Origin of the sequence: Blastococcus sp. CT_GayMR19 (assembly GCF_004570385.1) — a bacterium.
Classification (GTDB): Bacteria; Actinomycetota; Actinomycetes; order Mycobacteriales; family Geodermatophilaceae; genus Blastococcus_B.
In genome coordinates this window covers 1-54,862 of record NZ_SPQL01000003.1, presented here as the reverse complement: position 1 = coordinate 54,862, position 54,862 = coordinate 1, and the positions used below count along the sequence as shown (strand labels likewise).

59 protein-coding genes (1 of these 59 cut by a window edge) are annotated in these 54,862 nt (G+C 73.0%); 18 read left to right on the top strand and 41 right to left on the bottom strand.

The window, feature by feature from the left end:
* On the top strand, positions 1-104 hold the 3' end of the coding sequence (locus tag E4P39_RS05335) for a class I SAM-dependent methyltransferase (RefSeq protein WP_135135366.1). 700 nt of this gene lie to the left of the window's left edge; 104 of the gene's 804 nt are visible here — the last part of the coding sequence; the start codon falls outside the window, past its left edge; the stop codon is at positions 102-104.
* Between the two features lie 36 nt (positions 105-140).
* Here E4P39_RS05335 and E4P39_RS05330 read toward each other — a convergent pair whose 3' ends face one another.
* From E4P39_RS05330 to E4P39_RS05310, 5 genes are read right to left on the bottom strand one after another with little or no spacing between them, the layout of a single operon-like run.
* Positions 141-335: a ferredoxin gene (locus E4P39_RS05330; RefSeq protein WP_135135365.1), complete on the bottom strand. Its 195-nt coding sequence runs from the start codon at positions 333-335 to the stop codon at positions 141-143.
* A 14-nt stretch (positions 336-349) separates the two neighbouring features.
* The gene (locus tag E4P39_RS05325; RefSeq protein WP_135135364.1) at positions 350-1,615 is read right to left on the bottom strand and encodes a cytochrome P450; all 1,266 of its coding nucleotides are present in this window, start codon (positions 1,613-1,615) and stop codon (positions 350-352) included.
* A gap of 55 nt (positions 1,616-1,670) precedes the next feature.
* Positions 1,671-3,845, bottom strand: coding sequence for a xanthine dehydrogenase family protein molybdopterin-binding subunit (locus E4P39_RS05320; protein ID WP_167761621.1), 2,175 nt, complete (start codon positions 3,843-3,845; stop codon positions 1,671-1,673).
* The gene (locus tag E4P39_RS05315; protein WP_135135362.1) at positions 3,842-4,708 is read right to left on the bottom strand and encodes a xanthine dehydrogenase family protein subunit M; all 867 of its coding nucleotides are present in this window, start codon (positions 4,706-4,708) and stop codon (positions 3,842-3,844) included. The genes E4P39_RS05320 and E4P39_RS05315 overlap by 4 nt, the downstream gene beginning before the upstream one ends.
* Positions 4,708-5,199, bottom strand: a complete 492-nt coding sequence (locus E4P39_RS05310) for a (2Fe-2S)-binding protein (protein ID WP_245159651.1) — start codon at positions 5,197-5,199, stop codon at positions 4,708-4,710. The genes E4P39_RS05315 and E4P39_RS05310 overlap by 1 nt, the downstream gene beginning before the upstream one ends.
* A gap of 140 nt (positions 5,200-5,339) precedes the next feature.
* Between E4P39_RS05310 and E4P39_RS05305 the strand changes: the two genes are divergently transcribed.
* Positions 5,340-5,726 (top strand): YchJ family protein, encoded by a 387-nt coding sequence (locus E4P39_RS05305; protein WP_135135361.1) that lies wholly within the window; start codon positions 5,340-5,342, stop codon positions 5,724-5,726.
* A gap of 44 nt (positions 5,727-5,770) precedes the next feature.
* Here the strand turns inward: E4P39_RS05305 and E4P39_RS22180 are convergent, their stop codons facing one another.
* The 6 genes from E4P39_RS22180 to E4P39_RS05280 form a co-directional block, all read right to left on the bottom strand.
* Positions 5,771-5,923 (bottom strand): hypothetical protein, encoded by a 153-nt coding sequence (locus tag E4P39_RS22180; protein ID WP_167761619.1) that lies wholly within the window; start codon positions 5,921-5,923, stop codon positions 5,771-5,773.
* A gap of 464 nt (positions 5,924-6,387) precedes the next feature.
* Positions 6,388-7,257: an alpha/beta hydrolase gene (locus E4P39_RS05300; RefSeq protein ID WP_135135360.1), complete on the bottom strand. Its 870-nt coding sequence runs from the start codon at positions 7,255-7,257 to the stop codon at positions 6,388-6,390.
* A gap of 88 nt (positions 7,258-7,345) precedes the next feature.
* The gene (locus tag E4P39_RS05295) at positions 7,346-8,134 is read right to left on the bottom strand and encodes an ABC transporter ATP-binding protein (RefSeq protein ID WP_135135359.1); all 789 of its coding nucleotides are present in this window, start codon (positions 8,132-8,134) and stop codon (positions 7,346-7,348) included.
* Positions 8,131-10,035: an ATP-binding cassette domain-containing protein gene (locus E4P39_RS05290; protein WP_135135358.1), complete on the bottom strand. Its 1,905-nt coding sequence runs from the start codon at positions 10,033-10,035 to the stop codon at positions 8,131-8,133. The genes E4P39_RS05295 and E4P39_RS05290 overlap by 4 nt, the downstream gene beginning before the upstream one ends.
* A gap of 4 nt (positions 10,036-10,039) precedes the next feature.
* Positions 10,040-10,909 carry a branched-chain amino acid ABC transporter permease gene (locus E4P39_RS05285; RefSeq protein WP_135135357.1) on the bottom strand — a complete coding sequence of 290 codons (870 nt, stop codon included), beginning with the start codon at positions 10,907-10,909 and terminating at the stop codon, positions 10,040-10,042.
* Positions 10,910-10,916: 7 nt separating this feature from the next.
* Positions 10,917-12,122 carry an ABC transporter substrate-binding protein gene (locus E4P39_RS05280; RefSeq protein ID WP_135135356.1) on the bottom strand — a complete coding sequence of 402 codons (1,206 nt, stop codon included), beginning with the start codon at positions 12,120-12,122 and terminating at the stop codon, positions 10,917-10,919.
* A 330-nt stretch (positions 12,123-12,452) separates the two neighbouring features.
* Here E4P39_RS05280 and E4P39_RS05275 point away from each other — a divergent pair, with 330 nt between their 5' ends.
* From E4P39_RS05275 to E4P39_RS05265, 3 genes are read left to right on the top strand one after another with little or no spacing between them, the layout of a single operon-like run.
* A complete protein-coding gene (locus E4P39_RS05275; RefSeq protein ID WP_167761618.1) occupies positions 12,453-13,430 on the top strand; it encodes an extracellular solute-binding protein in 978 nt (325 codons plus the stop codon).
* A 54-nt stretch (positions 13,431-13,484) separates the two neighbouring features.
* Positions 13,485-15,101 carry an ABC transporter permease subunit gene (locus E4P39_RS05270; protein ID WP_167761616.1) on the top strand — a complete coding sequence of 539 codons (1,617 nt, stop codon included), beginning with the start codon at positions 13,485-13,487 and terminating at the stop codon, positions 15,099-15,101.
* Positions 15,091-16,068, top strand: a complete 978-nt coding sequence (locus tag E4P39_RS05265) for an ABC transporter ATP-binding protein (RefSeq protein ID WP_135135353.1) — start codon at positions 15,091-15,093, stop codon at positions 16,066-16,068. Before E4P39_RS05270 ends, E4P39_RS05265 begins: the two co-directional genes overlap by 11 nt.
* Before the next feature lie 308 nt (positions 16,069-16,376).
* On the opposite strand, the gene E4P39_RS05260 is transcribed toward E4P39_RS05265, so the two are convergent.
* Positions 16,377-16,673, bottom strand: coding sequence for a hypothetical protein (locus E4P39_RS05260; RefSeq protein ID WP_135135352.1), 297 nt, complete (start codon positions 16,671-16,673; stop codon positions 16,377-16,379).
* A gap of 130 nt (positions 16,674-16,803) precedes the next feature.
* Between E4P39_RS05260 and E4P39_RS05255 the strand changes: the two genes are divergently transcribed.
* Positions 16,804-17,391, top strand: coding sequence for a TetR/AcrR family transcriptional regulator (locus E4P39_RS05255; protein WP_167761615.1), 588 nt, complete (start codon positions 16,804-16,806; stop codon positions 17,389-17,391).
* Between the two features lie 346 nt (positions 17,392-17,737).
* Here E4P39_RS05255 and E4P39_RS22175 read toward each other — a convergent pair whose 3' ends face one another.
* Both E4P39_RS22175 and E4P39_RS23310 read right to left on the bottom strand, forming a co-directional pair.
* Positions 17,738-17,911 carry a hypothetical protein gene (locus tag E4P39_RS22175; RefSeq protein ID WP_167761613.1) on the bottom strand — a complete coding sequence of 58 codons (174 nt, stop codon included), beginning with the start codon at positions 17,909-17,911 and terminating at the stop codon, positions 17,738-17,740.
* A gap of 322 nt (positions 17,912-18,233) precedes the next feature.
* A complete protein-coding gene (locus E4P39_RS23310) occupies positions 18,234-18,377 on the bottom strand; it encodes a hypothetical protein (RefSeq protein ID WP_348633809.1) in 144 nt (47 codons plus the stop codon).
* Positions 18,378-18,512: 135 nt separating this feature from the next.
* Here E4P39_RS23310 and E4P39_RS05240 point away from each other — a divergent pair, with 135 nt between their 5' ends.
* Complete coding sequence (locus E4P39_RS05240; RefSeq protein WP_135135349.1) at positions 18,513-19,127, top strand: maleylpyruvate isomerase N-terminal domain-containing protein; 615 nt, start codon at positions 18,513-18,515, stop codon at positions 19,125-19,127.
* Positions 19,128-19,144: 17 nt separating this feature from the next.
* Here E4P39_RS05240 and E4P39_RS05235 read toward each other — a convergent pair whose 3' ends face one another.
* From E4P39_RS05235 to E4P39_RS05150, 18 genes are all read right to left on the bottom strand, one after another.
* Positions 19,145-19,933, bottom strand: coding sequence for a DUF6390 family protein (locus E4P39_RS05235; protein WP_135135348.1), 789 nt, complete (start codon positions 19,931-19,933; stop codon positions 19,145-19,147).
* Complete coding sequence (locus tag E4P39_RS05230) at positions 19,926-20,189, bottom strand: HypC/HybG/HupF family hydrogenase formation chaperone (protein WP_135135347.1); 264 nt, start codon at positions 20,187-20,189, stop codon at positions 19,926-19,928. The genes E4P39_RS05235 and E4P39_RS05230 overlap by 8 nt, the downstream gene beginning before the upstream one ends.
* 1 nt (position 20,190) lies before the next feature.
* Positions 20,191-20,703 carry a hydrogenase maturation protease gene (locus E4P39_RS05225; protein ID WP_135135346.1) on the bottom strand — a complete coding sequence of 171 codons (513 nt, stop codon included), beginning with the start codon at positions 20,701-20,703 and terminating at the stop codon, positions 20,191-20,193.
* Positions 20,704-20,705: 2 nt separating this feature from the next.
* Positions 20,706-21,104 (bottom strand): hypothetical protein, encoded by a 399-nt coding sequence (locus E4P39_RS05220; RefSeq protein WP_135135345.1) that lies wholly within the window; start codon positions 21,102-21,104, stop codon positions 20,706-20,708.
* A gap of 20 nt (positions 21,105-21,124) precedes the next feature.
* Positions 21,125-21,361 (bottom strand): hypothetical protein, encoded by a 237-nt coding sequence (locus E4P39_RS05215; protein WP_135135344.1) that lies wholly within the window; start codon positions 21,359-21,361, stop codon positions 21,125-21,127.
* A gap of 127 nt (positions 21,362-21,488) precedes the next feature.
* Positions 21,489-22,874, bottom strand: coding sequence for a hypothetical protein (locus tag E4P39_RS05210; RefSeq protein ID WP_135135343.1), 1,386 nt, complete (start codon positions 22,872-22,874; stop codon positions 21,489-21,491).
* Positions 22,871-23,515, bottom strand: coding sequence for a DUF6084 family protein (locus E4P39_RS05205; RefSeq protein WP_135135342.1), 645 nt, complete (start codon positions 23,513-23,515; stop codon positions 22,871-22,873). The genes E4P39_RS05210 and E4P39_RS05205 overlap by 4 nt, the downstream gene beginning before the upstream one ends.
* Entirely contained in the window at positions 23,515-24,150 is a 636-nt protein-coding gene (locus E4P39_RS05200; protein ID WP_135135341.1) for a DUF5947 family protein, read from the bottom strand. The genes E4P39_RS05205 and E4P39_RS05200 overlap by 1 nt, the downstream gene beginning before the upstream one ends.
* Complete coding sequence (locus E4P39_RS05195) at positions 24,147-25,106, bottom strand: NifU family protein (protein WP_135135340.1); 960 nt, start codon at positions 25,104-25,106, stop codon at positions 24,147-24,149. The genes E4P39_RS05200 and E4P39_RS05195 overlap by 4 nt, the downstream gene beginning before the upstream one ends.
* 10 nt (positions 25,107-25,116) lie before the next feature.
* Positions 25,117-26,907, bottom strand: a complete 1,791-nt coding sequence (locus E4P39_RS05190) for a nickel-dependent hydrogenase large subunit (RefSeq protein WP_135135339.1) — start codon at positions 26,905-26,907, stop codon at positions 25,117-25,119.
* Between the two features lie 5 nt (positions 26,908-26,912).
* The gene (locus tag E4P39_RS05185) at positions 26,913-27,980 is read right to left on the bottom strand and encodes a hydrogenase expression protein HypE (protein WP_135135338.1); all 1,068 of its coding nucleotides are present in this window, start codon (positions 27,978-27,980) and stop codon (positions 26,913-26,915) included.
* A 143-nt stretch (positions 27,981-28,123) separates the two neighbouring features.
* Positions 28,124-28,771 (bottom strand): hydrogenase nickel incorporation protein HypB, encoded by a 648-nt coding sequence (hypB, locus tag E4P39_RS05180; RefSeq protein ID WP_245159650.1) that lies wholly within the window; start codon positions 28,769-28,771, stop codon positions 28,124-28,126.
* A 164-nt stretch (positions 28,772-28,935) separates the two neighbouring features.
* The gene (locus E4P39_RS05175) at positions 28,936-29,277 is read right to left on the bottom strand and encodes a hydrogenase maturation nickel metallochaperone HypA (protein ID WP_135135336.1); all 342 of its coding nucleotides are present in this window, start codon (positions 29,275-29,277) and stop codon (positions 28,936-28,938) included.
* Positions 29,278-29,398: 121 nt separating this feature from the next.
* Positions 29,399-29,719: a putative quinol monooxygenase gene (locus tag E4P39_RS05170; RefSeq protein WP_135135335.1), complete on the bottom strand. Its 321-nt coding sequence runs from the start codon at positions 29,717-29,719 to the stop codon at positions 29,399-29,401.
* 61 nt (positions 29,720-29,780) lie between these two features.
* Positions 29,781-30,113, bottom strand: coding sequence for a putative quinol monooxygenase (locus E4P39_RS05165; protein ID WP_135135334.1), 333 nt, complete (start codon positions 30,111-30,113; stop codon positions 29,781-29,783).
* A gap of 11 nt (positions 30,114-30,124) precedes the next feature.
* Positions 30,125-31,150 (bottom strand): NAD(P)-dependent alcohol dehydrogenase, encoded by a 1,026-nt coding sequence (locus tag E4P39_RS05160; protein ID WP_135135333.1) that lies wholly within the window; start codon positions 31,148-31,150, stop codon positions 30,125-30,127.
* On the bottom strand, positions 31,147-31,917 hold the full coding sequence (locus tag E4P39_RS05155) for an iron-sulfur cluster assembly protein (protein WP_135135332.1): 771 nt from the start codon (positions 31,915-31,917) through the stop codon (positions 31,147-31,149). The genes E4P39_RS05160 and E4P39_RS05155 overlap by 4 nt, the downstream gene beginning before the upstream one ends.
* Positions 31,918-31,928: 11 nt before the next feature.
* Positions 31,929-32,972 (bottom strand): amidohydrolase family protein, encoded by a 1,044-nt coding sequence (locus E4P39_RS05150; protein ID WP_135135331.1) that lies wholly within the window; start codon positions 32,970-32,972, stop codon positions 31,929-31,931.
* 212 nt (positions 32,973-33,184) lie between these two features.
* Here E4P39_RS05150 and E4P39_RS05145 point away from each other — a divergent pair, with 212 nt between their 5' ends.
* The 5 genes from E4P39_RS05145 to E4P39_RS05125 all read left to right on the top strand — a co-directional run bounded on the left by E4P39_RS05145 (position 33,185) and on the right by E4P39_RS05125 (position 39,207).
* Positions 33,185-34,687, top strand: coding sequence for a helix-turn-helix domain-containing protein (locus E4P39_RS05145; RefSeq protein WP_245159649.1), 1,503 nt, complete (start codon positions 33,185-33,187; stop codon positions 34,685-34,687).
* A 122-nt stretch (positions 34,688-34,809) separates the two neighbouring features.
* On the top strand, positions 34,810-35,811 hold the full coding sequence (locus tag E4P39_RS05140; protein WP_135135329.1) for a YihY/virulence factor BrkB family protein: 1,002 nt from the start codon (positions 34,810-34,812) through the stop codon (positions 35,809-35,811).
* 173 nt (positions 35,812-35,984) lie between these two features.
* Positions 35,985-37,232, top strand: coding sequence for a globin domain-containing protein (locus E4P39_RS05135; RefSeq protein ID WP_135135328.1), 1,248 nt, complete (start codon positions 35,985-35,987; stop codon positions 37,230-37,232).
* 77 nt (positions 37,233-37,309) lie between these two features.
* Positions 37,310-38,449: a globin domain-containing protein gene (locus E4P39_RS05130; RefSeq protein ID WP_135135327.1), complete on the top strand. Its 1,140-nt coding sequence runs from the start codon at positions 37,310-37,312 to the stop codon at positions 38,447-38,449.
* Positions 38,446-39,207, top strand: a complete 762-nt coding sequence (locus tag E4P39_RS05125; RefSeq protein ID WP_135135326.1) for a DivIVA domain-containing protein — start codon at positions 38,446-38,448, stop codon at positions 39,205-39,207. Before E4P39_RS05130 ends, E4P39_RS05125 begins: the two co-directional genes overlap by 4 nt.
* 76 nt (positions 39,208-39,283) lie before the next feature.
* Here E4P39_RS05125 and E4P39_RS05120 read toward each other — a convergent pair whose 3' ends face one another.
* Positions 39,284-39,544, bottom strand: a complete 261-nt coding sequence (locus E4P39_RS05120) for a VOC family protein (protein ID WP_209306357.1) — start codon at positions 39,542-39,544, stop codon at positions 39,284-39,286.
* Between the two features lie 9 nt (positions 39,545-39,553).
* On the opposite strand from E4P39_RS05120, the gene E4P39_RS05115 reads away from it, so the two are divergent.
* Complete coding sequence (locus E4P39_RS05115) at positions 39,554-39,946, top strand: nuclear transport factor 2 family protein (protein WP_167761611.1); 393 nt, start codon at positions 39,554-39,556, stop codon at positions 39,944-39,946.
* Between the two features lie 90 nt (positions 39,947-40,036).
* Here E4P39_RS05115 and E4P39_RS05110 read toward each other — a convergent pair whose 3' ends face one another.
* The 4 genes from E4P39_RS05110 to E4P39_RS05095 are packed head-to-tail and all read right to left on the bottom strand — an operon-like array spanning position 40,037 to position 44,007.
* Positions 40,037-40,900 (bottom strand): dioxygenase, encoded by an 864-nt coding sequence (locus tag E4P39_RS05110; protein WP_135135324.1) that lies wholly within the window; start codon positions 40,898-40,900, stop codon positions 40,037-40,039.
* A gap of 52 nt (positions 40,901-40,952) precedes the next feature.
* Positions 40,953-41,924: a zinc-binding dehydrogenase gene (locus tag E4P39_RS05105; protein ID WP_135135323.1), complete on the bottom strand. Its 972-nt coding sequence runs from the start codon at positions 41,922-41,924 to the stop codon at positions 40,953-40,955.
* A gap of 14 nt (positions 41,925-41,938) precedes the next feature.
* Complete coding sequence (locus E4P39_RS05100) at positions 41,939-42,766, bottom strand: citryl-CoA lyase (RefSeq protein WP_135135322.1); 828 nt, start codon at positions 42,764-42,766, stop codon at positions 41,939-41,941.
* Complete coding sequence (locus tag E4P39_RS05095; RefSeq protein ID WP_245159648.1) at positions 42,763-44,007, bottom strand: CoA transferase; 1,245 nt, start codon at positions 44,005-44,007, stop codon at positions 42,763-42,765. The genes E4P39_RS05100 and E4P39_RS05095 overlap by 4 nt, the downstream gene beginning before the upstream one ends.
* Before the next feature lie 193 nt (positions 44,008-44,200).
* Between E4P39_RS05095 and E4P39_RS05090 the strand changes: the two genes are divergently transcribed.
* The 3 genes from E4P39_RS05090 to E4P39_RS05080 all read left to right on the top strand — a co-directional run bounded on the left by E4P39_RS05090 (position 44,201) and on the right by E4P39_RS05080 (position 48,556).
* Positions 44,201-45,685, top strand: coding sequence for an amidohydrolase family protein (locus tag E4P39_RS05090; RefSeq protein ID WP_209306356.1), 1,485 nt, complete (start codon positions 44,201-44,203; stop codon positions 45,683-45,685).
* Positions 45,686-45,771: 86 nt separating this feature from the next.
* On the top strand, positions 45,772-46,602 hold the full coding sequence (locus tag E4P39_RS05085; protein ID WP_135135321.1) for an IclR family transcriptional regulator C-terminal domain-containing protein: 831 nt from the start codon (positions 45,772-45,774) through the stop codon (positions 46,600-46,602).
* A gap of 328 nt (positions 46,603-46,930) precedes the next feature.
* The gene (locus E4P39_RS05080; RefSeq protein WP_167761609.1) at positions 46,931-48,556 is read left to right on the top strand and encodes an alpha/beta hydrolase; all 1,626 of its coding nucleotides are present in this window, start codon (positions 46,931-46,933) and stop codon (positions 48,554-48,556) included.
* 45 nt (positions 48,557-48,601) lie between these two features.
* Here E4P39_RS05080 and E4P39_RS05075 read toward each other — a convergent pair whose 3' ends face one another.
* Positions 48,602-49,807 (bottom strand): low temperature requirement protein A, encoded by a 1,206-nt coding sequence (locus E4P39_RS05075; RefSeq protein ID WP_135135319.1) that lies wholly within the window; start codon positions 49,805-49,807, stop codon positions 48,602-48,604.
* Positions 49,808-49,990: 183 nt separating this feature from the next.
* Between E4P39_RS05075 and E4P39_RS05070 the strand changes: the two genes are divergently transcribed.
* Positions 49,991-51,037 (top strand): GGDEF domain-containing protein, encoded by a 1,047-nt coding sequence (locus E4P39_RS05070; RefSeq protein WP_135135318.1) that lies wholly within the window; start codon positions 49,991-49,993, stop codon positions 51,035-51,037.
* Positions 51,038-51,083: 46 nt separating this feature from the next.
* Here E4P39_RS05070 and E4P39_RS05065 read toward each other — a convergent pair whose 3' ends face one another.
* The gene (locus tag E4P39_RS05065) at positions 51,084-51,725 is read right to left on the bottom strand and encodes a cysteine hydrolase family protein (RefSeq protein ID WP_135135317.1); all 642 of its coding nucleotides are present in this window, start codon (positions 51,723-51,725) and stop codon (positions 51,084-51,086) included.
* A gap of 104 nt (positions 51,726-51,829) precedes the next feature.
* On the bottom strand, positions 51,830-52,858 hold the full coding sequence (locus tag E4P39_RS05060) for an NAD(P)-dependent alcohol dehydrogenase (protein WP_245159647.1): 1,029 nt from the start codon (positions 52,856-52,858) through the stop codon (positions 51,830-51,832).
* A gap of 165 nt (positions 52,859-53,023) precedes the next feature.
* Between E4P39_RS05060 and E4P39_RS05055 the strand changes: the two genes are divergently transcribed.
* A complete protein-coding gene (locus tag E4P39_RS05055) occupies positions 53,024-53,698 on the top strand; it encodes a TetR/AcrR family transcriptional regulator (RefSeq protein ID WP_135135316.1) in 675 nt (224 codons plus the stop codon).
* Positions 53,699-53,713: 15 nt separating this feature from the next.
* Here the strand turns inward: E4P39_RS05055 and E4P39_RS05050 are convergent, their stop codons facing one another.
* Positions 53,714-54,685: a patatin-like phospholipase family protein gene (locus tag E4P39_RS05050; RefSeq protein ID WP_135135315.1), complete on the bottom strand. Its 972-nt coding sequence runs from the start codon at positions 54,683-54,685 to the stop codon at positions 53,714-53,716.
* Positions 54,686-54,862: the final 177 nt, after the last annotated feature.

Genomic DNA, 54,862 nt, shown 5'->3' with positions numbered 1-54,862 from the left:
TGGGACAGGTGCGCGAGCTCCTCGCCACCCATGCCGACACGCGGGGGCGCGACGAGCTCGACGTGTCCTACCTGACCAGCGCCTACCGGCTCACCCCGCGCTGACCGGCCCCTGACGCCCACTCCGGACGGGGACCGGGCTCAGGACAGCTCGGCCAGGGCGATCGCTCCGGTGGGGCAGCTGTGCGCCGCCCGCTGCAGCTGCGCCGGGTCGGTCGAGGCCCCGCCCGGGAGGACGCGCGCCAGCCCGGTCTCCTCGTCGACCTCGAAGGCCGTGGGGGCCACGGTCGCGCAGTCGCCCGACCCCACGCACCGGTTCGCGTCGACCGTCGCCACGGTCCGCCCGTCCCTCAGCGGATCCCTGCCCGCGTCGGTTCGGCGCCGGCCCCGGGGAAGACGACCGGGAAGCGCAGCCACCGCGAGCCCCTCGACGTCCGGAGGTCGCGCTCCGGAGCCTGCTCCGGGTCGGGGCGCACCCCGCGCGCGACGACCTCCTGGACCATCAGCGCGATCAGCCCGTAGAGGTGTTCCTCGCCGACTCCGTCCCGCAGTGCCGCCCCGCTGAGCGGCAGCCCACCCGCGACGCTGCGCCCGATGCAGATGTGCGGGCCGGCACCGAACGAATGGCCCCAGAGGACGACGTCGTCGCTGATCCAGCGGTCGGGGTCGAAGGTGTCGGGGTCGGCCCCGAAGAGGTCGGGGTCCCGATTGGCCGCCCGGGCGTCCAGCGCGACCGTGGCGCCGCACGGGATGGGGACGCCCCCCACCTCGGCGTCCTCCTCCGCGAAACGCTTGATCTCCGGGGTGGTCGGGATCAGCCGCAGGGTCTCGTGCACGCACTTCTGGGCATCGAGCCGGCTCGCCGCCACCCGGTCGAGCCACTCCGTGCGGGGACCGGCACCGTCGAGGCCGAAGAGGAAGTAGAGGACGTTGCAGACGGTCTGCGCGCTGGTGTGGCTGCCGCCGTGCAGGAAGAGACCGACCTCCCGCACGAGCAGGGCGTGGTCGGCGAACGTGTCGTCACCTTCGCGCAGGCGCCGGAGAGCCGCCGTCAGCAGGTCGGTGGGCACGTCGTCCGTCCCCCCGGCTTCCGCGGCGTCGAGCAGGGCCTCCCGCCGGCGGCGGGACGGCGTGACGTAGTCCCGGTCGAACGCGGCGAGCGAGGCGATCGTCTCGGCCTGCACCCGGTCCCGGTCGCCGACGATGTCGTGGATCGCCGCGGCCTGCGCGATCTGCTTCACGTGCTCGAAGAGGTCGGCGAGCTGCTCGGGGCTGCCGTCGTGGTCCACGCCGGCCCGACGCGCGGCGAGCACCACGCTCGCCGAACCGGCGAGGGAGAAGAGGTCGACCCGGCCGGTCGCCTCCCGGTCCAGCACCTCGGCGAGCGCCTTCGGGAAGAGCACCTGCTCGTACTCGAGGAGCGACTGCCGCCGGAACAGCGCGTTCTCCAGCCGGCGGCGCTCCCGGTGCTCGTTCCCGTGCAGCAGGCTGAGGATCCCGGCCCGCGGGTTGCCCTCCTCGAACGACCGCTTGTCGAGCGTCCGTGACAGCGCCGGCTGGTACAGAGCCTTGCGGACCGCTTCGTACTCGTCGAACGGAATGGCGTCCTGCGACATGGTCGGTGCTCCTCGTGCTCGCTCCGAGGTAAAGGTATGACCATTGTGCCTTACGTCACGCCCGTTCGGCGAGCCCGGCCCACACCGCTTCGGCCGGCAGCGGCAGCTGCTGCAGGCGGACGCCGACCGCACGCGCCACCGCGTTGCCGATGGCCGGCGCGACGCCGAGGTTGCCGAACTCACCGACCGGCTTGGCGCCGAAGGGCCCCGGGCCCGGCGTGTCCCCCACGTTGATCACCGTCAGGGGCGGCATGTCCGGCGCCGTGGGCAGCTTGTAGTCCCCCAGGCTGCCCGCCAGCACCTGGCCGTCCTCCACCGGGAGCTCCTCCATGAGAGCCGCTCCGAGGCCGAAGGCGAACCCGCCCTCCAGCTGCCCGCGATGCGAGAGCGGGTTGATCACCGTTCCGGTGTCGGCCGCGAGAGCCGCCCGCACGACGGTGATCTGCCCGGTCAGTTCGTCGACCTCGACCTCCACGGCGACCGCACCGAAGGTGTCGCTGGCCTCACCGCGTGGCGCCTCGGCTTCACGGGTCACCTCCACCGGGAACTCCACAGCACAGGCCGGCACAGCGCCGGCCGGGACAGCGCCGGCCAGGACGTCGCCGGCCAGGACGTCGCGCATGTCGAGCGCAGCCAGCCGCGCCGCCTCACCGAGCACCCGGGTCACCCGGCTGGCGCCGGCGCCCTGGTCGAACATGGCGACGGCCGTGGGTTGCTGCACCACCTCGACGCACGACTCGTCGACGCCCAGTGCCGTCGCGGCGACCCGCGCGATCATCGTGACCGTCCCGGCCCCCTGGTCGGCCGCCCCGGTGACGATCTCGAAGCGGTCGGGGGCCAGTGCACGGAGCACGACCCCGCCGCGTCCGGCGCCGCCCTTGCGCCGGTAGACCGCGATCCCGGTTCCCCGGCCTCGGGTCGGCTGCGTCGCCCAGTCGACCCCCTCGGCCGCCCGCGACAGCACCTCCCCCGCGGCGGACTGCGCGCCGGTCCCGTCCGGCGCGGGAGAGCCCGGCCGGAGCAGGTTCCGCCTCCGCAGCTCCACCGGGTCGAGCCCCAGCTCGCCGGCGATCAGGTCGACGTGGGTCTCACCGGCGAAGACGGCCTGGACCTCGCCGGGCGCCCGCATGTGCCCGCCGGGCACGGAGTTGGTGTAGACCGTCCGCAACCGGTGGCGGGTCGCGGCGATGGAGTAGGCGGACATGGTGTCCAGACCGCCGTGCGGCACGAGGTCCGGCGCGGCCTTCCCGGCGGCGTAGGCGCCCCCGTCGAAGACGACGTCCGCGGAATGGGCGAGGAAGATGCCGTCGCTGCTCACCGCGGTGCGCAGCGTGAGCTCCGCCGCGTGGCGCGGTCCGGCACCGCTGAGCTCCTCGACGTAGGACATCACCGAACGGACCGGCCGTCCGGTGGCCCGGGCCAGGTAGAAGGCGACGAACTCGTCGAGGGAGAAGCCCTTGCCGCCGAAGTCACCCCCGATGAACCGGTTGTAGACGACGATCTGCTCGGCCGGGTGCCCGGTGGCCGTGGCCAGGTGCGCCCGCAGGGTGAACGGCGCCTTGTTCGTCGAGATGACGTGGCAGGTGTCGCCCTCGAACCACACGACGGCGCCGTGCGGCTCGATGTAGCCCTGGTGCTGCCGCGGGGTGCGGAAGGTGTGCTCGAACACCCGGTCGGCCGCGGCGAACGCGGACGCCATCTCCTCCTCGGAGCGGCCGGCGACGAGGTCGCCCTGCAGGTTCAGGTGCTCGGGCAGCTCCCGGCCATCGCCCCGCATGGTGAGGTAGCCGGCGGCCTCGGGGTGGAGGACCGGCGCATCGGCGGTCAGCGCCTCGCGCGGGTCGTACACCGCCGGGATGTCCTCGTACTCGACGTCGATCAGGCGGACGGCCTCCTCGGCGGCCTCCCGCGTCTCGGCCGCGACGGCGGCGACGCGCTGCCCGATGAACCGGACCCGGTCGGTGGCGAGCACCGGGAGGTCACGCAGGAACCGGCCGAAGCGGACGTCCCCGATGTCGGCGCCGGTGAGGACGGCGTGCACCCCGGGCAGGTCTCTCGCGCCAGAAGTGTCCACACCGCGGATCAGTGCGTGCGCGTGCGGACTGCTGAGGCAGGCGACGTGCAGCAGGCCGGGCGGGTAGTGGTCACCGGTGTACTTCGCCGAACCGGTCACCTTGAGGTGGCCCTCGTGGCGGACCTCGGGCCGGCTGAACGGCAACTGGACGGTCACGCCGCTCCCTCCGCTACCAGTCGCTGCAGGAGCCGCTGGGTGCAGACCCTGGCCATGTCGCGCTTGTATCCGCTCGACCCGCGTCCGTCTGCGACGGGATCGAGCAGCCCGGGGACGATGTCCGCCGCCGCGGTCAGCGTGGCGTCGTCCGTCCCGTTGCCGACGAGAGCGGTCTCGGCCGCGCGGCATCGCACGGCGGTCGACCCACCACCGGCGACGGCGATGCGGGCGTGGGTGATCCGACCGTCGCGCACCTGGAGGCCGGCCGCGACGGCGATCGTCGAGTAGTCGTCCTGGGTGCGGGGCAGGAACTTGAGATAGCCGCTGCGCAGGCCGGGAGCGCACGGGGGGACGGAGACGGAGTCCAGGATCTCGTCCGGCTCCAGGACGGACTCGAAGAAGCCGACGAACATGTCCGCGACCGGCACCGTCCGCACGCCGTCCGGCCCGGTGATCCGCGCAACCGCGTCGTAGACCATGAGCATGGGCGGCAGGTCCTGGTTGGGGTCGGCGTGCACCAGGTTGCCGCCCACCGTGGCCTGGTTCCGGATCCGGACCGTGGCCACGTGGTGCGCCGCCTCGGCCAGGCCGGGAGCCAGCGCGCGCACGGACTCCGACGTCTCGACGGCCCGGAGCGTGGTCATGGCGCCGAGCCTCAGACCCTGGACCGGGTCCCCGTCGAGCCCGTGGAGCTCGTCGACGTCCCGCAGTGCGATGACGTGCGCGGGCTCGGCGAGCCCGAGCTTCGCCAGGTTCATCAGCGACGTGCCCCCGGCGAGCAGGGCCGCCTCGTCGCCGAGCTCGGCCATCAGCGCGGACGTCTCCCCGACCGTCGTGGGCCGGTGGTAGTCGAACAGGCGCATCAGGCCGGTTCCTCGCGCCCGGCCGCTGCCGCTTCCAGGACGGCCGAGACGATCGAGTAGTAGCCGGTGCAGCGGCAGAGGTTGCCCATCATCCAGTCGCGCACCTGCTCGGGGCTGGGTGCCGGGCACTCGGCGAGCAGCGCCGTGGCGGCGACCACCTGGCCCGGCGTGCAGATGCCGCACTGGAAGCCGCCGCAGGTGAGGAAGGCCTGCTGGACCGCCGACAGCCGGCCGTCCTCGTCCGCCAGCCCCTCCACGGTGGTGACCGCGCGCCCCTCCAGCTCCCCGACCGGGATCAGGCAGGCGGACATGAGCTGGCCGTCGATCAGGACGCTGCAGGCGCCGCAGACACCGACGCTGCAGCCCTCCTTGGTGCCGGTCAGCCCGAGGTCTTCACGCAGGACGTCCAGGATCGGTCGGGCCGGCGCCGTGACGACGTCCCGCTCGAGCCCGTTCACGGTGAAGGTGATCCGCTTCCCGCTGTCCGGCACCAGCGCCTCACGCCCATTCCTCCGTCGCCGCGCAGGATCGGCCCCCGCCCGTCGTGTGTCCACGGAGCCTAAGCCTGATCATCACGGCGCTCCTGCGGACCGGCTCGAGGACGACGCGGGCGCCACGGAACACTCGGTGGATGCCGACCCGACGATGCCCGTGTGGCACCGGCCTGCCGTACGGCGAGTGCTGCGGCCCGCTCCACGACGGGACGCGGACCGCGGCGACCGCCGAGCAGCTCATGCGGTCCCGGTACAGCGCGTTCGCGCTGGGCGACACGGGCTACCTGCTCGACACCTGGCACCCGGACACCCGTCCGGCGGCGCTGGACCCCGGCCGCGACGTGCGCTGGACCGGACTGGACGTGCTAGCGACCACCGGTGGATCGCTGCTGGATCGCGAAGGAACAGTGGAGTTCCGCGCGCACCACGTCGTCGCGGGCCGCGTCGGCGCCCAGCACGAGACCAGCCGGTTCGTACGCGACGGCGGCCGGTGGCGCTACCTCGACGGGGTCACGCCGGCCTGACCGCGGATCCCGCCGGACGGCCTGTCAGGCGGCCCTGCCCTACGTCATCCGTTGCGGCGAGTGGCCACCACGACGGACTCGACGAGGGCGGCGCCGCGGGCACGCGCCCAGCGGTCCATGCGCGAGTCGGCCGGCACAGCGACCTGCTCGGACTTGTCATCCGCGGCCTGGCGACGGAAGCTCAGCGAGAAACTCATTTGATTTACCTTTCCTGCGCCGACTGATTCGACGCATTACGACACTTGTTATAACCCGCGACAACCCGGAACGCTGCCAGCCCGCGTAGTGACAGTGCTCACCGTGACCGCGGTCACCGACAATGGTCCGTCTTCCATTCCGACTGCGATCCGCGTGACCCCGAGGACCCTCGTCACCGTGGCGACAGCGCGCCGTCCTGCGCCGGAACCGGCCGACGCGCCCCGGCGGCTGGGTTTTCCCAGTTCTCCGACTGCACCCGCAGGCCGGTCACCCGAATGGCGGGCGCTCCCCTTGTGGCGACAGCCGAAATCCCCTGAGAGCGCTTTTTGGACGCGAGACCATAATTGCGGCGGCCGTGTGCGACAGAGTTTCGAACGGGTCGCGATCGGGAACCGGGTGAACGCGGCAGGGGTGACCGTTCGTCAGGCTCGCGTCGGGACGGACAGCGGCGGACCGCCGGCGCTCAGTGCCCGGACTTCCGTCCGGAGAGCCGCGTCATCTCCTCGATCATGACCTCGGGGTACTGCAGGGGCAGGAAGTGCGTCCCGAGGATCTCGCGGAACCGCGCCCCCGGGATGCTGAGGGCCGCCTTCCGCACATCGGCGACGTCGACCAGCGAATCGAAGCGACCCGCCAGGAAGGTGACCGGGCAGCGCACCCCCGAGACGTCGAGCGGAGCGTGCTCCGCCAGTGCGACCGACAGGTGCCGGTACCACGACCAGTCGTGCCGGGCGAACTCCCGCAGGACCGCCCCCAGCGCGCCGGGGTGCACGGCCTCCCTCGCCGGTCCCCGCGTCGCGGCGGGTGACAGGATCTCGTGCCACGGCGGCACGCTGGCCAGCAGCACCGGGAGCAACGGGCCGACGACCGGGAGCAGCCGGGTGCCCAGGCGGCCCAGGCGGGCCCGGAGCGGGCGGGGAACCCTGTAGGTCGCGAACAGGGACGAGTAGCTGCCGCCGGGCACGCCGCCCACGGCCAGGACCCCGTCGACGCGCGCTGCGTCCTCGAGGGCCAGCTCGAATGCCACGTTCACGCCCAGGGACCACCCGACGACCGTGGCCGTCTCCAGTCCGAACGCGTCGAGGACGGCGCGGGCGTCGTCTACGTGGTCCTCGACCCGCACCCGGGCCGGGTCGGCCGGGCGGTCCGAGCCGCCCAGGCCGCGGTGGGACCAGGTGACGACGCGGTAGCCGCTGTCCCGGGCGACGAGCCCCGGCCAGGCCTCGGGAGGCGCGCCCAGCCCGTTGCAGAGGAGCACCGGGATGCCGGTGCCGTCGTTGCACCACGCCCGGATCTCGGTGCCGTCGGCGCTGCGGACGCGTCTGGTGCTCACCGGGGAAGCATGGACCCCGGGCCGGTCGGCGGGCGCCCCGGCTCCCGGCGACGCTCGTCGACGTCGCCAGGGCCCCGCCCGGTCGGACTCACCGGCGGCCCCCGTCCCCCGGGGCGGAGGGCCGTGGTGCCGCCGGGCCCGGGGCGGGAACCTCAGCGGCGAAACCGCCCCCGAGGAAGCCCGCCGTCACCCGCGGGTCGGACATGAGCGTCGCCGGCTCGCCCTCCAGGACGACCCGGCCGCGATCCATGACGTAGGCGCGGTCGGCGACGGCGAACGCGGCGCGGGCGTTCTGCTCGACGACCACCAGGGTCAGTCCGCCGTCCCGCAGCCGGCCCAGGGCACTGAAGATCTCGCCGACCAGACGGGGGGCCAGACCGACGCTCGGCTCGTCGAGCACCAGCACCCGCGGCTGGGCCATGAGTCCGCGGGCGATCGCCAGCATCTGCTGCTCGCCCCCGGACAGCGTCCCCGCCGCCTGCCGCATCCGCGGCTCGAGCCGGGGGAACAGGGCGAGCGCGCGGTCCCGGGCCCGGCTGCGCTCGGCCGCAGGCCCCCGCCGCCGGGTGTAGCCGCCCAGCACGAGGTTGTCGTCGACGCTCAGCGACGGGAAGACCAGCCGGTTCTCCGGCACGTGGGCGAGCCCGGCGCGGGCCAGCCGCTCGGGTCCGAGCCCGGTCACGTCGGCGTCGCCGAGCCGCACGGTGCCGGCGGTGGCGGTCAGCAGTCCCGACAGGGCGCGGAGCAGCGTCGTCTTGCCGGCGCCGTTGGCGCCGATGACCGCGACCAGCTCGCCGTCGGCAGCGTCGAGGTCGATGCCGTGCAGCACGGGCAGCCGGCCGTAGCCGGCGTGCAGCCCGCGGACCTCGAGGCTCACGGGAGACCTGCCGGTCCGGAGTCGGCCACCGCGACGGCGTCGGCGTCCTCCGGCTCCACGCCGAGGTAGGCCGCCACCACGGCCGGATCGTGCCGGACCTCGTCCGGCGTGCCCAGCGCGATACGGACGCCGTCCTCGAGCACGGCCACACGGTCGGCGAGGGCGAGGACGGCCTCGACGTCGTGCTCGACCAGCACGATGGCCATCCCGCCCGCCCGCAGCCGCCGCAGCAGCCGGGCCAGGTCGCGCCGCTCGGCACCCGAGAGGCCGGCCATCGGCTCGTCGAGCAGCAGCAGGTCGGGTTCCAGGGCCAGCGCCCGGGCGATCTCGACCAGCCGCTGCCGGCCGAACGGCAGGTCGACGGCGAGCCGGTCGGCGTCCGCCCCGAGTCCGAGGAGCTCGAGCAGCTCGCGCGCCGAGGCCTCGACCGCCCGCTCCTCCCGCCGGGCCGGCAGCACGAGGGCGGCGCCCAGCAGCCCGGACGTGCTGCGCAGGTGCCGGCCGACCATCACGTTGCCCAGCACCGTGGCGGTGGTGAAGATCTGCAGGTTCTGGAACGTGCGGGTCGCGCCGGCGCGGGCGAAGACGTGCGGCTTGCGGCCCTCCACCCGGGTGCCGGCCATCGTCACCGTTCCCGCGGTCGGGACCACGGGGCCGCTGATCATGTTGAAGGCGGTGGTCTTGCCCGCGCCGTTGGGGCCGATCAGGGCCACGATCTCGCCTGCGTCCACGGTGAGGTCGAAGCCGTCGACGGCGGTCACCCCACCGAATCGCTTGGTGAGGCCGCGCACCTCCAGCAGCGGAGTGCCGGGGGCGGGCCTGCCCTCCCGTGCCAGCAGCGGCCCCTCGTCGGGCGGCGCCTTCGCCTCCGCGCCGGAAGGACCGTCGCCGGGCCCGGCGCGGGCGGCCAGTCGCCGGCGGACCGTCGTCCAGAGCTGGTGCAGGCCACCCGGCAGGAAGATCATGATGGCGGTGAGGAGGATCCCGAAGCCGATCAGCTGCACCTCCCCCACCGCGCCCGGCACGAGCTCCGGGATCAGCCGGCGCAGCCCGTCGTCCAGACCCTCGACGGCGAAGGCGCCGACGACCGCGCCGTAGACGGTGCCCACTCCGCCGAGGACGGCCATCAGCAGGAACTTCACCGAGAGCGGGAAGTTCGACGCGTTGGGGTTGACCACCCCGAGCCAGTGCGCGAACGCCGTGCCCGCGACGCTGGCGTAGGCCGCCGAGAGCACGAAGACCTGCACCCGGAGCCGGAAGGTGTCCACGCCGAGGGACTCCGCGGCCACCTCCGAGTCGTTGACCGCCCCCAGCGCCCGGCCGATCCGGCTCTCCACGACGTTGCGCGCCAGCAGGAGGCCGATCAGCACCACCGGGACGAGCAGCAGGAAGTACTCGGTCGAGCTGTTGTAGAGCCGGTTGTTCATCTCCGGCTTCGCGATGCCGTAGATGCCGGAGGTGGCGCCCAGGAAGTCCGACTCCGACGCCAGCACCGCCACGATGACGCCGAAGCCGAGGGTGGCCAGCGCGAGGTAGTGCCCCCGCAGCCGCAGCAGGGGCAGGCCCACCAGCAGCGCCGCCGTCATGGTCACCGCGACCGCGATCACGGACGCGGCCAGCCCGCCGAAGTCGTAGCGGGTGACCAGCACCCCCTGGGTGTAGGCGCCGATGGCGAAGAAGCCGGCCTGCCCGAGGCTGACCTGCCCGGCCAGACCCATCAGGAGCGACAGGCCGAGCGCGGCCAGGCCGTAGATCAGCGCGTAGACGCCGACGTTGATGACGCTGGGCGTGGCGACGAGGGGGAAGACGACCAGGAGGACCGCCAGCAGGGCGATGCCCACGACGTCGCCGCGCCGGCTGCGGCGGGAGGGTCCGGTCAGGAGAAGTCGTCGACGGGCCATCGGGTCAGACCCTCGCTTCCGCGTGGCGCCCGAAGATCCCCGACGGCCGGGCCACGAGGACGACGATGAGGAGGAAGAAGGCGACGGCGTCGCGCAGGCCGGTGCTGATGTACCCGGCGGTGAGGTTCTCGAGCACGCCCAGCAGAAGGCCGCCCAGGACGGCGCCGCGGACGGAGACGAGGCCGCCCAGCGTGGCCGCGACGAAGCCCTTCAGCCCCAGGGTCAGGCCGGACTCCCAGCCGGTGAAGTAGATCGGGCTCGCCAGCACACCGCCGATGGCGCCGACACAGCCGGCGATGAGGAAACTCAGCAGCGAGGCGCGGCTGAGCGAGATGCCCACCAGGCGCGCCGCGACCGGCTGCTCGGCGCAGGCGCGCAGCGACTTGCCCGCGAGCGTCTTCTCGTAGAACCAGTAGACGGCGAGGGCGACCACGCCGGCGACGGCGAGGATCAGCAGCTCCTGGTACCGGATGCTGACCCCGGCCAGGTCGAAGGCGCCGGGGAAGAGCGGCTCCAGCCCCTTCGCGTCCGGGCCGTAGATCAGCAGCATGAGCGCCTTGAGGCCGGTGGAGACGCCCAGCGTCAGGATCAGGGACACCAGCGTCGTCATGCCCCGGACCGGGAAGATCACCAGCCGCTCCATGACCACCGCGACGATCGCGACCGTCGAGACGGCCAGGACCGCCGCAGCGGGCAGCAGCATCCCGCCGCCGGCCGCGGAGATGGCCACCAGGCCGGCGAGCGCGGCGAACTCGCCCTGCGCCAGGTTGATGACGCCGCTGACCGTGAAGATCGCGACGAAGCCGATCGCGATGAGTGCGTAGACCGCACCCTGGCTGAGCCCTGCGAACAGGAGTTGGAGCAGGTCGGTCACGACGGGGTCAGCCGCCGGTGCCCTGGTCCGGCAGCAGCTTCCACGCCCCGTTCTCGACGGTCACGAGCACGAGCGCCTCCTTGGTGAGCCCGGAGTGGTCGTCCGGGCTCATGGTGAAGGTGCCGCTGATGCCGACGACGTCCTCGAGGCCCTCGAGGTGGTCGCGCACGGCCTGCTTGTCGGTGCCGACCTCGCGCAGCGCGTCGATGGCGAGCTGCCAGCCGTCGTAGGCGTGGCCGGCGAACGTGGACGGCCCCTGGTCGTACTCGGCGGTGTAGGCCTCGACGAACTCGTTGATGACGTCGGCCTGCGGGTCGTCCTCCGGCAGCTGGTCGGCGACGACCAGGCGGCCCAGCGGCGCCACGAGCCCCTCGGCGGAGTCCCCCGCGGTGTCGAGGAAGACCTGGTTGCCGATGCCGTGGCTCTGCATGACCGGCGCCGCGATGCCCAGCTGGACGTAGGCCTGCTGCGCGAGCCCGGCCGCGGGCGGGATGCCCCAGATGACGTTGATGTCGGCGGCGGCGTTGCGCAGGTTCACCATCTGGGCGGTGAAGTCCGTGGCGTCGGGAGCGAACTTCTCGGCCGCCACGACCGAGATGCCCTCGGCGGCGCCGATCTCGTCGAACATCTCCTGGACGCCCTCGCCGAAGCCGGAGGCGTCCCGCGCCAGGCCGATCGTGGTGTGCCCCTGGTCGGCCATGTAGTCGATCATCCGCTCGATGACGACGCGGTCGTTCTGGGCGGTCTTGAAGACCCACTCCGAGCCGTCGACGATCGCCTGATTGGCGGCCAGCGAGATCATCGGGATCTGGTTGGACTCGGCGACCGGCCGCATCGCCAGGCTGGGCCCGGTGCGGCTCGCGCCCAGGACGAGATCGACCTCGTCCTCGTTGACCAACTTGTTGATCGCCTTGGCGGCGCCGTCCTCGGTGGACTGGTTGTCCTCGATGATCAGCTCGACCTCGCGGCCGTCGATGCCGCCCTCCTCCTGCAGCTGCGAGGCGAGCAGTTCCAGGGCCTGGCGCTCGGGCACGCCGAGCGAGGCGCCGGCGCCGGTGATGTCCAGGACGGCGCCGATCTTGATGGGGCCTGACTCGTCCGCCGCGCCTCCACCACCACCGCCGCCTCCCGACTCGGACTCGGCGCAGGCCGCCAGGCCGAGCGTGAGCGCCGCGAGCAGCGCTGCCGCGCGGGCCGGTGCGGTCCTTCTCATCAGGTCCCCTAGGAATGGCTCGCTCGATATGCGAGCAAATGGTTGCGAATTTGCTGAAGGCTAACGGCGCTGTGATGCCGACCACAAGAAGTCCCGGACACGATCGGGCCACGGACGGCCAGGCGCACGGCGGCTCCCCGTGGGAGCTGCACACGCAGGTGGCGGGCTCGTCCGCCCGGGCTGATCACCGGCGCCACGCCCGGGCCCGAACGTACTGACAGGTGGGCCGGCCGGTCGTAGCGTCGCCCCGGGGTGATCTCCATGGCGACGGAGTCGGAGGGCCGACCCGCGGGAGAACCGGGGAGTCCCGGACGACCGGGACCGCTCGCGATGTGCGTCGTACTCCTCGTCCTGGCCGCCTGTGGCGGGACGGACGCCGACGCCGGTGCGGACGGCGAGCAGCCGGAACCGATCACCCTCTACACCTGCCTCAGCGACGAGAGCATCCAGCCGGTTCTCGCGGCGTTCGAGGAGAGCGAGGGCGGGGCTCCGGTCGACCTCTTCCGTGCCCCCACCGGCGAGCTCAACGCCCGCGTGGCCGCCGACGTCCGGTCGGGTGGGCTGCAGGCCGACGTCTTCTGGGGCTGCGACCCGCTCACCGTGCAGGCCCTCGTGGCTTCCGACCTCGTCGGTGGCTGGACGCCGCCCGAGGCCGACGCGATCCCCGAGGAGTTCCGCACCCTCGACTCCGTCGGCGGCCATGTCCTCTACCTGGTGGCTGTCCACAGCACCGACGTCCCGGCGCCGCAGGAGTGGTCCGACCTCGCCGCGTCCGGTGCCGTGGCCGTGCCCGACCCGTCCGTGGCCGTGCCCGACCCGTCCGTGGCCGCGTCCGCCCTGGGCGCGCTCGGCTGGTTCGCCTCCTCCCCCGACTACGGCGTGGACTTCTACCGCGACCTGGAGAGCGCGGGCGCCGTCCAGGTGAGCACGCCCGACGACGTCACCACCGGCGTGGCCCAGGGCGTCTACGACGCGGGCATGACGACAGCTCAGTCCGCCTACGCGGCCAAGGAAGCGGGCTCCCCCGTGGACGTCGCGTGGCCGGAGCCGGGCGCGGTGGCGGTCCACGGGCCGGTCGCGCTCGCCGCGGACAGCGCCGACTCGGCGACGGCGAAGGCCTTTTTCTCCTTCGTCCTCAGCGAGGAGGGGCAGACCGTGCTCGGCGAGTCCGGTTCGTACCCCACGCGGCCGGGCGTCCCCGGCCCGACCGTTCCGGACGGCGCTCCCACCGTCTCCCCCGACTGGGCCGCGATCGGCCAGGACCGGGACGCGATCCTGAGTGAGTACCAGCAGGTCTTCGGCGGCTGACCGATGCCTCCTGGCACCGCACCGATCGGGGGCAGAGCGGGCGCCACCGTCGCGATGGGCGTCCTTCTCGCGGCGCTGGTCGTCTTTCCGGTGCTGCGCCTCGGCGCCGTCGTGTGGACGGAGGGCGCCGACGTCGCCGGGATCCTCGGCTCCCCCGGTGTCCTGACGGCCGTCCGGAACACCGTCGTCCTCGCGGCGGCCGTCACCGTCGCGGCCCTGCCGATCGGCGTCGGCACGGCGCTGGTGCTGCGGCGGCCCGACCTCCCCGGGCGGGCCTTCTGGCAGATCGCGGTTCTCCTGCCGGTGCTGGTCCCCGACTTCGTCCTGGGCTACAGCTGGACGCAGGCGTATGCCCGGGCCGGCTTCACCGACGCAGTGCTCGGGCTGCACTGGGCCGGCCTGCTCGGCCCGGCCGGGGTGTGGCTCGTACTGGTCGTCAACGCCGCGCCGCTCGTCTACCTGGTCGTCGCCGTGGGCCTCGCCGCCCGTGCCGAGCCGGACCTCGAGCGCGCCGCCCGGGCGTCCGGTGCCGGCAGCGCGACGGCGCTGCTCACCGTCACGCTCCGCCTGGCGCTGCCGGCGGTGGCGGCCGCCGGCGTGCTCGTCTTCGTGCTGACGCTGGGCACCTTCGCCATCCCGCAGGTCCTCGGTGCACCGGCCGGCTTCGACACGGTGACCACGCGGATCTACGCCGACCTGTCCCTCGGGGGCGACCCGGCCCTGTTCCTGGAGGCCGTGACGCTCGCGCTGCTGCTCGTCCTCGTCGCGGCGGCCTGCGTGGCACCCGCCGACGCACTGCTCGGTCCGCGGCTCCGGTCGACGCGGCCGGCGGACGCGCAGGGGACAGCCGCGGCTCCGGGACGGCGGGACGTGCGCCGGGCGCAGGCTCTCGGGCTGGCCGGCTACCTCGCCCTCACCCTGGCCCTGCCGCTGGCGGCCCTCCTCCTGTCGTCGGTCACCCGCGCGCTGGGCGTGCCCCCGACGCCGGGCAACTGGGGCCTGGACCACTTCCGCTCGGTGCTCACGCCGCGCACCGGCGAGGCGCTGGGCCGGAGCGTCGGCCTGGCCGTGGTCACCGCGACGCTGCTCGTCGTGCTCGGCGGACTGGTCGCGGTTCTCGAACGCCGGCGGGGTGGGCGGACGACGGCCACCCTGGTCACGCTCACGCTGGTGCTGCCCGGCACGACGCTCGCGGTCGCGCTGCTGATCGCCTACGGCCGGTGGCTGTCCGGGACGCTGATCCTGATCCTCCTGGCGTACCTGGCCAAGCTCTGGGCCTTCGCCCACCGGTCGATCGCCGGCGCGCTCGACCGGCTGCCCCCCGACGAGCTCCGCGCCGCCCGGGCCGGTGGGGCCGGCCCGATCACCGCCGTCCGGACGGTGGCGCTGCGGCCGCTCGCGCCGGCGCTGCTGGGGGCCTGGCTGGTCTGTTTCCTCACCGCCCTGCACGAGGTCACGATGTCGAGCCTGCTGTACGGGGCGGGGAGCGAGACGCTGGCGGTGGTCGTGCTGAACAGCCAGGAGCTCGGCCGGATCGGCCCCACGGCCGCTCTCTCCGTCGTCCTGTTCCTGCTCGTCGCGGTGCCCGCTCTCATCCTTTGGTGGGTCATCGGCCGGCTCGCGCCGCGACGGGCCGCCGGGCTGCCGGGCGGGGCCACTCGTGCCGCCTGACCCCGCACTGGAGGTCGTCGATCTCGAGGTGGCCTACGACGGGACGCCGGCGCTGCGCGGCGTCAGCCTGACCGTCGCTCCGGGCGAGGTGCTGGCGCTGCTCGGCCCCTCCGGTTCGGGCAAGTCGACGCTGCTGCACGCGGTGGCCGGTTTCCTGGTGCCGAGCGCGGGTTCGGTCCGGCTCGGCGGGACCGAGGTGACCGGAGGCCGGCGGATCGTTCCGCCGGAGCGCCGGGACGTCGGCGTGGTCTTCCAGAACTACGCCCTGTGGCCGCACCTGTCGGCGCTGGACACCGTGGCGTACCCGGCCCGACGCCGGGGCGCCGGGCGGACGCAGGCGCGCAGCGAGGCGCGCGCGATCCTGGAGCGGCTGCGGATCGCCTCCCTCGCCGACCGGCGGCCCGCCGAGCTGTCGGGCGGGGAGCAGCAGCGCGTCGGCCTGGCCCGGGCGCTGGCGCGGCGGCCGTCGCTCTACCTGTTCGACGAGCCGACCGCGCACCTCGACACCCACGTGCGCGGTGTCTTCCTGGACGAGCTCTGGGCCCGCCGGCGCGACAGCGGGGCGGCCGCCGTCTACGCCACGCACGACGCGGAGGAGGCGCTGGGCCTGGCCGACCGGGTCGCACTGCTCTCCGAGGGACGGCTGCTGCAGGTCGGCACCCCGCAGCAGGTCTACGCCGAGCCGGTGGACCTGTTCGCCGCGCGGCTCACCGGTCCGGCGTCGGTGATCGACGCGCCGGACGGCGGAGGGCCGGTGCTGGTGCGGCCCGGCTGGGCCTGCCTCGGCGGGCCGCTGGAGGCCGAGGTACGCGCGGTCTGGTTCCGCGGCCCGCACTCGGACTACCTGGCCGAGACACCCCTCGGCCAGCTGCTCGTCCGCGAGCCCGGTCCCCCACGTCACCCCGTGGGCGCCCGGGTCGGCTGGACCCTCCTGCAGAGCTGGCCCCTGGGCGCTTCTTCCACATGAGCGTCAACGCTGCACGGCACCGCATGCCCCTTAACGCGGCCCAAGGGACACCTGGGGCCCCAGGAACGTTGTGCGCAGAGGAGCAGTTTGAGGCAGGAAACTGCTGATCTGCGCACATTGTCGGGCTGCGGCAAACGGCGAGCTGTCCCACGTGAGCCGGTTGCCGGAGCACGTCCGGGGGCGAACGTCCCCGCGGAAGCGTCGTCAAGCCGCACACCTTGACGCTTCCGCGGAAGCGTCTCAGCGGTCGGACCTTGTCCCTGAGTGGGCCGCTTTAGGACAGAAGGCGGCTGTGAAGACACCGGCGGTCAGCGATAGTCCTCCGCTTCGACCATCTCGATGATCCGTGCCGCGGGTGCGCCGATCTTCGCCGGGGCCTTGTCCGGCGACGGCCACACCTCGTCCCGCAGCACGGTCAAGAACCGCTCGGCCTCCGCCATGGTGGAGAAATCGATGTCCAAGCTCACCCTGCACTCGTCACCCGCGGCCTGGAAGATGCGGTGGCGGCGCGCCCCGTGGCGCCCGCGGCCGCCGGCGTCCTTGCCGAAGGCTGTCCGCCACAGGTGGTAGTCCTGCACCTCGAGATCGATCCGCAAGGTCGCCATTGGTTCCACTCCTTTGAGTGCTCGACAGGTGTAGTGAATACGTTGCTACTGTAGCGACGTGGGATCGCCCGTCAAGAGCCGTCGGTACGTCTCACCCCGCCGCCAAGCGCAGGCGGCGGAGACGCGGCGAGTGATCGTCGACGCCGCTCGTCGGCTCTTCGAGGACGGCGGCTATGCCGCCACCGCAGTGCCGTCCATCGCCGCGGCCGCCGGAGTCGCGGTCAAGACGGTGTATCTGGCGTTCGAGACCAAAGCCGGGCTGCTACGGGCCGTGTGGGAGGCCCGCCTCGGCGGAGAGGAAGAAGCGACTCCCGTCCTGCAACGCCGGTGGATGCGCGAGCTCACGGACGAGGTCGACCCAGTGGAGAAACTGCGGCTGCTCGCCGCGCAGTCCCGCCGGGTGAAGACGGCCACCGGCCCGCTGCTGGAAGTCATCCGCACCGCCGCGGCCACCGACCCCGAGATCGCCACGCTCTGGGAGGACATCCAAGCCAAGCTGCTCCGGGTCCAGCGGGCGGTCGTCGACCAGCTCGTCGCCCTCGACGCGCTGCGGCCATCACTGGAGGCGGGGGAGGCAGCCGACCTGCTGTGGACCCTCAATCACCCGAGCGTCTGGCATCTCATCGTCCGGGAACGACGGTGGTCGCCTGCACGGTATGAGCAGTGGCTCTTCGAATCCTTCCGCCTGCAGCTGCTCGGCCCCGCGCATCTCGGATGACGGCCACGCCCCGAGACGGGTGCCCCGGACCACGTTCGGACCCAGGCAGCCCGTGTCTTCAGCGCTCTTCCGCGTGTCTCACAGTGGGCCGGCATGGACCTTGGATGGGGCAGCGGTCCGCCCGCCACCAGCGCCGGGCGCCCGCTGCGACGAGCGGTGGTGGCGTACGTGCCTCGTTGGGACCGAGCGGGGAGAGGCGAGATTGGGCGAGGCGGTGGCCCTCAAAGCCCTGAGGGCCTGGCCAGTCTCCGAGGTAGCCCACAGTGGGCCGCTCAACACCAGCAGCGGGCTCGGCGTGAGCGGCCTCGCCGGCACGTGACGTCGGCCGACGCCGCACGCCCGCTCGTCAGGCAGAGACGCGCGGGCCCTCGTCCTCGATCTGGGCGGCGCGCAACTTGGCGATCACACGCTTGATCTCACCGACAGTTGCGGCCTCGTCGTGACCGAAAGCCAGCAGATACGCCTGCAAGGCATGCCGGGCCATGTCCAGCTCGGAGTCCGTCAGATGGATCGCGTACATGCCACAAATGCTAGGGCCCGGTCAGCACGATCGAGGGTCTTCGGTCCCTGGGACCATCGAAGAACTTCCTGCTCAACGTCGTGGCCCCACCACGAGCGCCGTCGTCGGCGTCGATCAGGCGCATCCCGGCAGTCGCCCTCAGCGGTCGCCAGGAGACACATGGCCGCTGACGCCGGGGCGCCAGTCTGGCTCAGGCCGAGGCGAGATCCCGGACAAGTAGCGCCCATCGTCGCCGCTGGTGCGCTTCCGTCACCCCGGGATCATCTGGGACCGCCCCGGAGCCGCCAGTGGCCGGCCGCGCGATTCACCCGGCCGGAACCGCTCAGCCGGCCGGCTCGGAGATGTTCACCATCCAGGCGACCCCGAACGGATCGACGCACATCCCGAATTCGTCGCCCCACATCTGCTTCTCGAGCGGCATGGTGACGGATCCGCCCTCGGCGAGCTTGGTGAAGTAGCCGCGCAGCTCGTCGGCTGAGGCGAGAGGTCACGGGCGGTCCTCCGGTCGTCGGGTTCGGACCGCGCCAACGTAGCGAGGGCGAGCGCCGAGCAGGAACGTGCTGGTCGTGCCCCCGCCCGCGACCTGGCTAGCCTCGCGGCCATGGACTTCTCGTGGGACGACTCGCGGCGTGCCTTCACCGACGCCGCGCAGTGGTTCGTCCGCACCACCGCCCTCGTCGGGAACCGGTGGAACCTGCCCGGCCTGGGCGAGTGGGACGTGCGCGCCCTGGTCGGCCACACGAGCCGTTCCCTGCTCACGGTCACGACGTACCTCGCCAGTCCGGCCGCCACCGTCGAGGTCGCCACCGCCGCCGACTACTTCCGCGCCGTCCGCGCGGCCGCCGCCGACCCCGCGGTCGCGGCGCGCGGCCGCGACGCCGGGGACGCCCTCGGTGCCGACGCCCACTCCGCGGTCGCCGAGATCGCCGCGCGCGTGATCACGCTCCTCGACACCCAGGACGGCACCGAGCTCGTGACGACGATCGCCGGTGGCATGCGGCTCGCGGACTACCTGCCGACCCGCACGTTCGAGCTGGCCGTCCACACCGCGGACCTCGCCGCCGCGCTGGACCTGCCGATGGACGTCCCCGCAACGGCCGCGGCGCAGGCCCTCCAGCTGATCGCCGAGCTCGCCGTCGCCGACGGCCTCGCCGGGCCGCTCCTGCTCGCCGCCACCGGCCGGCCGGGTCTGCCGCCGGGCTTCACGGTGCTCTGACGCTAGCGGCACCCGGATCAGCCGAGCAGGGCAGGCACGACCGACCGCGCCGACCGGTCGTTGACGATGGCCAGGTGCCGCTCGGTGAAGTGGCGCAGCCTCGACACCTGCGCCTCGGTCAGCCGGTCGCAGATCCACTCCCAGTGCATCGACACCCAGTCCCCCGGCGCGACCGTGCCCACCATGCCGACGCCGTCCACCGACCGCACGACGGTCTCGGTCGCGACGGGTCCCAGCTGCAGGAGGTCGCCGTCCCACGTCAACGGCCGGCCCTCGACGACCGCCTGATCCCCCTCCACCGCCAGCACCCGGCCCCAACGGATGCGGCACCGGTCCAGCACGGTCAGCGCGTGCGGCGCCTTCCGCCCGTCGGTGAGCAGGCCGGTGTAGGGATAGATGCAGAAGACGGCGAAGCTGTGGTGCGGCACTCCCCCGGCGAGCACCCCCTCCGTCAGCGTGGAGAAGCGCGCCCCGGTCATGAACCGGAACCGGTCCTCCATCGAGTCCCCGACGGCGTGCGTGCCCACCTCGTCCAGGCGCGGGCTGCCGATCCAGTAGGCCTCCACGACCCGGCGGTCCAGCGGATCGGTCAAACCCGTGGCCCCCGCGATCAGCTGGAGGTACGGCCACGCCCCGGCGAACTGCTGGGCCATCGCCCGAAGCCCGCCGTCGTCCCGCCCGGCGACGCCGTACTCGAACAGTCCGCCGGAGTCGGCCGGACCGCAGAACCCGTGGGAGTTGGGCGGAAAGGCGTAGCGCGCGAACAGGACCGGCCCGGGGACGACGGGGAATCCGGCCTCACCCACGGCCGCCCTCCCCCGCAGCGTCGTCGCGGGAGCGGCCCATCAGCTCCAGCCCGGCCATGGCCTCCTCGGCCCCGACGGGGTCGGTGAGCTCGACCGCGAAGCCCATGTGGATCAGCACCCACTGGCCCGGCGCCGGCGCCTCGTCGAGCAGGCCGATGTTGACCTTCCGCGCGGCTCCCTCCACCTCGACCAGCGCCAGCTGGTCGCCGCAACCGGGCACCATCCCGACCACTCGTCCCGGGATCCCGAGGCACATCTCAGGCCACCTCCCGCGCCCGCAGTCCGTCCGTCACGAGGCGCTGCACCGCGCGCACCGCCTCGTCGACGGCGGCCGCGACGGGCGGCGTGAGCCCCATCCCCTCACCGGTCTCCGCGACCCGGCACCCCACCAGCAGGGTGCGTGGCGGGAGCCGGCCGCCCAGCGCGGCCAGGTTCGCCAGCACGGTGGCCGGGTCCATGCCGTGCGCGTCGACCCCGGCAGCGCCCCCCGGACCGCCCGCGCCGACGTCGTCCGCACCGATCTCCAGGACCACCACGGTGCCGGCGTCGCCGGTGCCGGGGAGGGCGTCGACGAGGATCAGCGCGTCCCAGGGGTCGAGCAGGTCGTAGGCCAGGTGCATGCCGCGGATCCCGTAGTCGACCACCCGGACGCCGTCGGGCCACGGCAGCGCAGCGAGCCGTCGCGCGACCTCCGACCCGAACCCGTCGTCGGTCCGGAAGACGTTCCCGATGCCGGCGACCAGGACCCGGCACTCCCCGGCCGTCTCCACGTCTACGTCCTCCGCCCGCCCCGCCTCACAAACCCGTCCCCCAGGTTGTCGGCCTCCTCGGGCCCGCCCTTCTCGTGCTTGTCCCGGCTGACGGATTCGCCTCGGGTCGTGCCTGCGTAGTGGGCCGGCCCGACCGACGCCTCGCCCTCGTCGCCGCTCGGCGTCCGCCCGGCCGGTTGCTCGTCGGCCGGCGAGGCCACCGCACCGCGGGCGGTGTCGGCCGGCTCGGGCTCCTTCCGCTCACTGCTCTCGGCCGGTCCGGTGGCGCCGCCCACGTTGGCCCCGTCGCGGCGGACCTTGTCCTCCCCGTCGACCTCCTGGGCTCCCTGACGACCCTCGTACGGCGGTACTTCCTTGCCCTCGAAGTCGGTGGGCCCCGGCTCACCGGGTGACATCGTCATGACGTTCCCCTTCCCGGCCGTCAGCCGGCCTGGTCGCCGGTCGGCAGGTCCGGCGCGCCGGGCTGCTGTGCGCCCTGCGCGTCGACCGTGGTGTCGCTGTCCGGGTCGGATGTCCCGGCCGGCCGGTCCACCGGGCCCCCGCCCGGCTCGGCCGAGCCGGTGTCCCGCGATCCGGGTGCTCCCCGCTCGGACTGCGGTTCCTCCTGCAGATGGGTGGCGGGTTCGGTGCCGTCGTCGTCGTTCACGTCGTCGATCACGTCGTCGCCTCCTACATCCGGCGCATCGCCAGGTAGCGCTTCACGTCCGGGACCGAGCGGACGCCGACGACGACGGCTCCCGCCAGGCCCGCCGCGACCAGCAGCGTGGTCAGCACTCCGACCATCCTCACGACGGTCTCTCCTCTCGTTGATCGGCTTCCGGGCTGTCCGGAGCCGCCCGGACGAGCGGTTCGAGCTCGTCGGGCGCGAAGTAGAGGTAGCGGCCGTACCAGTCGTGCAGCTCCGCCGCCGGATCATCGACAAGGGTCACGGCCACGTGCGTCTCGCCGTCGAGGTCGACGTGCACGCCGATGACGGTGGCCTCCTGGCCGGCCAGGAACATGTCCTGGGCGTCCGCGCGGCGGGACGGTCGCAGCCGGACCGGGCTCCCCCGGCCCACCCGGGTGCCGGCCACCAGCACGGAATCGGTCTCCGGCGACACCGTGGCCGCGGCCTCGGCGGCCCACCAGTCGTCGCCGGTCAGGACCGGGCCGTCCGACGCGGCGTGCGGCTCGCGCAGGATCCCGTGCAGTCGCTGCAGCTCGGCGGGCGACATCTGCTCGCAGCGGTCGATGATCGCCGCCGCCCTCGCATCCGTCGCCCGGGCCTGAGCCTTCTCGTCGTCGGTCAGCGTCATGACCCGCAGCGTCAGGATCTCGTCGATCTCGGTGGAGTCGAACATCGCGGCGACGCTCTCGGGGGCCACCGCGGGGTGGTCGTACAGGATGATCGGCGACGCGAGCACCACGTCCGAGGCCTGCCCGTCCGGACCGCCGTCACCGGCCAGGACCGGCCAGCACCGGCGCTGGCGACAGCGGGAGGCAGCGGCCCGGGCCTCCTCCGGCGGGTCGATCACGGAGACGAACCGAGCGTGCTCGGCGGCCAGCAGCAGGTGCGCGCCGATCAGCGAGGACCGCAGGGCGGCGTCCCGGTCCGCAGCGGCAGCGGCGGTGTTGGTGACCGCGAGCCGCAGGCGCAGCAGGTCGCCGTCCTCCTCGGCCCCCACCGCCGCGGCCGCCCGCAGCGGCCATCGGCGGCGCAGCAGCCGCCCGCCGGGCACGGGCTCGACGTCCTCGCCGCCGTCGACCGCCACGGTCAGCGCGACGCCCCGTCGCAGGGCGTCGACCCCGAAGGTGCCCAGCTCGTGCTCGACCTCGACGGCCTCGTCCCAGCTGGTCCAGTGCTCGTTCCCGGACCACAGCTTCTCGACCGTCCGGTGGCTGCCGTCGGCCGACCGGCGCTGGGCCAGCCGGCGCTGCAGCTGGAGGAACCGCAGGTGCACGGTGACCGTCGCGGCAGTGTCCTCCCATCGGGCGCCGGCGTCCGGCCGCAGCAGGCACTCGGCGGCCAGACCGGCCTCCTCCCCCAGCGAGGCCTCCGCCGCCCCCGGCGGACCGAGGACGCCGAACTGCCAGCGCACCTGGTTCTTGGCCGCGGTGGACCGGTAGGGATAGAGCAGGTACCCCTCGTAGAGGACGGCGTCGGCGGCGAGGCGAGCCAGGTCGAGGGTCATGACGGCTCTCCCACCGAGACCTGCCCGAGCAGCAAGGTGACGGCGTCGTCCCAGCTGGTCAGCCCGCGGACGTGCCGGTAGTGGGCGAGCGCCTCGACGGTGTCCCGCCGCATCCGCAGCCATTCGCTGCGCGGGAAGTGCGCCTCCATCAGGTCGCGCCAGACGGCGGCCGGCATCCGGTACCGGGCCTCGAGGTCCCACGGCACCTGGGTGACGGAGAAACCGGCGGTGCCGCGGCAGAACACCGTGCCGCTGAAGAGGAACAGGAGCGGGATCTCACCGTCGCGCAGCGCGTGCAGATAGGTGGTCCCCGAGACGTCGAAGTCGTACGTGCACGGGAGCACGAGGTCGATCTCGCATGCCCCGGTGAACCCCTGCGCGACGGTCGAGGCGTGCAGCCACGGGAACGGCCGCAAGGTCTGCGCGAAGCGGGTCCGGTCGCCGAACAGGTCGAGCAGCGCCCTGACCTCGGGATCGTCGTAGCGCCGCCGCTGCGGCTCGATGCGGACCTGGGCGCGCAGCGCCAGGGCGTGCACCTGCTCGCCGGTCGTCTCCTCGATGCGCAGCCGGGCGAGCAGGTTCGGGACGACGGCATACGGCTCGGGGCGAATGTCGACGACGGTGAACGTCAGCTCCGGCATCACCGCACCGGCTTCCCGCGCGCGGCCAGGTCGGCGAAGAAGGCGTCGAGCAGGGCCCGCGCCTCCTGCCCGCCGTCGAACCCGCGCCACGCCGTCCGGAGCAGGCCGACGAGCTCGTAGCAGCGGTCGATGGGCACCAGGTGGGCGGCCGGCTCGGTCCTCGACCGGTCCGGCATCCGGACGATCAGTGCCTCGACGTCGGGCACGAGCGAGCCGAGCACCGGGTTGGCGCCGACGATCCGGTCCCAGGCGCCCAGCGGGAGCTCCGACTCGGTGGCCCCCGCGGGGCCCGGGTAGAAGGCCACGGTCCGGGACTGCACCGAGTTGGAGAAGAAGAACGCCAGCCCGACGGGGATCTGCAACTCGTCCCAGGCGCCGGCGTGGAGGGCGAAGTCCGGCAACGACAGGTAGCGGTCGGGGACGGCGCGGTAGCGCAGCTCCGCCCCCTCGGCCGTGAACAGCAGGTAGCAGGGCCGGCAGGTGCACAGCAGGCCCCGGCCGACGACGTCGACCACGTGCGGGTGCGCCCCGCCGATCGGCTCGGCGCACATCTCGCAGCGCTCCTCGGCGCTCGGCACGGGCCGGTTCGCCCGAATCCGCGCGAGCACGGAGAGCGGAGACGACGACGCGGTCATGCGCTCACCGCCGCCCCGGGCAGGGCCACCGTGACGACGCCCTCGCGAACCAGCAGCGGCAGCGGCTCGAGGTGGTCGTCGGGATCGTCGAGCCCGCGGCCGGCGCGCCGGACGTCGTAGTGGGCGCGGCAGCCCGGGCAGCGCAGGACCGCGTCCGCGGCGCTGCCGCCGAGCCGCCGCTCGACGGCGCCGGCCGCGATCCCGCCGCCGCACCGCGGGCAGCGGTCCCGGTAGGCATAGAAGTCGGGACCCACCCGCACGACGGCGACGGGCATCCCGGCGACCGCGAAGCCGGCGGCCTGCCCGGCCGGCAGGGCGTCCGCCCCGTCGACCGCGGTCCAACCGCCACCCGCCGGAACCCGCGCGCCGGAGTCCAGCCGCGACCGCAGGGCCGACACCGGGATCACCGCCGCGGTCGCCCGGGGGGTTGCCTCCTCGACCTCGATGCCGAGGATCTCCGGCGCGGCGGCCTGGATCGCCGTCTCCACCGCCAAGGTCAACGTGACCGAGGACGACGGGCACCCGTCGCAGCTGCCCAGCATCCGCAGGCGCACGACACCGTCCTCGGTCACGCCGACCAGCTCGACGTCCCCTCCGTGCGAGCCCAGGTAGGGCCGCACGCCGTCGAGCGCGCGCGCAACCCGCGTCCCGACGTCGTAGGGGTGCAGGCCGTGCACGACCAGCAGGCTGGAGACGAGCTCGTCGGCGGCGAGCCGGTCGAGCAGCTCGTCGTCCAGCCGGCCGGACTCGTGCGCGATCTCCAGCAGCCGTTCCAGCCCCGACCCGTAGAGGTCGACGACGAGCCGGACCAGCTCCTCGGCTCGCTCGCGGGCGACCCGCCCGCCGGTGGACGCCGCCTCCAGCAGGGCCTCGATCCGCTCCCCCGTGACCCGGAGGTCGGGTTCCCCCGGGTCCGGCGCCGCGCCCGCCTCCGGGACCGTGCCCGCCGACGTCATGCCGGCGCCGTCACTCGCCGGTGACCGACTGCGTGGGCGAGTGGGTCATCTCCAAGGTCTTCCCGTTGCCGAGATACATGTGCACGCCGCACGGCAGGCAGGGGTCGAAGCTGCGGACGGTCCGCATGATGTCGATGCCCTTGAAGTGCTCCCGGTCGTTCTCCTCGAAGAGCGGCTGGCCTTGGACGGCGTCCTCGTAGGGGCCCGGGGTGCCGTAGGAGTCGCGGGGGTTGGCGTTCCACGGGGTCGGCGGATACGGGTGGTAGTTCGCGATCTTCCCGTCCCGGATGACCATGTGGTGGCTGAGCACGCCCCGCACGGCCTCGGTGAAGCCGCAGCCGATGCCCTCGTCAGGAACCTCGAAGGACTCCCAGGTCTTGGTCCGCCCGGCCCGGATCTCGACCAGCGCCTTCTCCGCGAAGTGCAGCGCGCACGCGGCCGCGTAGGCCTGGAAGTAGGTCCGCGCCCGGTTCCGCTCGATCGTGTTGCTCCACTGGGGGACCTTCCACTCCAGGGTGACAGGGCCCTTGAGCGCCGTCTTCGGCAGGTTGATCTGCACGCTGTGCCCGGTGGCCTTGACGTAGCCGATGTCGACCAGGTTGGCCAGCGCCGTCGACCAGAGCCGGGCCAGCGGGCCGCCGCCGGTGTCCAGCGCCAGGTAGTCCTTGCCGTCGTACCAGCGCGGGCTCATCACCCAGCTGTACTTGTCGTCGAGGTCGCGCTTCTGCGGCCGCGGGTTGGTGTGCTGGTTCCACGGGTGCCGGACGTCGACCGGATTGCCGAGCGGGTCCCGCTCGACGAAGACCTCCTGGCCGAGCCAGTCCTCGTAGTAGGAGCTGCCCAGCAGGATCCGGATCCCGAGGTTGATCTGCACGAGGTCGGTCGTCACGAGTGTGCCGTCGACGACGATGCCCGGGGTCACGTACATCTTGCGACCCCACTCGGTCATGTCCTTGTACTCGAAGTTGCAGTACTCCGGGTCCTGGAAGGAGCCCCAGCAGCCGAGCAGGATCCGCCGGTTGCCGACCATCTCGTAGCCGGGCAACGCCTGGTAGAAGAAGTCGAACAGGTCGTCGTGCATCGGCACGACCTTCTTCATGAACTCGACGTAGCGCATGAGCCGGGTCATGTAGTCGGTCATCAGCTGGATGGTCGCGACCGTGCCGACGCCACCCGGGTACAGCGTGGACGGGTGGACGTGCCGCCCCTCCATGAGGCAGAACATCTCCCGCGTCCAGCGGCTGACCTGCAGCGCCTCGCGGTAGAACTCGCCGGTGAACGGGTTCAGCGACCGCATGATGTCGCCGATGGTCCGGTACCCGTGCTGGTCGGCGTGCGGGGCGTCGGTCCGGTTGGCCTGCTCGAGCACGCGGGGATTGGTCTCGGCGACCATCTTCTCGCAGTAGTCCACCCCGACCAGGTTCTCCTGGAAGATGTTGTGGTCGAACATGTACTCGGCCGCCTCGCCGAGATTGACGATCCACTCCCCCAGGTGCGGCGGCTTCACGCCGTAGGCCATGTTCTGGCAATAGCAGGAGCACGTGGCGTGGTTGTCGCCGCAGATGCCGCAGATGCGGCTGGTGATGAAGTGCGCGTCGCGCGGGTCCTTGCCCTTCATGAAGATCGAGTAGCCACGGAAGATCGACGACGTGCTGTGGCACTCGACGACCTCGCGGGCCTCGAAGTCGATCTTGGTGTAGATGCCCAGGCTGCCCACGATCCGGGTGATCGGGTCCCAGGCCATCTCGACGAGGTTCGCGCCGGGAGTCCTACCGGTCGTACGGGGTTCGGTCAGAGTCATCGTCGTCACCAGGTCCGCTTCGCACCGGTCACGAGCTCGCGGCCCGGCCTGCGCCACTTGGGTTCCTTGTCGACGGTCCGCGTCGTGATGGTGCGCAGTCGCCGGATCGCCGCGCCGTACGGGCCGACGGCCGCCGTCGAGAGCTTTCCGCCGGGCGGCTCGTCCATGAACGGCATGAACTTGTCGGGGAAGCCGGGCATGGTGCAGCCGATGCAGATCCCGCCCACGTTCGGGCAGCCGCCCACGCCGTTGATCCAGCCCCGCTTGGGCACGTTGCACTTCACGACCGGGCCCCAGCAGCCCAGCTTGACGATGCACTTGGGCGAGCCGTACTCGGTCGCGAAGTCGCCCTGCTCGTAGTAGCCGGCGCGGTCACAGCCCTCGTGCACGGTGCGGCCGAACAGCCAGGTGGGCCGCAGCGCCTCGTCGAGCGGGATCATCGGCGCCTGGCCGGTGGCCATGTAGAGCAGATAGGTCAGGGTCTCCGACAGGTTGTCCGGCTGGATCGGGCAGCCCGGCACGCAGACGATCGGGATGCCGGCCTTGGACTTCCAGTCCCAGCCGAGGTAGTCCGGGACGCCCATCGCCCCGGTGGGGTTGCCGGCCATCGCGTGGATGCCGCCGTACGTGGCGCACGTGCCGACGGCCACGACGGCCGTCGCCTTCGGCGTCAGCCGGTCGAGCCACTCGCTGGTGGTCATCGGCTGCCCGGTGGCCGGGTTGTTGCCGAAGCCGCACCAGTAACCCTCGTCCTTGATCTTCTCGTTGGGGATGGACCCCTCGACGACCAGCACGAACGGCTCGAGCTCCCCGCGGTCGGCCTTGAAGAACCACTCCAGGAAGTCGTCCGCGCCGCCGTTCGGGCCGCACTCGAAGTCGATCAGCGGCCAGTGGACGGCGACTTTCGGCAGCCCCGGCAGGGCACCGAGCGCGATCTCCTCGATGCTGGGCTGGGTGGCCCCGGTGAGGGCCACGGAGTCGCCGTCGCAGCTGAGACCGGCGTTGATCCACAGCACGTGGATCAGGACCTGTTCGGCGGCGAGTTCGGCCTCTCGGGTGGGCGCGTATGGCATGACGCCAGGCTTCCCGGGGTGTCTGCTCGGCCCTGCCGGGGGCAGAACCCCTGACTTCCGCTGGACCGGATCTGGGTCCACGTGCGCGGCCTGACCTGTGATTACGCTCCTCCTCGACCGGCTGTCAAGGGAGAGCCGGGCGGTCAGCGCCGGACAGGGTCGCAGGTCAGCAGCCAGTCACACCACGCCGCCATGCCCTCGCCGGTGGTCACCGACAACGGCAGCACACGGACGCCGGGCCGCACCGCCCGGCAGTGCGCGACGAGCCGCGGCAGCTGCACGTCGACGTAGGGCAGCAGGTCGACCTTGTTGATCAGGACGAGGTCGGCGACCGAGAACATCTGCGGGTACTTGAGCGGCTTGTCCTCGCCCTCGGTCACCGACACGACGACGATCCGGGCGGCCTCGCCGAGGTCGAAGAGCGCCGGACAGACCAGGTTGCCGACGTTCTCGACGAAGACCAGCGAACCGTCCGGCGGCCGCAGCTCCGCCAGTCCGCGGGCCAGCATGTCCGCATCGAGGTGGCAGCCCGCGCCGGTGTTGATCTGGACGACGGGTGCGCCGGTGCTCCGGATCCGCTCGGCGTCGATCCGGGTCTCCTGATCCCCCTCGATGACCGAGACCGGGCGGCTCGGCGTCAGCTCGGCGATCGTCCGGGCAAGGAGGGACGTCTTGCCGGAACCCGGTGAGCTCATCAGGTTGAGCGCGACGATGCCCCGCTCGGCCAGCCAGGCGCGGTTGTGCCCGGCCAGGTGGTCGTTCTTGGCGAGCAGGGCCGTCTCGATGTCCACGACTCCGGTCAGCGGCTCGTGCCGATGCCCGTGCCCGGCCGGCTCCTCCTGATCGGGGCCACGGCTTCGATCAGGGCCACCGCTTCGATCAGGGCCGAAGGCGAGCAGCTCCACCCGGACGTCCGCCTCCCCGCAGCCACAGGTTCCGCACACGTCCCGCTCCCTCAGCCCGCCGGTTCGGCCATCACGACGGACGCGACGCCGAGTTCGCGTCCGGCCAGCACCTCGACGTCCGCACTGCCGCAGCGGCACAGCAGGACGGGATCGGGCAGCGCGAAGTTCCTCCCGCAGGAGCGGCAGCGCGCCCGCCCCTCCGGCTGCTCGATCTCGAGCTCCGCCCCCTCCAGCGGCGTCCCCGCCGTGACGAGCTCGAAGCAGAACCGCATGGCGTCCGGGACGACGCCGGCGAGGCGGCCGACCCGCACCCGCACGACCGCCACCGGTGCGCTGCCGGTGCGCTCGGTGACGGCGTCCACCACGCCCTGGGTGATCGCGAGCTCGTGCATCGCCCCTGCCCTTCCGGGGCCGAAACGCCCGGGGCCGAGACGCCCGGGGCCGAAACGCTACGCCCGAAAACGCTACGCCCGACCCCGGGCGGTACCCATCCCCCGCTGCGCCGCCGTCTCCTCAGGCGATCCGGCGCAGCCGGTTGATCGTCAGCCCTTTCTCGTCGAGCAGGTCGCCCATGATGCTCGCGAAGCGGGTGAGGTGCGGGGTCGCCAGGTGGGCGTCGAGATGCCCGGCCGACTCCCAGTTCTCGTAGAAGAAGAAGGTGCCGGGCTGCTCGACGGACTCGTGCAGGTCGTAGTTGACGTAGCCCGCCTCCTGGCTGGTGGGCTCGACCAGCGCCTCGAGCTCCCGGCGCAGCTCGTCCTCCCTGCCGGGAGCTGCGCGCATGTAGGCGATGACGGTCAGCAGGTCGCGGCGGTCGTCGGTGGGTGTGGGCATCGGATGGTCCCTTCGCGAATGGGTCGGCGGAACGGCGTTCGGTGCGGCGGTGGAGTGACCGTCAGCCGGCCCGGTCGACCGCCATCTCGCCCAGCTCCGACCAGTCGTCCTGCGGAACGGTGAAGTTGACGATCTTCGGCGTCTCGACGAGGTGGGCCGGCAGCTCCTTCTGAGCGGTGTAGAAGTGCTCGGACGTCACGTGTGCCCGCGCGGCGTCGTCGTCCCGGAATGCCTCGACGAGGACGTACTCGGTCGGGTCCGTGAGACTCCGGGACCACTCGAACCACAGGCACCCGGGCTCGGCGCGGGTGGCCTCGCTGAAGCTGCGGCTGATCTCGGGCCACGCCTCGGCGTCGTCGGGGCGGATCCGCCACTTGGCGGCGATGAAGATCATCTGCGTACCTCTCAGGGAACGAGGATGGCCCGGCCGCGGACCCGGCCGGCGTCGAGGTCGTCGAGGGCGGACTGGAAGTCGTCCAGGGAGTACTTCGCCGTGTGCAGCGTGACCTTCTGCCGCGCGGCCAGGGCCATGAGCTCGACCAGGTCGTTGTAGGAGCCGACCAGGTTGCCCACGATGTTGATCTCGGTCGAGATGAGGTCGATCGTCGGCACGACGATGTCCTCGCCGTAGCCGACGATGTGGTAGTCGCCGGCCCGCCGGGTCATCCGGATGCCCTCGGCCGTCGACCCGCCCTCGCCGACGAAGTCGATGACCTGCTCGGCGCCGTTCCCCCCGGTGAGCTCGAGGACCTCCTCGACCTGACCGCCGTCGGCGACGACGCCGTGGTGCGCCCCGATGGACACCGCGAGCTTCACGGCGTCCGGGTTCCGGTCGACGACGACGATCTCCGCCGGGGACAGCGCCGCCATCACCTGGATGCCGATGTGCCCGAGCCCGCCGGCGCCGATCAGCACGCACCGGTCCCCCGCCCGGAGCCTGCGGGCTGCCTTCGCGACGGCGTGGTACGCGGTCAGACCCGCGTCGGCGAGCGCCGCCACGTCCGCGGGCTCGAGCGTGTCGTCGATCCGCACCACGCTGCGCGCCGAGGTCTTGAGGTACTCGGCGTACCCGCCGTCGGTGCTGATGCCCGGAAAGGCGTTGTTCTCGCAGTGGACGTCGTCGCCGAAGCGGCAGGCCCGGCACAGCCCGCAGGTGATCAGTGGATGGAGGATGACCTTGTCGCCCTCGGCCACGTTCGTGACCGCGCTGCCGACGGCGTGCACCCAGCCCGCGTTCTCGTGCCCGATGGTGTACGGGAGCGTGACCCCCGACTTCTCGGCCCACTGCCCCTCGAGGATGTGCAGGTCGGTGCGGCAGACACCGGCGCCGCCGATCCGCACGATCACGTCGTGCGGGCCGGTGACCTCCGGCGCCGGCACGTCGTCCATCTGCAGGGGCTCGTGGTACCCGACCACGCGGACGGCCTTCATGACGTCGGTCCTTTCGACGGAACGAGGAGCGGGAGGAGGGGGCGTTCGTCGGCCCGCGGCACCTGGTCGGCCTCGGAACCGGGGTAGCGGGTCTGCAGGAGGCCGCGGCAGAAGTGCGCGTTGCCGTCGACCGAGATGCGGACCGACCGGGCGATGCGCAGCCGCATCACCGCGTCGGCCCGGTCCGGGCGGGTCCCGTCGTCGTGCACGAGCACCGGGGCGTCGGCGTCCACGCGCAGCCCGAGGGTGGCCCGGCGGCGCAGCAGCGCCTCCGTGCTCGGCGTCCCCGGCGGGAGATCGCCCAGGACCAGGTCGTGGACGTCGGCCTCGGTGCGCGACCGGTCCGACCGGAGCAGGCCGGTGATCGCGCGCTCCATGGCGGCGGTGTGCGCCTTGCGCTGGAAGGTCGCCCGGAGCTCGTCGAGCGAGTCCTCCGCCTCGTGCCCGAAGGTGCCGCGGTAGCCCGCCGAGGCCGCCAGGCCGCGATTGATGAGGTCGGAGTCGTGGTGGTCGTCGAGCTCGACGACCACCCGGGCCACCCCGGGGACGGCGGCCACGGCCTCGCGCGCATCCGACACCATGAGCCAGGCGAAGTTCGGCGCGCAGAACGACGTCGGCAGGCGCAGATGCACCTCGGCCGTGGCCCCGTCGACGGCGACCGAGCGGACGAACCCGAGATCGGTGATGGGCTCGTCCAGCTCGGGATCGACGACGGTGCCCAGTGCGGTACGGACCTCGGCGGCGAGGTCGGTCAGGACGGCGGCCATCGCGCCGGCCCTCAGGCCATCGCGAGGTCGGCGGCGCCCGGCTGACGGGGCCCGGTCTCGGTCTCGCCCGCGTCGGGCAGCCGCAGGTGCGCCGGCACCGGGATGTCGTAGAGCTTGGCCGCGTTCAGACCGAGCACCTTCTTCTTCGTGTCGGTGCCGATCGGCGCGTACTCGGTCAGGTCCTCGGGGATCTGGAAGTCGACGAACTTCTGGATCAGCCACTGCGGCGTCCACAACGCGTAGTCGCTCGAGAAGAGGATCCGGTCCTCCCCGATCCAGTAGAGGAGCTCGCCCATGATCTGGGCGAAGTACCGCGGCCGGGTGTGGATGAACGGCATCGCGACGGCGAGACCGCCGTGGACGTTGGGCTCCTGGGTGGCGATCCAGCAGAAGTCCTCGAGCCGCGGCAGCCCGACGTGCTCGACGACGAAGTTCAGGTCGGTGAAATCGGTGGCGGCGTGGTCGACGTCGGCGACGTCGAAGGCGTCCCGGTCCAGCGGGCGGATGGTCGGGCCCTTGTGCACGTGGATGTTGCGGATCCCGAGTTCGCGGCAGACCTCGAAGTACCGGTAGGCCATCGGGTCGCTGAGCTTCCAGCCGCGTGAGTCCCCGTGCCAGTCGGCCGTGTAGAGCTTCACGCCCTTCAGCCCGAACCGCTCGGCGTCGGCCCGGAGCTGGTCGAGTCCGCGCTCGCCGTCACGGGGGTCGAAGTAGTGGTTGTAGGTGAGCTTGTCGGGATGAGCCGCGGCCAGGGCCGACGCCTCGTCGGTCTGGCCGAAGCCACGGTGGTAGAACTCGGCGAGCCGGGCCGGCTGGAAGATCGCGTGGTCGACGACCCCGTCGCCGAACATGTCGCGCATCAGACGCTCGCCGCCCTGGTAGAGGTACTCCTCGTAGGACCAGACCTCGGATTCCGGGCTGAGGTTGCGGTGGTAGTCGTAGAAGCAGTCGATGAACTGCTTGCCGTGGATGTTCTTCTGGTTGTCGGGGCGTGCGTCCCACAGCGCGATGTGGGCGTCCACGACGAAGTAGTTCTCGCCGTCCTTGCTGTACATCCCGGCCTCCCAGCGGTCGTTGTGACAGCGGTCACGCTGTGGATCGGACGCTAGGCCGGTTGCGCACGACCGAGCAGGGTCCGGATGTCTCACTTTGGGACGCCGGAGGCCCCATCGGCCCCGGAGGGCGGCATATGGTGCCGGTCACACGCCAGCCCCGTCGCCCGGTGCCCGGGGCAGGCGCGACCTTCGCTGCTCGGGAGGGCGGTCTCGTGGACGATCACCCCGAGGGCCCGCCCAGCGTTCCCGGGACGCTCGCGGATCCCGATCTGGACACGCGGACGGCCGCGCCCCGGCTGCGGGCGTCGTGGCGGCGCAGCGAGCAGTACGGCGTGCCGCACGACGAGGTCCTGCCGGTGTTCACCGGCTCGGTCGACACCGGGTCGCTGCTCGCCGAGTGCGCCTCGCAGGTGCTCACCGGACTCCAGTCGACGATCGCGAACGAGCCGGTGAGCCTCATGGTCGCCGACTCCGACGGCCTGGTGCTGATCCGGCTGTGCACCGACCCGGGCATCCGCTCCTCGCTGGACCGGGTCCACCTCGCACCTGGGTTCTCGTACTCCGAGCGCAACGCCGGCACCAACGGACTCGGCCTGTCCCTGGCCGACCGCGCTCCCTCGCTCGTGCGGGCGGCCGACCACTACTGCAGCGAGCTGCGCGGCTACACCTGCGCCGCGGCACCCGTCCTGGACCCCGTGTCCGGCGAGCTCGCCGGCAGCATCAACCTCACGACCTGGTCCGACTCCTCCTCCGAGCTCCTGCTCGCCCTCGCGCAGGCGGCGGCGGGGGCGACGACCGGGCTGATGCTGGTCCGGTCGACCGGGCGCGCCATCCGCCCCGCACCGCGTGGCGAGGTCTTCCACGTCGTCGGGGGGCACCTCTCGCCGGCCACCGGCGATCCCTGCGGCTCCACGGTCTGGCGGGCCGCGGTCGGCGACGCGGCAGCGGCGACCGCAGCCGGCCGGGTCCTGGCCGTCGTCGGTGAGCCGGGCGCGGGAAAGGCGACCCTGGCGGCCCTCGCCCGCCGGCGGCACGCCGCCCGGCAGCGGATCCTGCACGCCCGCGCCCCCGAGGCCCCCGACGTGGCGGCCTGGCTGGAACTGTGGACGCCGGGACTGCGCAGTGCCGACGCGTGCATCATCGTGTCCGGCATCGAGCGGCTGCCGGCCTGGGCTGCGGAGGACCTCGTCCGGACCCTCGACGCCGTCCGCTCGCCCGACCGCCCCCAGCCCTTCGTGCTGACCGCCGCCGGCTTCACGGCGATCCCCGAACAGCTCGCCCGGCTGGTCGACACCGTGGTCGAAGCCCCACCCCTGCGGCACCGGGCCGACGACGTCCTGCCGCTTGCCCACCACGTCGCGCGCGAGGAGCGCCACCGCGATCTGAGCTTCACCCCGCGTGCGGCCCGCGCCCTGACCAGCTACCACTGGCCGGAGAACGTCCGGCAGCTCCGGCGCATCGTCCGCGACGCCGCATCCCGCGCCGACGTCATCGATGTCCAGCACCTCGCGCCCGAGGTCCTGGACGGCGGGCGGCGCACGCTGACCCGCCTGGAGAGGCTGGAGCGGGACGAGATCATCCGCTGCCTCACCGAACCGCACACCACCATCAAGCACGTGGCCGAGGACCTGGGCATCGGGCGGGCCACCCTCTACCGCAAGATCGCGCAGTACGACATCACGGTCCCGTCGCGGTCGGCGAGCGCCCCGGCCTGAGCGGCCGCCCCCATTCCTGCCCGGGCGTCCGGGCGGACCGGCGAGCCGGCCGGGCGACACGCGCGGATGTCCGCAGGGCGAGGACCGCTTGGCGCGGGTACATCGAGGGAAGACAAGCGCTCATGGCAGTGGCGGGGAAAGGCACGGCCCCGGTCAGCGCGCCGGCGGCCCCGGACGCCGGCGCCGGGTCCAGCGACGCGATCTCGCCGCACCGGATCCCCTTCCGGGCGTGGCTGCGCATCCTGCGGCGCGCCGGGCGGCACGTCCTGAGCGACCGGCTCCAGGTCGCCAGCGCCGGCATCGCCTTCTTCGCCGTCCTGTCCATCGCCCCGATGCTGGTGACGGCGCTGTCGGTGTACGGCGCCGTCAACACCCCCGCCCAGGCGATGCAGCAGATGGCGAGCGTCGCCGGGCGCCTCCCGCCCGAGCTCCAGCCGCTCGTCCTCGATCAGCTCACGACCATCACCGCCGCCTCGACGCAGGTGCACACCTTCCGCGGTCTCACCGGCCTGGTCATCGCCCTCTGGACGGCGACGACCGCCGCCGGCTACCTGGTCGACGCCCTGACGCTCGCCTACCACGAGACCGAGACCCGCGGGTTCCTGCGCCGCATGGGGCTCGCGCTCACCGTCGTCCTAGGAGGCGCCCTGCTCCTCGGCGCGGTTCTCGCCGTGGCCGGCGCCGTCGCCCGGGCCGCCGACGGGGCCGCGGAGCCGGTGCGCCTCCTCGTGAGCACGCTCGCCTGGCCGGCCCTCGCGGCGGTCATGGCCGGGGCTCTCGCGGTGCTCTACCGGTTCGCCCCCGACCGCAAGCAGGCCCGCTGGCGATGGATCAGCGGAGGCGCGATGGTCACCACGGTGCTCTGGCTGGCCACCTCGATCGGCCTGTTCGCCTACGTGCAGAGCCTCGGCAACTACGCGTCCACCTACGGTTCCCTGGCCGGCGTGGCGATCAGCATGTTCTGGCTGTGGATCTCGGTGTTCCTGGTCATCCTCGGTGCCTCGGTCAACGCCGAGGCGGAGCGCCAGACCGTCCGCGACTCGACGGTGGGGCCCGAGCAGCCGCTGGGCCGGAGGGGTGCCGTCGTCGCCGACAGCGCCCCGCCCTATCCGGGCGAGGAGTAGGCCGGCGGCGCGGGCGGCCGTGCCGGAACGGCGCTCCGCACCGGCCCCACCAGCCCTTCGACACGCCCGGGCGCAGTCCGCACGCCTCAGATCCGGTAGAACGGGTAGCGAGCGACGAGCGGAACGTGACCGCTGGCCAGCGGGGGGCAAGTCGACTGGCAAGGGAGACCCACGTGCTTTCCGACCGATCCCGACCCGTGATCGAGGCGACCCTTCCGGTGGTCGCCGACAACATCGAAGAGATCGCCACCCGGTTCTACGCACACCTCTTCGGCGAACATCCCGAGCTGCTCGACGGCGTCTTCAACCGCGGGAACCAGGCGGAGAAGACGCAGCAGATGGCGCTCGCCGGATCCGTCGCGGTCTTCGCCAGCTCCCTGGTGAAGGTGCCCGAGCAGCTGCCCGAGCACCTGCTCTCGCGCATCGCGCACAAGCACGCGTCGCTCGGCATCACCCCGGCCCAGTACGACGTCGTCCACGACAACCTGTTCTGGGCGATCGTCGACGTGCTCGGCGCCGCGGTCACGCCCGAGGTGGCCGCGGCCTGGGACGAGGTCTACTGGCTGATGGCCTACGCGTTGATCAACCAGGAGCGCGGGCTCTACAGCGCCCGGGGGGTGCGTCCGGAGACGGTGTGGCGCGACTGGGAGGTCGTCGAGAAGGTCCAGGAGACCGAGGACGTCGTGACGTTCCGGGTCCGCCGGATCGACGACCGCCTGGTGAAGACCTCGCTGCCCGGCCAGTACGTGACCGTGCAGGTGCCGATGCCCGACGGCGTCCGCCAGCCCCGCCAGTACAGCCTCACCAAGGCCGACGACGGTGAGCACCGGCAGTTCTCCGTCAAGCGCGTCCACGACGAGGGCAAGCCGGACGGCGAGGTGTCCAATTTCCTGTGCGACACCGTCGCGGTCGGTGACCGGCTAACGATGTCACTGCCCTTCGGCGACGTCGTCCTGGACGACTCGCGCCCGGCGGTGTTCGCGAGCGCCGGGATCGGCGTCACCCCGATGGCCGGCATGCTCTCCCACCTCGCGGCGGCCGGCTCCCACCTGCCGATCACCTTCCTGCATGCCGACGTCGACGAGGCGTCCTTCGCCCTGCGGCACCAGGTGCTGGAGGATCTCCGCGCCCTTTCCGGCGGGTCGGCCCACGTCTGGTACGAGCGCGGGGCCGAGAGCACGCTCCCCGTGGAGGCGCACGCGGGTGTGATGGATCTGGACGAGGTCAAGCTCCCGGACGACGCCACCTATTACCTCTGCGGTCCCCTTCCCTTCATGCAGGCGGTCCGCAGCTCGCTGATCGACCGCGACGTGCATCCCCGCGACATCCAGTACGAGGTCTTCGGGCCCGACCTCTGGCAGGCGGACCTCGCCACGGAGGAGACCCCGGGCGCCGAGCGGAGCGGCCGGCACAGCGCCTGACGCAGACCTGTCCGGACCCGTCCGGCCCGGACCCTCGGGTCCGGGCGGGTCACCCACAGACGAGGAAGGAGGCGTGCGTGGACATCGCCGCGATGCGGGCGAACTTCGCCAAGGCCGCTGCCACCGGGGACGAGGCCCCGCTGTACTTCTATTCGCACCTGTTCCTGAGCCATCCCGAGACCCGGCAGATGTTCCCGGTCTCGATGGCCCACCAGCGCGACCGGCTCTTCAGCGCCCTGGGCGACGTCGTCGCACGGGTCGACGACCTCGACGCGCTCGTGCCGATCCTGCAGCAGCTCGGACGCGACCATCGCAAGTTCGGCACCCTGGCGGCGCACTACCCGGCCGTCGGGGCGAGCCTGCTCGCCACGCTGGAGCACTTCGACGACCAGTGGAGCCCCGAGCTCGCCAAGGACTGGACCGAGGCCTACACCCTCGTCGCCGAGGTGATGACCGCCGCGGCCGACGAGGCCGCAGAGCAGCCGGCCTGGTGGGACGCCGACGTGGTCGCCCACGAGACGCGGGCCATCGACGTCGCGGTCCTCCGGATACGTCCCCGTGCCCAGTACGACTACGTGGCCGGGCAGTCGCTGTCCCTGGAGACGAACGTCCGGCCGCGGCTGTGGCGCTACTACTCGCCCGCGAACGCGCCCCGTCCGGACGGCCTGATGGAGATCCACGTCAAGGCCCGCGACGGTGGCCCGGTCAGTTCCGCCTTGGTGCGCCGCGTCGGCGTGGGCGATGTGCTGCGTCTCGGCCCGCCCGTCGGGCACATCTCCCTCGACGCGGAATCCGACCGCGACCTCCTCCTCATCGCCGGCGGCATGGGCCTGGCACCGCTGAAGGCGCTGATCGACCAGGTCAGCCGCCGCGGCCCGGCCCGGCGGGTCGACCTGTTCGTGGGAGCCCGCAACGACGACCACCACTACGATCGGGCGGACCTGCGGCGGCTGGAGCAGGAGAACCCCTGGCTGAGCGTCACCCTCGCCGTCTCGGAGGACAAGCTCTCGTCGCTGGAGCACGGGGACGTGGGCGACGTCGTCATGCGGCACGGGCCGTGGCTCAGCCGGGAGGTCTACGTCGCAGGCCCCGGAGTGATGGTGGACGACACCGTCTCCCGGCTCCGGGAGCACGGCGTGCCGAGCAGGCGCATTCACAGCGAGGTCTTTGCCCCCAGCCGACCGGGGCCCAGTCTTGACGGAGAGGTGACCGAATGACCAGCGCACCGAACGAGCCCGGGAACGACGATCGCGGACTCAACCCGGCCGACCTCCACGAGCTGCGGTTCACCCGCGCCTCCATGCTCCGCCCGGGCTACGTCGACACCGAGGTGGACCGCGTCATGAGCCGGGTGGCCGAGGAGCTCGCCCGGCACATCGCCGAGAAGGCACAGCTGCGCGACGAGGTGCGCGCGCTCCGGGCCCACGTCGAGGGCACCCCCGTGCCCGTGGCGCCGAGCGAGCAGGCGGTGCGCATCCTGTCCTCCGCCCAGCAGACGGCGGACGCCTACGTCGCGGAGGCGGAGGAGTTCAGCAGGCAGATGACCAGCGAGGCCCGCGCCGTGTACGAGGAGGAGGTCCGGCAGGCGCGGGAGAACGCCGGCGCGATCATCCAGGCGGCCCAGGAGGCGGCCGCCAAGATGACGGTCGGCATGGCCGGAGCCGACGCCGGGGCCCGCAGCATGGAGGAGCTCGAGGAGCAGGTCGCCTACCTCAAGGCGTTCGGCCAGGCGTGCAGGGTGCAGCTGCGCTCCTACCTGGAGGCCCTGCTCAGCGACGTCGAGAAGGAGTGGGGCCGGGCCGACCCCGCCCTGCTGCCGCAGCAGCCCGCTCGCGCCCCAGCGCAGCGGTCGTCCCGCGACGCGCCGGACGACTCGGCGGCCACCTTCTACGGGAACACGGCGGCCGAGGCGCCGGGGGCGTCGGAGGAGCAGGAGGGCTCGCCGGCCACCGCCGGGTCCCGTTCCGCTCCGTGAGGCGGGGACCGGGCGGGGCAGCGAGGGAGATCGCCGTCCCGCCCGGCCGCCGGCGGGCGGCCCCCGACGGGAGGACTCAGGAGAAGTCGGCGGGGCTGAACGCTCGGGGCTCCACGAGGACCAGCCAGTTGCCGGAGACGTCGCGCATCACCGCCTCGACGCCGTACGGCCGGTCGGCGGGCTCCTGCAGGACCTCCACGCCCTTGGCCGACAACTCCTCGAAGGTCTTCCGGCAGTCGTCGACGGTGAGCCCGAGCCCGCCGTCCTGCCCCTTCTCCAGCTGCCGCCGGACGAACGAGGCGGCCTCGTCGCACGCGCCGAGATGACGGCGGGGCACACTTCGGCCATGGGAGACGACACCGACGACGTCCGTGCAGTGCTGGCCGCGGAGGACCGCCGCTACCGCGCCATGCAGGACGCCGACCTGACGACGCTCACGGAGGTGTGCGCGGAGGAACTGAGCTACGCGCACTCCAGCGGCGTCCGCGACACCAGGAGCGAGTACCTGGAGAAGCTCCGCTCGGGGTACTACGTCTACCGGCGCATCGACCACCCCGTGGAACGCGTCGAGGTCCTGGGCGACACCGCGGTCGTGGTCGGCCGGATGACCGCCGACGTGGAGGTCCAGGGGAGGCCCAAGACGATCGACAACCTCGCCCTCGCCGTCTGGACCCGGGCGTCGGGGGCGTGGCAGCTGCTCGCCTACGCGCCGACGTCCCTCCCCGCCCCGGCCGCCTGAGTCACGGCTGCCTGAATCACGATCGCCTGAATCACGACTGCCTGAATCACGGCTGCCTGAGTCACGATCGCCTGAGTCACGATCGCCTGGTCACGACGTCGGCTGCAGGACGAAGTCGTAGCGCGCCTCGAGCCATGGCTCGGCGGAACTGCCGCCGTCCGGGGTCTCGCCGGCCTCCCGCTGCTCGAACCGGACGACCAACTCCTGCTTGGTGCCGAACACGACGTCGCTGTCCAGGTACTCCGCACCCTCCTGGAACAGGTGCGTGATCAGCGGCTCGTAGCCCGGCACGTTGACCAGGAAGTGGATGTGCGCCGGCCGGAAGTGGCTGATGGCGGTCCGGGAGATGAGGTCCCCGACCGGGCCGTCCATCGGGATGCTGTAGCCCTTCGGCGCGATGGTGCGCACGCAGTAGCCGCCGTCCTCCCGGGTCGTGTACTTCGCGCGCAGGCGCGCCTCGTCGATGTCGGGCAGCTGCGACTCGTAGGCGCCCTCGGTGTCGGCCTGCCACACGTCGAGCACTCCCCCGGCCACCGGCTTCCCCTCCAGGTCGCGGACGACCCCGTGGAGGTAGAGCGGGGTCCCGGGGACGCCGTCGGACATGTCCCCGCCGTAGCCCAGCTCCGGGGACCCCTCGATGTGGAAGGGGCCGAGCACGGTCGCCGGTGTCGCCGCCGGGTCGAGCCGGTGGTTCATCTGGACGACGAGCATCGACAGGCCGAGGACGTCGGAGGCGAGGATGAACTCCAGCCTCTTGTCGTCGCTGATCTGCCCGGTGCGGGTCAGCCACTGCATGGCGGCCATCCACTCGGCCTCGGTCAGCCGGACCTCGCGGGCGAAGTCGTGCAGGTGCCGCACGAGTGCCGCCAGCAGCTCGGCCAGCCGCGGGTCGCGCGCGGTGGTCCAGCGCTGATGTGCGAGATCGGTGATGTTGTCCTCGGTGACCGGCTGCACGGCATCCTCCTGGCGGGCTGCGGGCGGCGGCTGCCGTCCCGGGTCTCGATGGTCAGGGCGTCAGAACCAACCGCACGCCTGCGGAGCCGGCGGCCTGGCGCCGCCAGGCCGCCGCTGCGTCGGCGAGCGGGATGTCCTCGTGCGCGACGGAGATCAGGCCCTGCGCGGCGTGCTCCGCCACCGTGGTCAGCGCCTCGCGACGCTGCCCCGGGCTGAGCGCGTTGTTGGTGTACCCGAGGATCTCCGCCGAGCGGCCGCGGAGCACGGCCGAGGAGAACTCCGCGACGTCCCCGGAGGCTCCCCCGAGGTTCACCAGGCGGCCGCCTGGTCCGAGCACCCGTGAGGCGGCGGTCGCCGCGAGGCCGAACACCGGGTCCACGACCACGTCCACCTTGCCGCCGGCGGCATCCTGGATGCGGGCGGTGAGGTGGTCGACGTCGCCGGCGAGCGGCACGACGACGTCGGCGCCGAGCCGCCGGGCGCGTTCCTGCGACTCCTCGGACCGGCAGACGGCGACGACCCGGCCGGCGCCGAGCACCCGGGCCGCACCCACTGCGGCCTGGCCCACGGCCCCGCCGGCGCCGAGCACCAGGACGTGCTCCCCCTCCTGCAGCCGGCCGCGCCAGGTCAGCGTCATCCAGGCGGCGACCGCCGACAGGCCGAGGGCCGCGAGCGCGGGATCGGCGACGCCGGCCGCGACGGGGACGACGTCGACATCGGGGACCACGCACCGCTCGGCCAGGCCGCCGTCGCCGGGCGCCATCCCGGCCGTGGTCGAGAAGAACACCCGCGTGCCGGCCGGCAGCGTGGCGGAGTCCTCGACCGTGCCGACCCCTTGCACGCCGGGAACGTACGGCGTTGCCGGCCGGCCGAAGTACGACGTGCCCGAGGCGCAGAGGAGGTCCAGCGGCACCAGGGGTGCCGCGGTGACCCGCACCGACGTGTGTCCCGGGGTGACGACCGGATCGGGGTGGTCGCGGACGACCGGGACCTCCCCGGGCGTCTCCAGCACGGCGGCGCGCACGGTCCCGTCCCTCGTCAGCCGTCGGCGGGATCGACGTAGACGGCGTTGCGGTCCACGGTCAGGTAGGTCTGCATCCCGATCGGCCGCCGGCGCTCCTCGGCGAGCTGCCCGAGCAGCCCGGCCGCACGGGCCAGCAGCGCGAAGCCCCGGAGGAGCTCGACGGGCAGCCCGAGGTCGGCGAGGGCGGCGCCGCAGACCCCGGCGCCGTTGAGCGGCAACTGCCGTCCCAGCACCTGGCCGTGCACCCGGCCGATCGCCTCGAACAGCCGGAGGTGCGGACCGCGCAGGCCCTCCTCCTCGGCGATCCGGAGCAGGACGGGGGTCCGCGGGTCGCCCTGCTTGTGCACCGGGTGCCCGAGCCCGGGGACGTAGCGCCCCGCGGCGCGGGTGGCGGTCACCGCGTCGAGCGCCAGGGCGTCCCAGCCCGCGTCGTTCTCGGGGTGGTCGTCGCCGTGCCGCTCGAGCACCTCGTGCAGGAAGGTCCCGCAGTCCTCCGTGACGCCGAGGAACCGTGAGCCGCCGCCGAGCAGGCCGGCGGCGAGCGCGCCCTGCAGCGAGTCCGGCGCCGAGAGGTAGGTCAGGCGCGCCGCGATCGCCGTCGGGGTGAACCCGTGATCGGCGAGCGCCACCAGCACCGCCTCGAAGACGCGGGTCTCCGAGGGGGTCGGCCGGCGCAGCGTGACCAGCCAGAAGGCCAGCTCCCCGAAGCCCACCTTGCCCATGAGGTCCTCGGTCAGGTCCTGTCCGAGCAGCCGGATCTCGTCGGCGGTCGACGTCCCCAGCGAGGTCGGGAACTCCAGGCCCGCCGGGGCGGTGGGGCGGGCGCGATCCGGGTCGGTCATGCCGACGCCTCCTCGTCGGCCGGCGCCGCCAGCCAGCGGCGCAGCTCGTCGCCGTGCTCGTCCAGCGTGGGCGGCGGGAGGCGGTACTCGGGGGGCGTGGCCGAGAACGTGATGGGGTTGCGCACCGTCGGGACGGCGGCGGACCCCTCCCCCACGGTCACCACCGGGTCCAGCCCCACCTCCTCGGCGAAGGCGACCCCCTGGTCGATGGTGTTGATCGGCCCGCAGGGCACCCCCGCGCCGATGATGTCGCGGAACCACTCCATCTTCGTTCGGGTGCGCAGCCGTTCGAGCAGCAGCGGCCGCAGCTCGTCCCGGTGATGGTTGCGGTCCTCGGTGCGCGCGAAGCGGGGGTCGTCGGCCAGCTCCGGGACCCCCAGCACGCCGCAGAGCTTGCGGAACTGGGCGTCGTTGCCCGCGGTGATGATGAGCTCGCCGTCGGAGCACATCATCGGCGCGTAGGGGTAGAGGCTCGGGTGGCTGTTGCCCATGCGGAACGGCACGACGCCGCCGGCCACGAACGCGCTGGTCTGGTTCGCGAGCCCGGAGAGGGCGGAGGCGAGCAGATTGACCTCGACGTGCTGGCCGCGGCCGGTCTCGTGGCGGTGGTTCAGGGCGGAGAGGACGCCGATCGTGGCATGCAGCCCGGCCATGATGTCGAAGAGCGCGACACCGGCCCGGTACGGCTCGCCGTCGGGCTCCCCGGTGAGACTCATGAAACCGGAGATGGCCTGCACGATGAGGTCGTAGCCGGGCAGGGACCGGCCCCCGGGGGCGCTCCCGAACCCGCTGATGGACGCGTAGATCACGCCTGCGTTGCCGGCCGCGACGCTGTCGTAGTCGAGTCCGAAGCGCTCCAGCCCGCCGGGCTTGAAGTTCTCGACGAAGACGTCCGCCCGGCGAGCCAGCTCGCGGGCGAGTTCGAGGTCGGCCGGGTCCTTGAGGTCGAGGGCGATCGAGCGCTTGTTGCGGTTGGCGCCCAGGTAGTACGTCGCCACGCCGTCGCGCACCGGGGGCTGCCAGGTGCGGGTGTCGTCACCGCCCGGGCCCTCGACCTTCACCACCTCCGCCCCCAGGTCCGCGAGCAGCATCGTCGCGTAGGGGCCGGCCAGGATCCGCGAGAAGTCGGCCACCAGCAGGCCGGAGAGGGGCCCGCGGTGGGCCGGAGGGGTCGCTTCCGGTGGGCCGGCCGTCATCAGCTTCGCGGTCCCCTCTCGTCCACCGGGCTGCTCGGCGGACATCCGTCCGCGTCGGCGTGGCAGCAGTTTCACCACCCTCGCGGAGGAGTGTCAACCGCTGGGAGCGTCGGGGCGTAGCCCCGCCGCGATCCTCTTGACACCGCGTGGCGAGCGGGTCGAGGGTGACCGGCATCGCGCCGGTGACCGCTGTGCGGACGCTCGTCCGATTCGAGCCGACGCCGTCCTGAAGGAGACGATGACCATGCCCGAGGCCACTCCCGAACCCGGCCGTCCGCTGGTGCTGCGCGGTGGCACGGTCCTGACCATGGACGCCTCCTCGACCGTCCTCGACGACGCCGACGTGCTCGTCGTGGACGACCGGATCGCCGCCGTCGGTCCCCGGCTGGAGGTGCCCGACGGCACGCAGGAGATCGATGCCCGTGGCGGGATCGTGATGCCGGGCATGATCGACTCGCACCGGCACATGTGGCAGACGGCGATGCGCGGCTACGGCGCCGACTGGACGCTGACCCAGTACTTCGTCTGGTACTACCTCGAGCACGGCCGGAAGTTCCGCCCCGAGGACATCGCCGCCGGCAACCGCCTGGCGGCCATCGAGTCACTGGACGCCGGCGTCACGACGACGGTCGACTGGTCGCACGGGCTGTCGAGCCTGCAGCACGGCGAGGCGGCGGTGGACGCCCTCCGATCGGTGCCCGGCCGTTTCGTCCTCGCCTACGGCAACATCCAGGCCGGCCCGTGGGAGTGGACCGCGGACCCGGGCATCCGCGCGCTGCTGGAGCGGCTGCGGGACGACGCCGACGACCGGATGGGCGTGCAGATCGCCTTCGACGTCACCGGCGACCCGGCCTTCCCGGAGAAGGCGGCGTTCGAGGTGGCCCGCGACCTCGGCATCCCGGTGACGACGCACGCCGGCGTCTGGGGCGCCACCAACGACGACGGCATCCGGCTGATGCACGAGAACGACTTCATGAGGCCGGAGACCGTGTACGTGCACGCCTCGACCCTCACCCGGGACAGCTACCAGCGGATCGCCGCGACCGGCGGCTCGATCTCGGTGGCGACCGAGTCGGAGTGCAGCGCCGGCCAGGGCCACGCACCCACCGAGCAGGTCCTGCAGTACGGAATCCCCGTGTCGCTCTCGGTGGACACCAGCGTGTGGTGGAGCGGGGACATGTTCTCCGCCATGCGCTCGACCCTCAACGCCGACCGGATGGCCCAGCACATGGACGCTCACCTGAAGGGCGACACCATCACCCACCTGCGGCTGCGCGCCCAGCACGTCGTCGAGTGGGCGACCCGGGGCGGCGCGCACGCGATCGGCCGCGACGACGACCTGGGCAGCCTCGAGCCGGGCAAGAAGGCCGACGTCGTGCTCATTCGGAACGACGCCTCGCCGGTGTCGTTCCCGATGCTCAACCCCTACGGCCACGTCGCCTTCCAGGCGCAGCGCGGCGACGTGCACACGGTGATCGTCGACGGCCGGGTCGTGAAGCACGACGGCACGCTGGTCGGCATCGACCTGGCCCCCGTCCGCCGGGAGATCGAGTCGACCATCGACTACCTCCGGTCGGAGCTCGGCGAGGAGACCTGGCAGCAGGGCATGTTCCCGGAGATGCCCGACGCCGAGGCGTCGATCCTGGACAACCCGTACCAGTACACCGACTACAAGGACGAGGGGAAGCGCGCCGGCGGCGAGGAGCGGGTCCTCGGCCGGTGACCGCCCCGGACCGGGAACGAACCCGTGCGGGGGATCGGTCCCGCGCACGGCGCGTGTCATCCTCGGACCCGGCGGAGGGAGGGGTGGTGGCAGGTCGCGGCGCGGGACCGGACTTCGTCGAGGCGCTGGCGCGCGGGCTCGACGTCCTCGCCTGCTTCGACGCCGACCACCGCAGCATGTCGCTGACCGAGGTGGCGACCGCGACCGGGCTCGCCCGGCCCACCGCGCGACGGCTGCTGCTCACCCTCGAGGAACTGGGGTTCGTCCGGTCCTCCGGCGGGTCCTTCTCGCTCACGCCCAAGGTCCTCACGCTGGGCATGGCCTACGTGGGTGCGCTGGGACTCTGGGACATCGCCCGCCCCCACCTCGAGGACCTCGTCGCCCGCACCGGGGAGTCGTCGTCCATGGCCCAGCTCGACGGGTCGGACATCGTCTACGTCGCCCGGGTGTCGGTGCCCAAGCTCATCGCACTGCGCGTGGACATCGGCACGCGGTTCCCCGCCGTCCAGACGTCCCAGGGCAAGGTGCTGCTCGCCGCCCTCTCCCCCGACGAGCTGCACGCCACGCTGGCCGAGCCCAGCCGGGCCGGCCTGCCCCCCTACATCGGCCGCCCCGTCGAGCGCCTGCGCGACGAGCTGACGGAGATCCGCGCACGCGGCTGGGCACTTGCCGACGAGGAGCTCGCACCGGGGGTGCGGTCGGTCGCCGTCCCGGTCCGGGACCACACCGGCGTCGTCCGGGCGGCCATGAACGTCACGGTGCACGCGGCCGAGACGACCACCGAACGGCTGCTGCAGGACCACCTCCCGTTGCTCCTGCGCACGGCCGGGAACGTCAGCGCCGAATGGGCGCTGTGGCAGTCACGTCCGCATGTCTCGGTGGCCCGCCCGGCCGGGAACGGCTCGGCCACCGCGTAACCGCCTGCTCCAGGACGTTCCCCCCTGCCGATCACAGGGCGCGCCGGCCGATCACCTCGCGTCCGCCGGGTCGTGCTGCCCGCCCCCCGGGGCGGACCCGGCCCGGCGAACGACGACGCCCGCACGCGAATGTGAACACCTCTGGACCGAATGTGACGGCGCGCCCACGCACCGCTGTCCCCGGAGCCGACGGCGCCCCTCGGCGTATCGACGGGACACCCCGGCCGCGTTCACTGCCGGGCGACCACACCGTCGGGGGCGCTGCCGTGCCCGGACATCTGGGGGCCTCGTGTCGTACCTGACCGCTCGTCGGAGTGCCGTCGCAGGCGTGCTGACGGCCCTGGTGATCGGATCCCCGGCGACGCTCGCGCACGCACGGACCGACGGTGCCGTCGCTACCGCGGCGCCCGCGACCCCGGCACTGGAACTGGACTGGACCCCGTGCGGACTCACTCCGGAGGGCACGGACTCCGGCGTCGAGTGCGCGACCGCGGGCCTGCCCATGGACTACGACGAACCCGACGGCGAGCAGGTCCGGATCGCCGTCGCCAGGGTGCCCGCCACGCAGCCCGCCGAGCGCATCGGCTCCCTGTTCTTCAACCTCGGCGGTCCCGGCGCCCCGTCCGCGGAGCTGCTGCAGGCCATCGGCAGCGGCCCCTTCTCGGCTCTCAACGCGAGGTTCGACATCGTCGGCTTCGATCCCCGGGGAACCGGCCAGAGCACGCCTGCCGTCGACTGCGAGGTGAACCAGGAGACCGAGGGGCTCACCCCGCGGCCGATGCCGATCCCCGTCGACGTGGACGCCGACGCCCTCGTCGCCCGCGCCCAGGACTACGTCGACAGCTGCCTCGCGAACAACGGCGAGATCCTGGCCCACCTCTCGACCGCCAACGTCGCCCGCGACATGGACGCCCTGCGCGCTGCCGTCGGCGACGAGAAGCTCAGCTACCTCGGCTACTCCTACGGCACGTTCCTCGGGGCCACCTACGCCGCCTTGTTCCCCGACCGCTACCGGGCGATCGTCCTCGACGCCCCGGTGGACGCCGAGCGGTACATCCCCGATCCGTTCACCCTCAGCTCGCTCCAGGCGGTCGGCTTCGAGCGCGCGCTGAACCGCTTCCTGGCCGCGTGCGCCGGCGATCAGGCGGCCTGCGCAGGGTTCGGCAACGGCGATCCCGGCCCCGCCTACGACGCGCTGCTCGCCACGGCGGCGGCCACACCGATCCCCGCGGACCGTTACGAGGCCGATCCACGTCCGGTGACGGCCGACGACATCCGGGACGTCACGCTGACGCTGCTGTACTCGAAGCACAACTGGGCGCTGCTCGCGGCCACGCTCGCGCAGGCGGAGGACGGCGACGCGTCGGTCGTCCGGGCGATCATCGACCTGATCGTGTTCCCGCGCGAGGAGGACGGCTCCTACGACCCGCAGTCGGACCGCTTCTTCGCCATCATGGCCGGCGAACGGCAGTGGCCCACCGACGTCGAGGCCTACCTCGCCCGCGGTGCGCAGGACTGGGTCAACGTGCCCCACTTCTGGGGCTTCGCCTACTCGGAGATCCCGTTCGCGCTGTGGCCCGTGCACGACGAGGACGCCTACGACGGTCCGTTCACGGTCCCGGACTCGTCCCCCACTCCCCTGGTGATCGCCACGACCTACGACCCGGCCACGCCGTACGCGGGAGGGGTGGCGATGGTGCAGGCGCTGGGGAACGCCCGGCTTGTGACGATGGAGGGCGACGGGCACGGCGCCTACGGTCTGGAGAACTCCGCCTGCGTCGACGCGGCGACCGAGGCCTACCTGTTCGACGGGACCGTTCCCGCGGCGGGGACCGTCTGCGCGCAGGAGGTCCCGTTCGTCGGTCTGCAGCCGTCGCCGGCGCAGGCCGCGGCCGACGGCAGGGCCGCGCTGTCCGTGGCGGACGCGCTCGGCGCCGGCCGGCTCGTGCGCTGACGGGGACCTCCGGACTGCTGCCGGCTGCGAAGCGCCCCGCCGCCGTCAGACCTCGTCGACGGCCAGGTCACCCGTCTGCCGCTGGATCGTGCCGACGACCAGGACGGCGACCATCAGCGCCGCCAGCGCCCCGACCACGACCACGGCCGGCAGTTCCAGCGCGATGTCGAGGAGCGCGACGGCGGCGGCGGCGAGCGGCCACCACCAGCCGCTGCGGGCCCGGCGGGCCATCCCGGTGTCGGTCACCGTCATCGAGATCAGATAGACGGCCACGCCACCGGCCAGCAGCAGACGGGTACCCGTGGGCACCTCTCCCTGGCCGCTCTCCACGACCGCCAGCTCGATGCCCGCGCCGATCGTCGCCAGCGCCAGGGTCAGTGGCAGCTGACCGAAGATGTACACGTCGTGCGAGTGGTCGCTGCGTTCTCCGCCGACCTCGTTCAGCAGCCGCTTGGCCCGGGCGCCGGCGAGGTCGAAGTAGCTCCACCACAGCGCGGCGGCCAGGACGAAGGACAGCACCGCGACCGGCATCGACGGCCCGCTCCACTCCGCGTCGTAGAGGCCGTGCGCGACCCCGGCCACCGACTCCCCCAGCACCAGGATCACGAACAGGGCGAACCGCTCGGGCAGGTGCTCGACGTGCAGGGGGACGTCGGCCGAGGCGCGGGTGGCCACCAGTGGCACCAGTGCCTCGACCAGGACCGCGACCGCCCACAGCGCGAAGGCCAGCGGCCGCGGGACGAGCAGGGACAGTCCCCAGAGCAGTGCGCCCGCCGCGGCGCCGAGCAGGTAGAGCCGGACGACCGGCCGGGCATCCCGCACGTGCCGGTAGGCGCGGCCGTACTGCAGGAGCAGCAGCAGGCGCAGCAGCAGCTGGCAGCCGACGAAGATCCCGAACCGCTTCCCGGTCGCGTCGGACGCCGAGGCCGCGAGCCCCACGACGGCGGCCATGCTGCCCAGCTTGTACAGCCGGTACAGGACGTCGTCGTGGTCGAACCGGTTGGCGTAGAGGGTCGAGCTGACCCACGCCCACCACACGGTGGCGAACAGGCCGGCGAACCGGAGCGCCCCGGCCACGGTGACGTCGTCCCGCAGCTCGATCGCCAGCTCGGCGACGACGAGGACGAACGCCAGGTCGAAGAAGAGCTCGAGGCGCGATGCGGAGCGGTCCTCGCCGGTCTGCAGGTCCGGGGGCCGTACCAGCCCCCTCAGGGAGTCGAGCAGCCGCCCCGCCACCGAACGCTCAGCCACTCCGCCCCCTGTGCCGTGCCCGGACTCCGCCGGAGGCGGCCGACCGCAACCCGGCCGGGATCACGACCGATGCGGGGGCGTTACCCGGCGGACAGTCCCGCATGCACCGCCGGAAAGGGCGGGGCCCACCCGAAGTGGTGAGGAACCATTCATGCCCACCGGCGCGCCGCCGATCATCCATCCATGCAGGTGACCCGCGGAGCCGGAGGCCGGCGACAGCCGACCCCCGGCGGCGGGCTCGCGTCCCTGCCGGCCCGGATCGCGGCCACGCTGAGCAGCACGGTGGTCGCCTCGGCGGACTTCACCGCCGTCCTGACGGGCACCGTCTTCTCGGCCGGCGGCGCGCTCGGTCTGCTGGTGCCGCTCTTCCCGCAGGATGCGCGCGTCCGGGAACGCGAGGTCGTCGTCCTCGCCGCGCTGGCCCTGCTGGTCGGCCTGAGCATGCTCCGGTGGGGGCGCCTGCTGCCCTCCTGGGCGACGCACCTCGTGCTGCTCACCGGCACCCTGGCGGTCAGCCTCGCGGTGGTGTTCGCAGGGGTGACCCCCGCCGGCGTGGCCCTCGCCAGCTTCTACGCCTTCGTCGCCCTGGACGCGGGCATGTGCTTCACCCGGGCCGCGACGTCCTGCCACGTCCTGGTGGCCGTCCTCGCCTGCGGGGGAACGATGATCCCCCAGGGGGCCACCGGCGCGTACGCCGCGGTCGTCATCAGCGGGACGACGGTCGTGGTCGCCCTGGGGAGCGGCTGGCTGCTGCGCGTCGCCGCCTCGGCCGACGCCGACCCGCTCACCGGCCTGCCGAACCGCCGCCGCCTCGACGCGGTGCTGCAGACAGCCGTCGACCGTGCCCAGCGCACCCGGTCCCCGCTGAGCGTGGCGCTGCTGGACCTCGACCACTTCAAGGTGGTCAACGACAGCTCGGGGCACGACGAGGGCGACCGGCTGCTGCTCGCGGTGGCGCATGCCTGGACCTCGCAGCTCGCCCCGGGCGACGTCCTGGCCCGGCAGGGGGGTGACGAGTTCGTCGTCGTCCTGCCCGGCTCGGATCTGACCGAGGCGTCCGCGCGGGTCGGGCGGCTGCTGGCCGTCATGCCCGGCGGCTCCACCTGCTCGGCCGGGGTGAGCGACCTCGGGGACGGCGACTCGCTGGGCGTCCTCATGCGCCGGGCCGACGCCGCGCTGTACGAGGCCAAGCGCAGCGGCCGCAACCGGGCCGTGCCCGCCACCTACTGACCGGGTTCGCGCCGCCGCCGCGTTCGTGGCGGCCCGGCACGGCTGTTCAGCGCGCCGCGGATCCCTCGAGCGCCGCGGATCCCTCGAGCGCCGCGGCGGCCGAGGGCAACAGTCCCGTGGGCGTGTGTGCGACGCCGCTGTCCAGCGACCGCTCCCACTCCGCGGTGTCCAGGACGGCGGCGAAGCGGGACTGGAGCACCAGGAGCGTGTGCCGGTGCAGCTCCTCGGCCGTGACCGCCCCGACCGCGTTCCGCAGCGCGACGGTGCCCGTGGCGTCGGCGAGGACCTCGACGCGGTAGCCGCGGTGCAGCGCCTCACGGGCGGTGGAGTCGATGCAGTTGTGCGTCAGGAAACCGACCAGCGTGAGCGTGTCCACGCCCGCCCCGGCCAGCCACTCCTGGAGCGGGGTGCCGGCGAAGGCGCTGGGCAGGGCCTTCTCGACGGCGAGGTCCGCATGGACGCCGTCCATCACGTCGAGCAGCTGCCAGCCCGGCGAGCCGGTCGCGAACGCCGGCGCGTCGGCGGGCCCCGTCTGCTGGACGACGACCATGGGGATGCCCCGGGCGGTGGCGGCGTCGATGGCCCGCCGGATGTTCGGGAGCGAGACGTCGAGGGGTGGCCACGTGATCGGCAGCGCGCCGCCGTCGTACTCGCCCTGGACGTCGACCACCAGCAGTGCCCGGCTCACGAAATTCCCCAACCCGTCGTCCGCGGCGCCGAGGACGGCACCGTCGCCGACCCATGATGCGGGGAGATGCCGACGGCGCGCGCCTCAGAGGTCGATCACGCGCCTCACAGGTCGATCACGACCTTTCCCCGTGCGCGACCCTCGCGGAGGTGGCGAAGGGCCGCGGGCGTCTCCACGAGCGGGAAGGCCCGGTCGACCACCGGCGTCACCGCGCCCGATTCGACGAGGTCCGTGAGGGCGGCGAGGTCCGCCGCGTTCTCCGACGCGATGAACGAGCCCAGCCGCTGGCGGGTCAACGGGGACAGCGCCATCGCCCGGAGCTGACGGTCGAGCCCGCCGAGCCAGCGCCCGCCGGTCTCCGCCCCGACGATGACCAGCGTCCCGGTGGGGGTGAGCGCACGCCGCAGCGTGCGCAGCGGGCGGTTGCCCCCGGTGTCGAGGATGACGTCGTACCGCCGCTCCCCCGCCGCGAGGTCGTCGTCGAGCCGGTAGTCGACGACGTGATCGGCGCCGAGCGACCGGACGAGGTCCACCTTGCCGGTGCTGACGACTCCGGTGACCTCGGCACCGAACGCCTTCGCGATCTGGACGGCGTACGACCCGACGCCGCCCGCCGCGCCGATGACGAGCACCCGCTGGCCCGGCTGGACGTGCCCGTGGTCGCGAACCGCCTGGAGGGCGGTAGTGCCGGAGATCGGGAGCGCCGCCGCCTGACGGAAGGTCAGGTTCGCGGGCCGGGGCGCGAGCTTGCCCGCCGCCGCGCGGGCGTACTCGGCGAAGGTGCCCTCCCCGACGCCGTACACCTCGTCTCCCGGCCGCAGCGTGGTCACGTCCCGGCCGACCGCCTCGACGCGGCCGGCCAGTTCTCGGCCCCGCACGGGGGTCTTCGGCGTCCGGAATCCGTAGCCCGCGAGGCGGATGGGGTACGGCAGGCCGGCCATCAGGTGCCAGGCGCCCTGGTCGACCCCGGCCGCGTGCACGCGCACCAGCACCTCGTCGGTCCCGATGGTCGGTCGGTCGATCTCCGCCAGTCGCAGCACGTCGGCCTCGCCGTACGCGTCCTGCACGATCGCCCGCATCGTCCCCGCCGTGGTCGCGGGCCCTGCGTCCGGCGTGCCCGATTCGGTCCTCATGAGCAGCTCTCCCTGTTGTCGGCTTACAGCGTAAGGCTTACGCTTACAACGTAAGCCCGTCAAGGCGCAGAGGCGTCAGGGCGCAGAGCCGTCAGGACGCAGAGCCGTCAGGACGCAGAGCCGTCAGGACGCAGAGCCGTCAGGACCCAGGACCGGAGGACCCGGATGCCGCTCCCCTCGCCGCCCGGCCCGGCGCCACGGGCCCCCCTGAGCCGGGAACGGGTGCTGCGCGCCGCCGTCGCCCTCGCCGAGACCGGCGGGATCGAGGCGCTCACGATGCGCCGGCTCGGCCAGGAGCTCCGGGTGGAGGCCATGTCGCTGTACCGGCACGTGGCCAACAAGGAGGATCTGCTCGACGGCATGGTCGACGTCGTCTTCGGAGAGATCGAGCTGCCGCAGGCGGGCACCGACTGGCGCACCGCCATGCGCGAGCGCGCGAGCTCGGTTCGCGCCGCCCTGACCCGCCACCCCTGGGCGACGCCTCTCATGCAGTCGCGCAGCACGCCCGGCCCGGCGACCCTGCGGCACCACGACGCCGTGATCGGCACCCTCCGCGCCGCGGGCTTCCCGATCGCGCTGGTGGCGCACGCGTTCTCCGCCCTGGACAGCTACATCTACGGGTTCGCGATGCAGCAGCGGAGTCTGCCGTTCGAGACCGGGGAGGAGACGGCCGAGCTGGCGACGGCGATCATGGCCGGGTTCCCGGCCGGCCAGTACCCGCACCTCGTCGAGCTGACCGTCGACCACGTCCTCCAGCCGGGCTACGACTACGGCGCGGAGTTCGAGTTCGGGCTCGACCTCATCCTCGACGGCCTGGAGCGGGCGCTCCGCACGGCCTGACCGCGGGCACCTGGCCTAGCGGCCGGCGGCCTGGCGGATCAGCTCCGACACGTGCGGTTTCGCGGCGTGCGCCCCGGCGGCCAGGAACGCCTGCTGGATGACCTCGTTCAGGCGTTCCCGCGACAGCATGTCGTTGCCCATGACCTCCTGCTCCGCGGCGCCCGGGGCGAAGACCACGGTCCGGATGCCTTCGGCCTCCAGCGCCCGCACCTCCCTGGCCAGCAACCGGGCGGAGTGCCGGCGTCCCGCCGCATGGACGTCGGGACGCCACCCGGCCGGGCCGCTCATCGGCGACACGACGACGACGAGATCCAGCCCCGCGCCGCGCAGGACGGCGGCGTTCGTCGGGGAGTGCACGCCGCCGTCGATGTAGCTGCGGTCGCCGATCTTCACCGGCGCGAAGTAGCCCGGCACCGCGCAGGACGCGGCCACGGCCAGGTGGATCGGCGCGGGAGGTGACCCCGGACGGCCGAAGACGACCCGGCGGCTGTCCCGCCGGCGCACCGCGCAGACCCACAGGTCGGGCTCCGGCCAGTCCGCCCGCTCGAGTTCCCGCAGGGCGGCCAGCTGCTCGACGATGTCGTGCCGTCCGGGGGCGAGCAGGGTCATGCCTGCGGCGAAAGGCCGGAACTGCAACGGCCTGGTCAGCGCCCGGTGCACCAGGTGCGGGCCGGGCAGCCGCAGTGGCCGGCGCAGCAGGTGCAGGGGGTTGAACGGGGCCAGCGGCGTGGCGGAGGTCTCCGCCAGCCGGCGGAGCACGTCGGCGTCCCCCGACAGGGGGGCCTTCACCGTCCAGGCCGCGAGGTCCTCCGGGGAGACGCCCAGCCGCAACAGCGTGCCGGTGATCGATCCGGCCGACGTGCCCACGATCATGTCGGCGGTGCGGGCGTCGAACCCGACGTCGTGCTGGAGCACGGCCAGGACCGCCGAGTGGTACGCCTGCCCGACCACGCCACCGCCGCCCAGCACCAGGCCGACCCGTGTCACGTGCGGAAGCCTGCCACGCACGGGCTCAGGGGTCAGTCGGCCCCTGAGCCCGTGCGGTGACGGCTCCGGTCAGGCGCTGCCCAGCCGCTGGCGGCGCCGGGCGCGCAGTCCGCTCCACAGGATGAACACCAGCGCGACCGCACCTCCGAACGCCCCACCCCAGACGAGGCCGCCCAC

Bases quoted from the DNA above. Each gene is read 5' to 3' on its own strand.
- E4P39_RS05325 (WP_135135364.1), bottom strand. From the start codon at position 1,615: ATGTCGCAGGACGCCATTCCGTTCGACGAGTACGAAGCGGTCCGCAAG.
- E4P39_RS05315 (WP_135135362.1), bottom strand. From the start codon at position 4,708: ATGCGCCTGTTCGACTACCACCGGCCCACGACGGTCGGGGAGACGTCC.
- E4P39_RS05305 (WP_135135361.1), top strand. From the start codon at position 5,340: ATGCCGACCCGACGATGCCCGTGTGGCACCGGCCTGCCGTACGGCGAG.
- E4P39_RS22180 (WP_167761619.1), bottom strand. From the start codon at position 5,923: ATGAGTTTCTCGCTGAGCTTCCGTCGCCAGGCCGCGGATGACAAGTCC.
- E4P39_RS05290 (WP_135135358.1), bottom strand. From the start codon at position 10,035: ATGGCCCGTCGACGACTTCTCCTGACCGGACCCTCCCGCCGCAGCCGG.
- E4P39_RS05280 (WP_135135356.1), bottom strand. From the start codon at position 12,122: ATGAGAAGGACCGCACCGGCCCGCGCGGCAGCGCTGCTCGCGGCGCTC.
- E4P39_RS05275 (WP_167761618.1), top strand. From the start codon at position 12,453: ATGTGCGTCGTACTCCTCGTCCTGGCCGCCTGTGGCGGGACGGACGCC.
- E4P39_RS05270 (WP_167761616.1), top strand. From the start codon at position 13,485: ATGGGCGTCCTTCTCGCGGCGCTGGTCGTCTTTCCGGTGCTGCGCCTC.
- E4P39_RS05260 (WP_135135352.1), bottom strand. From the start codon at position 16,673: ATGGCGACCTTGCGGATCGATCTCGAGGTGCAGGACTACCACCTGTGG.
- E4P39_RS22175 (WP_167761613.1), bottom strand. From the start codon at position 17,911: ATGTACGCGATCCATCTGACGGACTCCGAGCTGGACATGGCCCGGCAT.
- E4P39_RS05240 (WP_135135349.1), top strand. From the start codon at position 18,513: ATGGACTTCTCGTGGGACGACTCGCGGCGTGCCTTCACCGACGCCGCG.
- E4P39_RS05230 (WP_135135347.1), bottom strand. From the start codon at position 20,189: ATGTGCCTCGGGATCCCGGGACGAGTGGTCGGGATGGTGCCCGGTTGC.
- E4P39_RS05220 (WP_135135345.1), bottom strand. From the start codon at position 21,104: ATGACGATGTCACCCGGTGAGCCGGGGCCCACCGACTTCGAGGGCAAG.
- E4P39_RS05210 (WP_135135343.1), bottom strand. From the start codon at position 22,874: ATGACCCTCGACCTGGCTCGCCTCGCCGCCGACGCCGTCCTCTACGAG.
- E4P39_RS05205 (WP_135135342.1), bottom strand. From the start codon at position 23,515: ATGCCGGAGCTGACGTTCACCGTCGTCGACATTCGCCCCGAGCCGTAT.
- E4P39_RS05200 (WP_135135341.1), bottom strand. From the start codon at position 24,150: ATGACCGCGTCGTCGTCTCCGCTCTCCGTGCTCGCGCGGATTCGGGCG.
- E4P39_RS05195 (WP_135135340.1), bottom strand. From the start codon at position 25,106: ATGACGTCGGCGGGCACGGTCCCGGAGGCGGGCGCGGCGCCGGACCCG.
- E4P39_RS05190 (WP_135135339.1), bottom strand. From the start codon at position 26,907: ATGACTCTGACCGAACCCCGTACGACCGGTAGGACTCCCGGCGCGAAC.
- E4P39_RS05185 (WP_135135338.1), bottom strand. From the start codon at position 27,980: ATGCCATACGCGCCCACCCGAGAGGCCGAACTCGCCGCCGAACAGGTC.
- E4P39_RS05175 (WP_135135336.1), bottom strand. From the start codon at position 29,277: ATGCACGAGCTCGCGATCACCCAGGGCGTGGTGGACGCCGTCACCGAG.
- E4P39_RS05170 (WP_135135335.1), bottom strand. From the start codon at position 29,719: ATGCCCACACCCACCGACGACCGCCGCGACCTGCTGACCGTCATCGCC.
- E4P39_RS05165 (WP_135135334.1), bottom strand. From the start codon at position 30,113: ATGATCTTCATCGCCGCCAAGTGGCGGATCCGCCCCGACGACGCCGAG.
- E4P39_RS05160 (WP_135135333.1), bottom strand. From the start codon at position 31,150: ATGAAGGCCGTCCGCGTGGTCGGGTACCACGAGCCCCTGCAGATGGAC.
- E4P39_RS05155 (WP_135135332.1), bottom strand. From the start codon at position 31,917: ATGGCCGCCGTCCTGACCGACCTCGCCGCCGAGGTCCGTACCGCACTG.
- E4P39_RS05150 (WP_135135331.1), bottom strand. From the start codon at position 32,972: ATGTACAGCAAGGACGGCGAGAACTACTTCGTCGTGGACGCCCACATC.
- E4P39_RS05140 (WP_135135329.1), top strand. From the start codon at position 34,810: ATGGCAGTGGCGGGGAAAGGCACGGCCCCGGTCAGCGCGCCGGCGGCC.
- E4P39_RS05125 (WP_135135326.1), top strand. From the start codon at position 38,446: ATGACCAGCGCACCGAACGAGCCCGGGAACGACGATCGCGGACTCAAC.
- E4P39_RS05115 (WP_167761611.1), top strand. From the start codon at position 39,554: ATGGGAGACGACACCGACGACGTCCGTGCAGTGCTGGCCGCGGAGGAC.
- E4P39_RS05100 (WP_135135322.1), bottom strand. From the start codon at position 42,766: ATGACCGACCCGGATCGCGCCCGCCCCACCGCCCCGGCGGGCCTGGAG.
- E4P39_RS05095 (WP_245159648.1), bottom strand. From the start codon at position 44,007: ATGTCCGCCGAGCAGCCCGGTGGACGAGAGGGGACCGCGAAGCTGATG.
- E4P39_RS05090 (WP_209306356.1), top strand. From the start codon at position 44,201: ATGACCATGCCCGAGGCCACTCCCGAACCCGGCCGTCCGCTGGTGCTG.
- E4P39_RS05070 (WP_135135318.1), top strand. From the start codon at position 49,991: ATGCAGGTGACCCGCGGAGCCGGAGGCCGGCGACAGCCGACCCCCGGC.
- E4P39_RS05060 (WP_245159647.1), bottom strand. From the start codon at position 52,858: ATGAGGACCGAATCGGGCACGCCGGACGCAGGGCCCGCGACCACGGCG.
- E4P39_RS05055 (WP_135135316.1), top strand. From the start codon at position 53,024: ATGCCGCTCCCCTCGCCGCCCGGCCCGGCGCCACGGGCCCCCCTGAGC.